The organism is Streptomyces venezuelae (assembly GCF_008642335.1).
Classification (GTDB): Bacteria; Actinomycetota; Actinomycetes; order Streptomycetales; family Streptomycetaceae; genus Streptomyces; species Streptomyces venezuelae_F.
Window position 1 is genome coordinate 4,085,136 of sequence record NZ_CP029191.1, and the last position, 55,660, is coordinate 4,140,795.

The 55,660-nt window shown below is 70.9% G+C and carries 53 protein-coding genes and 1 tRNA gene (2 of these 54 only partly in view); 30 read left to right on the forward strand and 24 right to left on the reverse strand.

The features are described from left to right. The 3 genes from DEJ49_RS18395 to DEJ49_RS18405 all read right to left on the reverse strand — a co-directional run. Positions 1–70, reverse strand: the beginning of a protein-coding gene (locus tag DEJ49_RS18395; protein WP_190329382.1) for a Stp1/IreP family PP2C-type Ser/Thr phosphatase. Its footprint begins 1,490 nt before the window's first position; the window shows 70 of its 1,560 coding nt (coding positions 1–70); it begins with the start codon at positions 68–70; its stop codon lies off the left edge, out of view. 132 nt (positions 71–202) lie between these two features. After that, complete coding sequence (locus tag DEJ49_RS18400; protein WP_150185124.1) at positions 203–718, reverse strand: FHA domain-containing protein; 516 nt, start codon at positions 716–718, stop codon at positions 203–205. A 10-nt stretch (positions 719–728) separates the two neighbouring features. Continuing rightward, a complete protein-coding gene (locus DEJ49_RS18405) occupies positions 729–1,619 on the reverse strand; it encodes an FhaA domain-containing protein (RefSeq protein WP_150185125.1) in 891 nt (296 codons plus the stop codon). A 501-nt stretch (positions 1,620–2,120) separates the two neighbouring features. Between DEJ49_RS18405 and DEJ49_RS18410 the strand changes: the two genes are divergently transcribed. From DEJ49_RS18410 to DEJ49_RS18425, 4 genes are all read left to right on the forward strand, one after another. After that, positions 2,121–2,204, forward strand: a tRNA-Leu gene (locus DEJ49_RS18410). Positions 2,205–2,419: 215 nt separating this feature from the next. Continuing rightward, positions 2,420–3,853: a DUF2252 domain-containing protein gene (locus tag DEJ49_RS18415; RefSeq protein ID WP_223832886.1), complete on the forward strand. Its 1,434-nt coding sequence runs from the start codon at positions 2,420–2,422 to the stop codon at positions 3,851–3,853. A 69-nt stretch (positions 3,854–3,922) separates the two neighbouring features. Next, on the forward strand, positions 3,923–4,921 hold the full coding sequence (locus DEJ49_RS18420) for a hypothetical protein (RefSeq protein ID WP_223832887.1): 999 nt from the start codon (positions 3,923–3,925) through the stop codon (positions 4,919–4,921). Positions 4,922–4,969: 48 nt separating this feature from the next. Next, entirely contained in the window at positions 4,970–5,299 is a 330-nt protein-coding gene (locus tag DEJ49_RS18425) for a rhodanese-like domain-containing protein (protein WP_150188318.1), read from the forward strand. 9 nt (positions 5,300–5,308) lie between these two features. On the opposite strand, the gene DEJ49_RS18430 is transcribed toward DEJ49_RS18425, so the two are convergent. The 6 genes from DEJ49_RS18430 to paaA form a co-directional block, all read right to left on the reverse strand. Further along, the gene (locus DEJ49_RS18430) at positions 5,309–6,442 is read right to left on the reverse strand and encodes an acyl-CoA dehydrogenase family protein (protein ID WP_150185127.1); all 1,134 of its coding nucleotides are present in this window, start codon (positions 6,440–6,442) and stop codon (positions 5,309–5,311) included. 184 nt (positions 6,443–6,626) lie between these two features. Next, positions 6,627–7,703 (reverse strand): 2Fe-2S iron-sulfur cluster-binding protein, encoded by a 1,077-nt coding sequence (locus tag DEJ49_RS18435; RefSeq protein WP_150185128.1) that lies wholly within the window; start codon positions 7,701–7,703, stop codon positions 6,627–6,629. Then, positions 7,703–8,203 carry a 1,2-phenylacetyl-CoA epoxidase subunit PaaD gene (paaD, locus tag DEJ49_RS18440; protein WP_150185129.1) on the reverse strand — a complete coding sequence of 167 codons (501 nt, stop codon included), beginning with the start codon at positions 8,201–8,203 and terminating at the stop codon, positions 7,703–7,705. Before paaD ends, DEJ49_RS18435 begins: the two co-directional genes overlap by 1 nt. Then, a complete protein-coding gene (gene paaC / locus DEJ49_RS18445) occupies positions 8,197–8,943 on the reverse strand; it encodes a 1,2-phenylacetyl-CoA epoxidase subunit PaaC (RefSeq protein ID WP_150188319.1) in 747 nt (248 codons plus the stop codon). The genes paaD and paaC overlap by 7 nt, the downstream gene beginning before the upstream one ends. Before the next feature lie 14 nt (positions 8,944–8,957). Beyond that, on the reverse strand, positions 8,958–9,248 hold the full coding sequence (paaB, locus tag DEJ49_RS18450; RefSeq protein WP_055569192.1) for a 1,2-phenylacetyl-CoA epoxidase subunit PaaB: 291 nt from the start codon (positions 9,246–9,248) through the stop codon (positions 8,958–8,960). Beyond that, positions 9,245–10,282: a 1,2-phenylacetyl-CoA epoxidase subunit PaaA gene (gene paaA / locus DEJ49_RS18455; RefSeq protein ID WP_150185130.1), complete on the reverse strand. Its 1,038-nt coding sequence runs from the start codon at positions 10,280–10,282 to the stop codon at positions 9,245–9,247. The genes paaB and paaA overlap by 4 nt, the downstream gene beginning before the upstream one ends. A 184-nt stretch (positions 10,283–10,466) precedes the next feature. Here paaA and DEJ49_RS18460 point away from each other — a divergent pair, with 184 nt between their 5' ends. Genes DEJ49_RS18460 through DEJ49_RS18470 form a run of 3 tightly spaced genes read left to right on the forward strand, consistent with a single transcriptional unit; the run spans position 10,467 to position 13,260 of the window. Then, positions 10,467–11,210, forward strand: a complete 744-nt coding sequence (locus DEJ49_RS18460; RefSeq protein WP_150185131.1) for a DUF5819 family protein — start codon at positions 10,467–10,469, stop codon at positions 11,208–11,210. Then, entirely contained in the window at positions 11,207–12,484 is a 1,278-nt protein-coding gene (locus DEJ49_RS18465) for an HTTM domain-containing protein (RefSeq protein ID WP_150185132.1), read from the forward strand. Before DEJ49_RS18460 ends, DEJ49_RS18465 begins: the two co-directional genes overlap by 4 nt. After that, positions 12,481–13,260, forward strand: a complete 780-nt coding sequence (locus tag DEJ49_RS18470; RefSeq protein WP_150185133.1) for a TrmH family RNA methyltransferase — start codon at positions 12,481–12,483, stop codon at positions 13,258–13,260. The genes DEJ49_RS18465 and DEJ49_RS18470 overlap by 4 nt, the downstream gene beginning before the upstream one ends. 32 nt (positions 13,261–13,292) lie before the next feature. On the opposite strand, the gene paaN is transcribed toward DEJ49_RS18470, so the two are convergent. Then, entirely contained in the window at positions 13,293–14,984 is a 1,692-nt protein-coding gene (gene paaN / locus DEJ49_RS18475; RefSeq protein WP_150185134.1) for a phenylacetic acid degradation protein PaaN, read from the reverse strand. 197 nt (positions 14,985–15,181) lie between these two features. Between paaN and DEJ49_RS18480 the strand changes: the two genes are divergently transcribed. Both DEJ49_RS18480 and DEJ49_RS18485 read left to right on the forward strand, forming a co-directional pair. Then, positions 15,182–16,693 carry a 3-hydroxyacyl-CoA dehydrogenase gene (locus tag DEJ49_RS18480; RefSeq protein WP_150185135.1) on the forward strand — a complete coding sequence of 504 codons (1,512 nt, stop codon included), beginning with the start codon at positions 15,182–15,184 and terminating at the stop codon, positions 16,691–16,693. Beyond that, a complete protein-coding gene (locus tag DEJ49_RS18485; RefSeq protein WP_150185136.1) occupies positions 16,690–17,283 on the forward strand; it encodes a TetR/AcrR family transcriptional regulator in 594 nt (197 codons plus the stop codon). Before DEJ49_RS18480 ends, DEJ49_RS18485 begins: the two co-directional genes overlap by 4 nt. A 28-nt stretch (positions 17,284–17,311) precedes the next feature. Here DEJ49_RS18485 and DEJ49_RS18490 read toward each other — a convergent pair whose 3' ends face one another. Beyond that, positions 17,312–17,806 carry an Lrp/AsnC family transcriptional regulator gene (locus tag DEJ49_RS18490; protein WP_150188320.1) on the reverse strand — a complete coding sequence of 165 codons (495 nt, stop codon included), beginning with the start codon at positions 17,804–17,806 and terminating at the stop codon, positions 17,312–17,314. 206 nt (positions 17,807–18,012) lie between these two features. On the opposite strand from DEJ49_RS18490, the gene pdhA (DEJ49_RS18495) reads away from it, so the two are divergent. From pdhA (DEJ49_RS18495) to DEJ49_RS18535, 9 genes are all read left to right on the forward strand, one after another. Beyond that, positions 18,013–19,158 (forward strand): pyruvate dehydrogenase (acetyl-transferring) E1 component subunit alpha, encoded by a 1,146-nt coding sequence (gene pdhA, locus DEJ49_RS18495; RefSeq protein ID WP_150185137.1) that lies wholly within the window; start codon positions 18,013–18,015, stop codon positions 19,156–19,158. Beyond that, a complete protein-coding gene (locus DEJ49_RS18500) occupies positions 19,155–20,183 on the forward strand; it encodes an alpha-ketoacid dehydrogenase subunit beta (protein WP_150185138.1) in 1,029 nt (342 codons plus the stop codon). Before pdhA (DEJ49_RS18495) ends, DEJ49_RS18500 begins: the two co-directional genes overlap by 4 nt. Then, positions 20,183–21,751 carry a dihydrolipoamide acetyltransferase family protein gene (locus DEJ49_RS18505; RefSeq protein ID WP_150185139.1) on the forward strand — a complete coding sequence of 523 codons (1,569 nt, stop codon included), beginning with the start codon at positions 20,183–20,185 and terminating at the stop codon, positions 21,749–21,751. The genes DEJ49_RS18500 and DEJ49_RS18505 overlap by 1 nt, the downstream gene beginning before the upstream one ends. Positions 21,752–21,858: 107 nt before the next feature. Beyond that, complete coding sequence (locus tag DEJ49_RS18510) at positions 21,859–22,860, forward strand: NTP transferase domain-containing protein (RefSeq protein ID WP_150185140.1); 1,002 nt, start codon at positions 21,859–21,861, stop codon at positions 22,858–22,860. Beyond that, positions 22,857–24,473: a molybdopterin molybdotransferase MoeA gene (locus DEJ49_RS18515; protein ID WP_150185141.1), complete on the forward strand. Its 1,617-nt coding sequence runs from the start codon at positions 22,857–22,859 to the stop codon at positions 24,471–24,473. Before DEJ49_RS18510 ends, DEJ49_RS18515 begins: the two co-directional genes overlap by 4 nt. Further along, the gene (locus DEJ49_RS18520) at positions 24,470–25,567 is read left to right on the forward strand and encodes a potassium channel family protein (protein WP_150185142.1); all 1,098 of its coding nucleotides are present in this window, start codon (positions 24,470–24,472) and stop codon (positions 25,565–25,567) included. The genes DEJ49_RS18515 and DEJ49_RS18520 overlap by 4 nt, the downstream gene beginning before the upstream one ends. Positions 25,568–25,588: 21 nt before the next feature. After that, positions 25,589–26,566, forward strand: a complete 978-nt coding sequence (locus tag DEJ49_RS18525; RefSeq protein ID WP_150185143.1) for an NAD(P)H-quinone oxidoreductase — start codon at positions 25,589–25,591, stop codon at positions 26,564–26,566. A gap of 87 nt (positions 26,567–26,653) precedes the next feature. Further along, positions 26,654–27,091, forward strand: a complete 438-nt coding sequence (locus tag DEJ49_RS18530) for a hypothetical protein (RefSeq protein WP_150185144.1) — start codon at positions 26,654–26,656, stop codon at positions 27,089–27,091. Between the two features lie 100 nt (positions 27,092–27,191). Next, entirely contained in the window at positions 27,192–27,737 is a 546-nt protein-coding gene (locus DEJ49_RS18535; RefSeq protein WP_150170031.1) for a bacterial proteasome activator family protein, read from the forward strand. A 94-nt stretch (positions 27,738–27,831) separates the two neighbouring features. Here the strand turns inward: DEJ49_RS18535 and DEJ49_RS18540 are convergent, their stop codons facing one another. Next, positions 27,832–29,481 carry a protein kinase domain-containing protein gene (locus DEJ49_RS18540; RefSeq protein WP_150185145.1) on the reverse strand — a complete coding sequence of 550 codons (1,650 nt, stop codon included), beginning with the start codon at positions 29,479–29,481 and terminating at the stop codon, positions 27,832–27,834. 305 nt (positions 29,482–29,786) lie between these two features. Here DEJ49_RS18540 and DEJ49_RS18545 point away from each other — a divergent pair, with 305 nt between their 5' ends. Continuing rightward, positions 29,787–31,349: a protein kinase domain-containing protein gene (locus tag DEJ49_RS18545; protein WP_150185146.1), complete on the forward strand. Its 1,563-nt coding sequence runs from the start codon at positions 29,787–29,789 to the stop codon at positions 31,347–31,349. Between the two features lie 15 nt (positions 31,350–31,364). Here the strand turns inward: DEJ49_RS18545 and DEJ49_RS18550 are convergent, their stop codons facing one another. After that, complete coding sequence (locus tag DEJ49_RS18550; protein ID WP_150185147.1) at positions 31,365–31,787, reverse strand: pyridoxamine 5'-phosphate oxidase family protein; 423 nt, start codon at positions 31,785–31,787, stop codon at positions 31,365–31,367. A gap of 114 nt (positions 31,788–31,901) precedes the next feature. Next, positions 31,902–32,564, reverse strand: a complete 663-nt coding sequence (locus DEJ49_RS18555) for a response regulator (RefSeq protein WP_150185148.1) — start codon at positions 32,562–32,564, stop codon at positions 31,902–31,904. A gap of 405 nt (positions 32,565–32,969) precedes the next feature. Here DEJ49_RS18555 and pdhA (DEJ49_RS18560) point away from each other — a divergent pair, with 405 nt between their 5' ends. The 3 genes from pdhA (DEJ49_RS18560) to DEJ49_RS18570 are packed head-to-tail and all read left to right on the forward strand — an operon-like array spanning position 32,970 to position 36,609. Next, the gene (pdhA, locus tag DEJ49_RS18560) at positions 32,970–34,169 is read left to right on the forward strand and encodes a pyruvate dehydrogenase (acetyl-transferring) E1 component subunit alpha (protein WP_150185149.1); all 1,200 of its coding nucleotides are present in this window, start codon (positions 32,970–32,972) and stop codon (positions 34,167–34,169) included. Between the two features lie 2 nt (positions 34,170–34,171). Continuing rightward, a complete protein-coding gene (locus DEJ49_RS18565; RefSeq protein WP_150185150.1) occupies positions 34,172–35,152 on the forward strand; it encodes an alpha-ketoacid dehydrogenase subunit beta in 981 nt (326 codons plus the stop codon). A gap of 11 nt (positions 35,153–35,163) precedes the next feature. Then, positions 35,164–36,609, forward strand: coding sequence for a dihydrolipoamide acetyltransferase family protein (locus tag DEJ49_RS18570; RefSeq protein WP_150185151.1), 1,446 nt, complete (start codon positions 35,164–35,166; stop codon positions 36,607–36,609). Positions 36,610–36,675: 66 nt separating this feature from the next. Here DEJ49_RS18570 and DEJ49_RS18575 read toward each other — a convergent pair whose 3' ends face one another. Then, positions 36,676–37,572, reverse strand: coding sequence for a D-alanyl-D-alanine carboxypeptidase family protein (locus DEJ49_RS18575; protein ID WP_223832888.1), 897 nt, complete (start codon positions 37,570–37,572; stop codon positions 36,676–36,678). A 196-nt stretch (positions 37,573–37,768) separates the two neighbouring features. On the opposite strand from DEJ49_RS18575, the gene DEJ49_RS18580 reads away from it, so the two are divergent. After that, positions 37,769–38,461 carry a GntR family transcriptional regulator gene (locus DEJ49_RS18580; RefSeq protein ID WP_150185152.1) on the forward strand — a complete coding sequence of 231 codons (693 nt, stop codon included), beginning with the start codon at positions 37,769–37,771 and terminating at the stop codon, positions 38,459–38,461. Then, a complete protein-coding gene (locus DEJ49_RS18585) occupies positions 38,458–39,765 on the forward strand; it encodes an MFS transporter (RefSeq protein ID WP_150185153.1) in 1,308 nt (435 codons plus the stop codon). Before DEJ49_RS18580 ends, DEJ49_RS18585 begins: the two co-directional genes overlap by 4 nt. Before the next feature lie 18 nt (positions 39,766–39,783). Here DEJ49_RS18585 and DEJ49_RS18590 read toward each other — a convergent pair whose 3' ends face one another. Next, on the reverse strand, positions 39,784–40,608 hold the full coding sequence (locus tag DEJ49_RS18590; RefSeq protein ID WP_150185154.1) for a maleylpyruvate isomerase family mycothiol-dependent enzyme: 825 nt from the start codon (positions 40,606–40,608) through the stop codon (positions 39,784–39,786). Between the two features lie 135 nt (positions 40,609–40,743). Between DEJ49_RS18590 and DEJ49_RS18595 the strand changes: the two genes are divergently transcribed. Continuing rightward, a complete protein-coding gene (locus DEJ49_RS18595; RefSeq protein WP_150185155.1) occupies positions 40,744–41,550 on the forward strand; it encodes a carbon-nitrogen family hydrolase in 807 nt (268 codons plus the stop codon). Positions 41,551–41,670: 120 nt separating this feature from the next. Here the strand turns inward: DEJ49_RS18595 and DEJ49_RS18600 are convergent, their stop codons facing one another. The 5 genes from DEJ49_RS18600 to DEJ49_RS18620 form a co-directional block, all read right to left on the reverse strand. After that, complete coding sequence (locus DEJ49_RS18600; RefSeq protein ID WP_150185156.1) at positions 41,671–42,171, reverse strand: LURP-one-related/scramblase family protein; 501 nt, start codon at positions 42,169–42,171, stop codon at positions 41,671–41,673. A 68-nt stretch (positions 42,172–42,239) separates the two neighbouring features. Continuing rightward, positions 42,240–42,470: a hypothetical protein gene (locus DEJ49_RS18605; RefSeq protein ID WP_150185157.1), complete on the reverse strand. Its 231-nt coding sequence runs from the start codon at positions 42,468–42,470 to the stop codon at positions 42,240–42,242. Between the two features lie 77 nt (positions 42,471–42,547). Beyond that, positions 42,548–43,846 carry a M18 family aminopeptidase gene (locus DEJ49_RS18610; RefSeq protein WP_150185158.1) on the reverse strand — a complete coding sequence of 433 codons (1,299 nt, stop codon included), beginning with the start codon at positions 43,844–43,846 and terminating at the stop codon, positions 42,548–42,550. Between the two features lie 42 nt (positions 43,847–43,888). Next, positions 43,889–44,428, reverse strand: a complete 540-nt coding sequence (locus tag DEJ49_RS18615) for a Uma2 family endonuclease (RefSeq protein WP_150185159.1) — start codon at positions 44,426–44,428, stop codon at positions 43,889–43,891. 121 nt (positions 44,429–44,549) lie between these two features. Further along, positions 44,550–46,376: an acyl-CoA dehydrogenase gene (locus DEJ49_RS18620; protein WP_150185160.1), complete on the reverse strand. Its 1,827-nt coding sequence runs from the start codon at positions 46,374–46,376 to the stop codon at positions 44,550–44,552. 128 nt (positions 46,377–46,504) lie between these two features. On the opposite strand from DEJ49_RS18620, the gene DEJ49_RS18625 reads away from it, so the two are divergent. From DEJ49_RS18625 to DEJ49_RS18640, 4 genes are all read left to right on the forward strand, one after another. After that, on the forward strand, positions 46,505–46,996 hold the full coding sequence (locus DEJ49_RS18625; RefSeq protein WP_055563227.1) for an SseB family protein: 492 nt from the start codon (positions 46,505–46,507) through the stop codon (positions 46,994–46,996). Positions 46,997–47,049: 53 nt separating this feature from the next. After that, positions 47,050–48,486: a glycerophosphodiester phosphodiesterase family protein gene (locus DEJ49_RS18630; RefSeq protein WP_223832889.1), complete on the forward strand. Its 1,437-nt coding sequence runs from the start codon at positions 47,050–47,052 to the stop codon at positions 48,484–48,486. 83 nt (positions 48,487–48,569) lie between these two features. After that, positions 48,570–49,526 (forward strand): pirin family protein, encoded by a 957-nt coding sequence (locus tag DEJ49_RS18635; RefSeq protein ID WP_150185162.1) that lies wholly within the window; start codon positions 48,570–48,572, stop codon positions 49,524–49,526. Positions 49,527–49,573: 47 nt separating this feature from the next. After that, positions 49,574–50,689 carry an AI-2E family transporter gene (locus DEJ49_RS18640; RefSeq protein ID WP_150185163.1) on the forward strand — a complete coding sequence of 372 codons (1,116 nt, stop codon included), beginning with the start codon at positions 49,574–49,576 and terminating at the stop codon, positions 50,687–50,689. Here DEJ49_RS18640 and DEJ49_RS18645 read toward each other — a convergent pair. Continuing rightward, on the reverse strand, positions 50,593–52,836 hold the full coding sequence (locus DEJ49_RS18645) for a SpoIIE family protein phosphatase (protein ID WP_150185164.1): 2,244 nt from the start codon (positions 52,834–52,836) through the stop codon (positions 50,593–50,595). The genes DEJ49_RS18640 and DEJ49_RS18645 overlap by 97 nt on opposite strands. A 175-nt stretch (positions 52,837–53,011) precedes the next feature. On the opposite strand from DEJ49_RS18645, the gene aspS reads away from it, so the two are divergent. Next, positions 53,012–54,775 (forward strand): aspartate--tRNA ligase, encoded by a 1,764-nt coding sequence (aspS, locus tag DEJ49_RS18650; protein WP_150185165.1) that lies wholly within the window; start codon positions 53,012–53,014, stop codon positions 54,773–54,775. 152 nt (positions 54,776–54,927) lie between these two features. On the opposite strand, the gene DEJ49_RS18655 is transcribed toward aspS, so the two are convergent. Both DEJ49_RS18655 and DEJ49_RS18660 read right to left on the reverse strand, forming a co-directional pair. Further along, complete coding sequence (locus tag DEJ49_RS18655; RefSeq protein ID WP_150170072.1) at positions 54,928–55,107, reverse strand: hypothetical protein; 180 nt, start codon at positions 55,105–55,107, stop codon at positions 54,928–54,930. 120 nt (positions 55,108–55,227) lie between these two features. After that, positions 55,228–55,660, reverse strand: the 3' portion of a protein-coding gene (locus DEJ49_RS18660; protein WP_150185166.1) for a TetR/AcrR family transcriptional regulator. 263 nt of this gene lie beyond the right edge of the window; 433 of the gene's 696 nt are visible here — the last part of the coding sequence; its start codon lies off the right edge, out of view; the stop codon is at positions 55,228–55,230.

Genomic DNA, 55,660 nt, shown 5'->3' on the forward strand with positions numbered 1-55,660 from the left:
CGGAGTCCTCGTTCCCCTCCCGGATCATGCCCTTGTGCGATCCGGCGGCGAAGCGCAAAGACAGACTCATGCGCACCTCGCCCGTCGGCTCCGGGTACATCCGCACGGTGCCCACCCTCCGGTCGGGAGCGCGCCGGCGTCCAGTGCCTGGACAGCCGTTTCGGCTCGCTCGCTCCGCTCGCGCTCTGTCATGACGTATGTACTACTTCCGCAGCTCGATGACGGTCTTGCCGATGCGGATCGCCGTGCCCAGCGGAATGGGCGTCGGGCTGGTGAGTCGGGTCCGGTCGAGATACGTGCCGTTGGTGGACCCGAGATCCTCGACGATCCACTGGCCGTCACGGTCCGGGTAGATCCTGGCATGCCTGCTGGAGGCGTAGTCGTCGTCCAGCACGATCGTCGAGTCGTGCGCACGGCCCAGCGTGATGGTCTGGCCCTGCAGCGCGACCGTCGTCCCGGCGAGGATGCCCTCGGAGACGACCAGCTTCGTGGGGGCGCCGCGCCGGGAGCGGCCGCCGCCGCCCTGCTGTTGGCGCTGCTGGGGAGGTGCGGCCTGCTGCTGGCGGGCGGCCTGCTGGGGCCGCTCGCGCCGGGAACCGCGCTGTGTGACGCGCGTTCCGAACAGGTCGCTGCGGATGACCTGGACGGCCACGATCACGAACAGCCACAGAACGGCCAGAAAACCTAGCCGCATGACCGTCAGGGTCAGCTCTGACATTGCCCCCGCTTCACCCTTCGGCTTGCCGGTAAACGATGGTGGTTTGGCCCACGACGATCCGCGAGCCGTCGCGGAGCGTAGCGCGGGTGGTGTGCTGCCCGTCTACCACGATGCCGTTGGTAGACCCGAGATCCTGGATCGTCGAGGGCGTTCCGGTCCGGATCTCACAGTGCCGACGGGATACGCCGGGGTCGTCGATCCGCACATCGGCGTCGGTGCTGCGACCCAGCACCAGCGTCGGGCGGGAGATCTGATGGCGATTGCCGTTGATCTCGATCCAGCGCCGCACCTGGGCGCCCGGAAGTGGTCCGGCACCGGGGCCCGCGGGCCTGTTCGGAGCCGGGGACTGCCCGCCGGGGCGACCCGCGCCGGGCGGCGGCGCGGCGGGCATGGGAGGTGCGCCTCCGGGAGCGCCGGACGGCGGCTGCGGATAGCCTCCCGCGGCTCCTCCGCCGCCACCCGCGCCACGGCCGGGGGCCGCCGGGCCGCCGGGGCCCGCGGGGGCGCGCTCGGGCGCCTGGGAGGAACTGGAGGCGAGGGTGCGGCTGCGCACGCGGTACAGACCGGTGTCGAGGTCCTCGGCCTTCTCCAGGTGGACCTTGATGGGCCCCATGAAGCTGTACCGCTGCTGCTTCGCGTAGTCACGCACCATGCCGGAGAGCTCGTCGCCGAGCTGGCCCGAGTACGGACTCAGTCTTTCGAAGTCGGGGGCGCTCAGCTCGACGATGAAGTCGTTCGGGACGACGGTCCGCTCGCGGTTCCAGATCGTCGCGTTGTTGTCGCACTCCCGCTGGAGCGCGCCGGCGATCTCGACGGGCTGGACCTCGGACTTGAACACCTTGGCGAAGGTGCCGTTGACCAGACCTTCGAGTCGTTGCTCGAACTTCTTCAGGACTCCCATGGGGCACCTCCTCCGTCGTAGTCATCCTGGTACTGCTTACTGATCGTATCCACGCGCCGGGAAATCGGCTGGTTCCCCCTGTCCGCCCAGTCGACGAGTGTCGCCTCTCACAAGACATGCCCGCGCCGGCGTCCAAGGACCCTCCGGGACCCCTGATCAAGCCCTGATTCCGGCCCCGGAACCCCTTACGGGCAGCTGCTCGGGACGTCTGCTCGAGCCTCCTTTTAGAAGGGATCGTAGAGGGGGCCCGAAGCCAGTGTCCCGCACCTGGCTGTGGACCCCGGCGAGCTCGGCCGGGAAGAGGTGAATACGGGCCCGGGGTGCCGGGCGGGTCAGGATCGGTCCGTGGGGCGGGCGAGCCCCGCCCGAGGCGCACGCGAGGCTTCTGGTGCCGGTTGCCCGCCGAATACGGATGTGAATCCACCCGCTGCAGCGTGCTAATCTTCTGGATGTCGGCAGGCGCTCGCACCACACAGTGAGAGACCCAAAGACAGCACCCATGCGCGGGTGGCGGAATAGGCAGACGCGCTGGATTCAGGTTCCAGTGCCCGCAAGGGCGTGGGGGTTCAACTCCCCCCTCGCGCACAACGAGGAAGCGGTCCTCCTCCGGACGAAAGTCCGGAAGGGGGCCGCTTCTTTTTGTATCCGCTGAGCCCGCTCATGGTCGCCCGCGTGCGTCGGGGCGGGGTCCGGTGATGTATGTCACCGAAGTTATCCACAGGCTCTGACGGCTTTCCGCTCGCGGCGGTACTTTCGAGGCCGGATGCAGGTTGGCCGACGGTCGGCGGGGGGCGAGGGGCGTGGTGGAGCACGGCGGGAGGATTCCCGGGCAGCGTGGCGAGCGGCTGCCGCGGGTGCGGGGGTTCGCCGAGTGGCCCGCGCAGGGGTCGCCGAAGGCGGAGGGCAAGGCGGTGCGGCGGCGGGTGCCCCGTGCCGCGCACGCGGAGTTCGAGGCGGATGGCGCGCGGCCCGACGCGGTGGCCGCCGTGGAGGAGTCCAACCGCAGTCGGCTCCCCGAGCTCGCGCCGATCCGGGTCGGCAGGATGACGGCGTCGCCGTTCGCCTTCCTGCGGGGGTCCGCGGGCCTCATGGCGTACGACCTCGCGCGTACGCCGTCGACCGGTATCGGCGCGCAGATATGCGGTGACGCGCATGCGGCGAACTTCGGGTTGTACGGGGACGCGCGGGGCGGCCTCGTCATCGATTTGAACGACTTCGACGAGACGGTGCACGGCCCCTGGGAGTGGGACCTCAAGCGGCTTGCGACGTCCCTGGTGCTCGCGGGGCGCGAGGCGGGGGCGGGTGAGGACGCCTGTGAGGAGGCGGCCCTGGACGCCGTCGGGGCCTATCGCCGCACGATGAGGCTGCTCGCGAAGCTGCCGGTCCTCGACGCGTGGAACGCCATCGCGGACGAGCAGCTTGTCTCGCACACGGACGCGCGTGACCTCCTCGGGACCCTGGAGCGGGTCGCCGAGAAAGCGCGGCAGAACACGAGCGCCCGCTTCGCGGCGAAGTCGACCGAGAAGGTCGTGGGCGCGGACGGCGCCGAGGGACGCCGCTTCGTCGAGGCACCGCCCGTGCTGCGGCGCGTGCCGGACGCGGAGGCCGCGTCGGTGGCCGCGGCACTCGGTGAGTACCGGAGCACGCTGACGGAGGACAGGCTGCCGCTCCTCGCGCGGTACGCGATCCAGGACGTGGCGTTCCGCGTCGTCGGTACGGGCAGCGTCGGTCTGCGGTCGTACGTGGTGCTGCTCCTCGACCACCGGGGCGAACCGCTGGTGCTGCAGGTCAAGGAGGCACGGCCGTCAGCGCTGCTGCCGCATCTGCCGGTGGCCGGCTTCAAGGCGCCGGAGACCGAGCACGAAGGGCACAGGGTGGTGCTGGGCCAGAAGCGGATGCAGGTCGTCAGCGACTTCCTGCTCGGGTGGACGACGGTCGGCGGACGGCCTTTCCAGGTACGGCAGTTCAGAAATCGCAAGGGCAGCGTCGACCCGGCCGAGCTGGCCGCGGACCAGCTGGACGACTACGGCCGCATGACCGGCGCCCTGCTGGCCCGCGCCCACGCGCACAGCGCGGACCCGCGCCTCATAGCCGGGTACTGCGGGAAGAACGACGAGCTGGACGAGGCGATGGCGCGGTTCGCGACGGCGTACGCGGACCGTACGGAGGCGGATCACGCGCTGCTGGTGCAGGCGGTGAAGGAGGGGCGTGTGCCGGCGGAGTCGGGGGTGTGACGGCGGAGGGGCCGGGCGTGGCGCGGGCGGGTTTCCTGGGCTGGGGCGTGTGTGGCCTAGGCTGGACGAGTGACGACCCCGGAAGCCGAGCCGACGCAGCCCGAGACGCCTGAGACTCCCCCGGAGGGAGCGCGGCAGCCGGGCTCCGAAGGGCGGCTCAAGGAGCAGCTGAAGGCGCGGCTCAGGGAGAGGTCCGAGGCGCGGTCGGAAGAGCCGGACGGGTCGCGGGGGCCGGATGGGTCGCAAGGGCCGGCAGGGAGCGACGAGCGGCGTTCCGCCGAAGAGCCTCCCAGGGAACGTCCCGAGGAGCGGCTCGAAAGGGCCGTGCGCGCCGCCGAGCAGGCACTGATCGAGTACGAGATCGCGCTGGAGACCTTCCGCGTGGAGGTGGAGAACTTCTCCCGCCTGCACCACCAGAAGCTCGGCCCGATGTACGCGCGCCTCGACGAGCTGGAGGCGCAGATCGCCGAGGCCACCGCCGCCCGGACCGGTGACCCGGAGGACCGGCGCAAGGCGGAGGAGGCACGGGCACAGGTGATGCCGATGCCCGGCGTCGAGGAGCTGTTCCACGGCTGGATGGACGGCGACGGGCTCTACCCCGAGGCCGCCGCGATGCTGACCGAGCAGTCGGTGCGGCCGCCGCAGCGGGTGCGCCCCGGCGAGGAGGCCCGCAAGCTCTACCGCGAGCTGGCCCGCAAGGCGCACCCGGACCTGGCGCAGGAGGAGGGTGAGCGGCAGCGGCGCGAGGAGTTCATCACGCGGGTCAACGCGGCGTACGCGCGAGGTGACGAGGCGATGCTGCGGGAGCTGTCCGAGGAGTGGGCGGCGGGCCCCGTCCCGGTGGAGCAGCGGTTGACCCGCAGCGAGGAGCTGTACGCCCGGCTCGAGTGGCTCGCCCAGCGCAAGGAGCTCCTGACGGTCCTCGCCAAGGAGCTGGAGGAGAGTGCGATCGGCGGCATGCTGCGGCTCGCCCCCGACGACCCGGACACGCTGCTCGACGAGATCGCCGAGCAGCTGCTCGCGCAGGTCGCCGAGCGCGAGGCGGAGCTGGCGCGACTGCGCTCCTGACGGGGTGTGCCTTCGGGTAGCGTCGGGGGCATGGTTTTCGGATCTCAGGTGCCCACGGTCGGTGTCGACGACCTCACGAATGGCGACTTTCTGCTGGACGTCCGTGAGGACGAGGAGTGGCAGGCGGGCCATGCCGAGGGTGCGCTGCACATCCCGATGAGTGAATTCGTGGCGCGGTACGGCGAGTTGACCGAGGCGGCGCCGCAGGACGGCAAGGTCAACGTCATCTGCCGGTCCGGCGGGCGCTCCGCCCAGGTCGCCATGTACCTGGGGCAGCAGGGCATCGAGGCGTTCAACGTCGCCGGTGGCATGGAGGCGTGGGCGGCCTCGGGACGGCCCGTGGTGGACGACAAGGGCCAGCCCGGCACGGTGGTCTGACCTGGAGTCTCAGCCGAGTGCGTGGGCGGCCAGTAGGTCGCCCAGAGCCTCTTCGTGGGCGGCCGCCGGGCCGAGGGAGAGCTCCAGCTGCTTGGCCCAGGCGTGATAGCGGTGCAGGGCGTAGTCGGTGTCCGCGCCGAAGCCGCCGTGCAGGTGCTGGGCCGTCTGCACGACCCTGCGTACGCCGTCCGAAGCCCAGATCTTCGCTACGGCGACATCTCCCGTCGTCGGCAGGGCGCCGTCCGCGCCGGTGCTGACGCGCCAGGCGGCCTGCCAGAGGGTGACCTCCATCGCGCGCAGGTCGATGTAGCGGTCGGCCGCCTGCACGGCCACCGCTTGGAACGTGGCCACGGGGTGGCCGAACTGCTCGCGCTTGCTGACGTAGTCGCTCGTCATGCGCAGCACGCCCTCGCCGAGCCCGAGCGCGAGCGCACAGGTGCCGGTGGCGAGCAGGTCGCGCAGCCGGTCCCACGCGCCCTCGGCCTCGATGACGTCGGACGCGGCGATGCGCACGGCCGACAGCCGGAGCTCGCCCAGACGTTCGCCGCTGGTGGAGATCTGCTCGGCGACGGTCAGGCCTTCGTGGGGGCGGGGGACGAGCGCCAGGACGGTGTGGCCTTCCGGGGTGTGCGCGGGCACGACCACGAGGTCCGCGTTCTGCGCCCAGGGCACGGCTGTCTGGAGTCCGTCCAGGACCCAGCTGTCGCCGTCGCGCTGGGCGGTGACGGCGAGGTCGGCGGGGTCGTGGCCGGTGCGGCCGTTGGCGGCGACCGTCAGGACCAGGTCGCCGCGCGCGGCTGCGGGCAGCACCCTCCGTTTCAACTCGTCGCCGCCGTCGGCCTGGACGGCGAACGCGGCGGCGCTGCTTTCCAGGAGCGGGACCCGGGCGAGCACCTTCGCGGACTCGCGCAGCACCAGGCACAGGGCGATGGCGTCCAGGCCCACGCCGCCGTGCTCCGGGTCGACGAGCACGCCCAGCAGGTCGGCGTCGGCGAGCCGGGACCACAGGGCGCGGTCGAAGTCGTCGGCGACGGCGCCGGGTGTGAGGGCGGGGCTGGGCACCCCGTCCGGCTCGACGCCCGCGAAGAGTGCCTTCGCCGCCTCGACCACGGCCTGCTGTTCCTCGGTGAAGGTGAAGTCCACTGCCCGTCCTCCCGTGCCCCGGTCGGCCGACGTACCCGTCGCCTCTTCCGCCTCTTCGTAACTGACGGAGCGTCAAGATAGAACAGGTTCTAAGGGAAGGGAATGGGAAGCGAAGGGAACGGATTCACGGAAGGGAGGAGCCGGCAGTGGGGCGCGGCCGGGTGGCGAGCCGCCGTAGCGGAGGTCAGCGGTCGAAGTCCAGCTCCACGGTGTCCGTGGCCGGGCGGGACTGGCACGCCAGCACGTATCCGGCCTCCGTCTCCTCCGGCTCCAACGCGAAGTTGCGGTCCATCCGCACCTCGCCCGAGACGCAGAAGGCCCGGCACGTGCCGCACACCCCGCCCTTGCAGGCGTACGGAGCGTCGGCGCGATTGCGCAGCACTGTCTCCAGGAGGGTCTCGCCGGGCTGCACGGGCCAGGTGCCCGAGCGGCCGTCCAGGGTCGCCGTCATCGTGCTGTGCGCGGGCGCAGGCGTCGAGGGGGCGGCGACGGCGGTGACGCCTCCGTCGTCCACGTGGAAGATCTCTTCGTGGACGCGGCGACGCGGGACACCCAGGGACCGCAGCGTCCGCCCCGCACCCTGCACCAGGCCGAACGGACCGCACAGGAACCAGCCCTCGATCTCCGACACCGGCAGCAGCGCCGGCAGGAGCTGGGAGAGGCGCTCCTCGTCGAGCCGCCCGGAGCCGAGACCCGCCTGCTGCTCCTCACGGGACAACACGGTGACCAGCTGGAACCGGTCGGGCCAGCGGTCCTTCAGGTCGGCGACCTCTTCGAGGAACATCGTCGACGCGGCGGTGCGGTCGCTGCGTATGAGACAGAAGTCCGCCTTCGGCTCCCGCTCCAGGAGCGTCGTGACGATGGACAGCACCGGTGTGATGCCGCTCCCGCCGACGATCGCCGCATAGCGTCCGGGGGCCGGGTCCAGCGTGAACCGTCCGGCCGGCGTCATCACCTCCAGCTCGTCGCCGACGGCGACTTCCTTGAAGGCGTACGTGGAGAAGGCGCCGTCCTCGACGAGGCGCACCCCGACGCGCAGGAACCGGGGCTCCTCCGGGGCGTCGACAGGCGGGGCGGTGGAACAGATCGAGTACGTACGCCGGATCTCCGTGCCGTCCGCGAAGCGGCGGATGGCGAGGTGCTGGCCCGGCGTGAAGCGGTACTCCTCGCGGAGCGGCGGCGGCACGTCGAACGTCAGCGTCACGGAGTCGTCGGTGAGCCGGTCGACCGCCGCTACCCGGAGCGGGTGGAAGCGGGCCATCACAACTCCTTGAAGTGGTCGAAGGGTTCCCGGCAGGAGGCGCAGCGGCGCAGTGCCTTGCAGGCCGTGGAGGAGAAGCGGCTGAGCAGTTCGGTGTCGGTCGAGCCGCAGTGCGGGCAGCGGATCGACAGGCTCAGCGGAACGGGTCCGTCGGCCGCGTGGGAACGCGGGGGAGCTATGCCGAACTCGGCCAGCTTGCGGCGGCCCTCGGCGCTGATGTCGTCGGTCGACCAGGCGGGGGAGAGCACGGTGCGCACCGCGACCTCGGCCACGCCGTGGTCGTGCAGAATCTGCTCGATGTCGGCCGACATGGCCTCTATCGCAGGGCAGCCCGTGTAGGTGGGGGTCAGCTCGACGTCGACCTTGCCCGGCGCGAGGACCCGCACGCCGCGCACCACGCCCAGCTCGGCCAGCGTCAGCACGGGCAGCTCGGGGTCGGGCACCGAGCCCGCGAGGGCCAGGAGCTCCGCCTCCAGCGCGGTGGGCGCGGTCGTCACCATGACGCCCCCGGGTGGCTGCGGTGCAGGTGCTGCATCTCGGCGAGCATCCGGCCGAACGACTCGGTGTGCAGGCCCTCGCGGCCGGCGCCCGCCGTCCACGCGCCGGTCTGCGGGCCCTGCGGCACGGTCAGGGTCGCCCGCTCGACGACCGAGGTCACCGACGCGGTCCACCGCTGCTGGATGGCCTGCCAGTCGGCGTCGAGTCCGGGCACCGGCTTGAACATCTCACCGGTGAACCGCCACAGGGCGTCGATGCCCGCCTGCATCCGCCTGTGGCTCTCGTCCGTGCCGTCGCCGAGCCGCAGGGTCCACTGCTCGGCGTGGTCCTGGTGGTAGGCCACTTCCTTGACGGCTTTCGCGGCCAGAGGGGCGAACGCGCCGTCCCCGGACGCCAACTCGCCGTACAGCAGTGTCTGGTAGGTAGAGAAGTAGAGCTGGCGGGCGATGGTGTGCGCGAAGTCGCCGTTCGGCTGCTCGACCAGCTGGAGGTTGCGGAAGGAGCGCTCCTCGCGGAGGTACGCCAACTCGTCCTCGTCGCCCGCCATGGAGAGCAGGAGGCGGGCCTGGCCGAGCAGGTCGAGGGCGATGTTCGCCAGGGCGACCTCCTCTTCGAGGACGGGGGCGTGTCCTGCCCACTCCCCCAGCCGGTGGGAGAGCACCAGCGCGTCGTCGCCGAGGGCCAGGGCGGGGAGGGCCGCGGCGTCGGTCGAGACGGGCGGGCTGGTGGCCGGGGCGGTCACGGGGGCCTGGGAGCTCACAGGTGCTTCACCCCTTCCGGGATTTCGTAGAACGTCGGGTGGCGGTACGGCTTGTCGCCGGCCGGTTCGAAGAAGGAGTCCTTCTCGTCCGGGGACGACGCGGTGATCTCGGCGGACGGCACGACCCAGATCGAGACGCCCTCGCTCCTGCGCGTGTACAGGTCGCGGGCGTTGCGCAGGGCCATCTCCGCGTCCGGCGCGTGCAGGCTGCCCGCGTGGGTGTGGGAGAGCCCGCGGCGGGAGCGGACGAACACCTCCCACAGCGGCCAGTCGGTAGAGCTGCTCATGCTGTCGCCTCTCCGTGCTGTGTTGCCGTGCCCCGCGGGGGCGTCTGCTTGCGCGCGTACGCAGCGGCTGCCTCGCGGACCCAGACGCCCTCCTCGTGGGCGCGGCGGCGCTGGGTTATGCGCTGGTCGTTGCAGGGACCGTTGCCCTTGAGGACGTCCCAGAACTCGGTCCAGTCGATGGCACCGAAGTCGTAGTGCCCCCGGGACTCGTTCCACACCAGGTCCGGGTCGGGGAGCGTCAGGCCGAGGGATTCCGCCTGGGGGACGCAGATGTCCACGAAGCGCTGGCGCAGCTCGTCGTTCGAGTGGCGCTTGATCTTCCACGTCATCGACTGCTCGGAGTGCGAGGACTCGTCGTCGGGCGGGCCGAACATCATCAGGGAGGGCCACCACCAGCGGTCCACCGCGTCCTGCGCCATGGCGTGCTGCGCCTCGGTGCCGCGGCTGAGGGCGAGCAACGACTCGTACCCCTGGCGCTGGTGGAAGGACTCCTCCTTGCAGACGCGGACCATCGCCCGCGCATAGGGTCCGTACGAACACCGGCACAGGGGGACCTGGTTGGTGATCGCCGCGCCGTCCACGAGCCAGCCGATCGCGCCCACGTCCGCCCAGGTCAGCGTGGGGTAGTTGAAGATCGACGAGTACTTCTGGCGGCCGGAGTGCAGCTTGTCGAGCAGTTCGTCGCGGCTCGTGCCGAGGGTCTCCGCCGCGCTGTACAGATACAGGCCGTGGCCGGCCTCGTCCTGCACCTTGGCCATGAGGATCGCCTTGCGCCGCAGGGAGGGGGCGCGCGTGATCCAGTTGGCCTCGGGCTGCATGCCGATGATCTCGGAGTGCGCGTGCTGGGCGATCTGGCGCACGAGGGACGCGCGATACGCGTCCGGCATCCAGTCGCGCGGCTCGATGCGCTCGTCGGCGGCGACCGCCGCGTCGAAGACGGCCTGGTGCTCCGCCGTGCGCGCGGCTGAGTCCGCTGCGGGCGCGGCCTCGTCCGGCTCCGTGCCCGCCGCCTGGTGTGCGGCTGCTGTCGCCATCTCGGTCCCCCTCGACCTGTGAGCGAACCGCCCGACCGATCGTTCGGTTCGTTGAATTCAATGGTGCGGTCCTCCGCCATAAGGTGTCAACCCTGTGGATAACTTCACGGACGCTGTGCGCGGTGGGCGGGCGTGAGTACCGTTCCGGCGGCAGGGTCGGTGCGGGAACGGGGAACGGGGCGGAATGGACCGGAACGACGAGGGCTCCGGTGCGGGGCCCGGTGAGTCTGTCGGGGCCGAAGCAGGGGGCCCGGAGGCCGAGCGGCCGGGCCGGGTCGGGATCGCCGGGCTCAGGCTCGGGTACCAGATCGCTGCCGCGTGCGCCCTGGCCGTCGTCGCCGCGGCCGCCTGCGTCCACGTCGCCATGCTGTTCCTGCACGTCGCGCCCTCGAACACGCTGACCAAGCAGCACGGGGACGTGGTCGACGAATGGATCTACCCCGAGTTCGAGCAGAACTGGAAGCTCTTCGCGCCCAACCCGCTCCAGCAGAACGTCGCGGTGCAGGCCCGTGCGGAGCTCCGCACGGCTGACGGGGGCGTGCGCACCACCGACTGGTACGGCCTCTCCGCGGAGGACGGCGCCGCCATCGACGGGAGCCTGCTGCCCAGCCACACGCAGCAAAATGAACTCCGCCGCGCCTGGGACTTCTACGTGGGCTCGCACGACTCGCAGAATCGTCCCGTCGGCGTGCGGGGCCAGCTTTCCGAGCGCTACGTCCGCCGCATCGCGTACATGCGCCTCGAGCGCGAGGAGCCGGGGCGCAAGGGAGACGAGATCGCGCGCGTGCAGCTGCGCTCGAAGACGACCAATGTGCGGCCGCCGAAGTGGAGCGACGAGAAGGTTTCCCTCAAGCCTGCCTACCGGGTGCTCCCGTGGTGGACGGTGGAGCCGGACGACCTGCCGCTGGCGGAGGGTGCTGCCCGATGAGCCGCTTCGAGCACCCGCTGGCGCGGGGCATCAACAACGTCACGGGGTTCGCCCTGGGGCCGTACCAGACCGCGGTGATCCGTATCGGATTCGCCGGCACCTGGCTGTTCTTCCTGCTGCGCGAGCTCCCCCACCGCCATGAGATGTACGGGCCCGACGGTCCCTGGAACTGGGACATGGCCCAGCAGCTCATCGCCAACAACGGCGCCTTCACCGCTCTGATGTGGTCGGACGGACACCTCTGGTTCGAGATCGTCTACGGCCTCGGGATACTCAGCAGCGTCCTGCTGCTGCTCGGCTGGCACACGCGCGCGATGTCCGTGCTCTTCATGATCGGTGTGCTGTCGCTGCAGAACCGCAGCATCTTCATGGGGGACGGCGGCGACAACGTCATCCACCTGATGTCGACGTATCTGGTCTTCACGCGCTGCGGTCAGGTCTGGTCGCTGGACGCGCGGCGAGCGGCACGCGCGCGTGAGGGCGGTCAGGAATCGGTTGGGCCGGCGGACCCGGTCGGCCCTGTCGGGCCCGTCCTGTGGTGGGTGCTCGGGCTCGGACTCTCCGTCGTGACGTTCATGGGGGAGCTCAGCGGCGGCTGGCTGCTGCTCTTCTGGGGCCTGTGGCTGGTGCACGGCTTCTGGTGGGCCATGGGGCGGCGGGCCCCGGAGAGTGAGCTGCGGAAGCTGCTCGACGTCGTGGCCAACGTCGCCCACAACGCCGGCCTGCTGGTGATCATGGTCGAGGCCTGTCTGATCTACGCGACCGCCGGCTGGTACAAGATCCAGGGGAGTCGCTGGCAGGACGGCACGGCCGTGTACTACCCGCTGAACCTCGACTACTTCTCCCCGTGGCCCGCCCTCTCCGAACTGCTCTCGTCCCACGGCATCATGGTGCTCCTGGTGACCTACGGAACGGTCGCCGTGCAGGTGGCCTTCCCCTTCACCCTCTTCAACCGCCGGGTCAAGAACGTGCTGCTCGTGGCCATGATCGCCGAGCACGCCGCGATCGCGGTCATTCTGGGGCTGCCGTTCTTCTCGCTCGCGATGATCGCCGCCGACGCGGTCTTCCTGCCGACGTCGTTCCTGCGGCGGCTCGGCCGGTGGGCGGCACGCGCGCGTGAAGGGGCGGTATCCCGCCTTCCGCTCTCCCGTGGCGGTGAGATGCCGGAGCAGCGGTCCGGGGAGGCCGGGGAGGCCGGGGAGGCCGGAGAGTCCGTGGCAGGGGCTCTGGGCGAGGAACCCACCGGGCCCGCCCACGTAGGCTTCACGCCATGAACAGGACGGACGGGGCGGACCCCGAGGGCGCCGTGCGCGCCTGGCGCGGGCTCGCCGATACGTCCGTGCTGCTCGACGGCTTCCATGCGATCAAGCACGCACTGCGCTTCGGCGCCCGGGTCCCCATGGCGCTGACCAGTGACCGGCCCGCCGTCCTGGCCCTGGCGGACGAGCTCGCGCCGGACGTGAAGGACGCCCTCGGCGACCTCCTCACGGAGGTCCCCGACGACCGGCTGCGCGGCTTGGTGCCGCGGCTGCATCCCACGGCCGTGGCCGCCCTGGCGGTACGTCCCTCGCGCGCGGCCAACCTGGAGGAGCTGCGGAGGACGTCCCGGTCCGCGCCGATCGTCGTGCTCGACGACCCGCGCAACCTGGGCAACGCCGGGGCGGTGATCCGGCTCGCCGCCGGGTTCGGGGCGACCGGGGTCGTGACGACCGGCACGCTCGACCCGTGGCACCCCACCGTGGTGCGCGGCGGCGCGGGCCTGCACTTCGCGACCGCGGTGGAGCGGATGGATGTGGCCGATCTGCCGCCCGGGCCGGTCTTCGCGCTCGACGCGGAGGGCGAGGACATCAGGGGGCTGAAGCTCCCGGACGACGCCGTGCTCGCCTTCGGCTCCGAGCGCAGCGGGCTGTCGGCCGCTCTGCGCGAGCGCGCGGACCACCTGGTGTCCCTGCCGATGCGCCCGCAGGTCTCCAGCTACAACCTGGCGACGAGCGTCGGCATGGCGCTCTTCCACTGGTCGGCGGGCAGGCCCCCGGGATCGGAGGCCTGACCCGCCGCGCGTCACGTGTCACGCGTCGCGCGTTACGCGTCCTTGCGGATCTCCACCACGCGGAAGCGGTTGGCCACGAACGCGCCGTCGCACAGCGCCGCGTTCGCCGCGGGGTTGCCGCCCGAACCGTGGAAGTCCGAGAACGCCGCCGTCTGGTTCACGTAGACACCGCCCGTGAGGTTCAGGGACAGCTGGGCGCACTCTTCGAGGCAGGTCTCCTCGACGGCGGCGGAGATCTCCTCCGACGTCGTGTACGCCCCGACGGTCATCGCTCCCTTGTCGCGCACCGTGCGGCGCAGCAGCTCCACCGCGTCCGTCGCCGAGTCGACGGCGACCGCGAAGGAGACCGGGCCGAAGCACTCGCTCAGGTAGGCGGCCTCGGCGTCCGGCTTGGCGCCGTCCAGCTTGACGATCACGGGGGTGCGGACGACGGCGTCAGGGAACTCCGGGTTGGTGATCTCCCGCGAGGGGAGGGCGACCTCGCCGAGGCCCGCGGCCGCTTCGAGGCGGGACTTCACGTCCGGGTTGACCAGGGCGCCCAGGATGCCGTTCGCCCGCGCGTCGTCGCCCAGCAGGCCGTTCACCGAGGCCGCGAGGTCGGCGACCACGTCGTCGTACGACTTCGCGCCCGCGTCGGTCCGGATGCCGTCGCGGGGGATCAGCAGGTTCTGCGGGGTGGTGCACATCTGGCCGCTGTACAGGGACAGGGAGAAGGCCAGGTTGGCCAGCATTCCCTTGTAGTTGTCCGTCGACTCGACGACGACAGTGTTGACGCCGGCCTTTTCCGTGTAGACCTGCGCCTGGCGGGCGTTGGCCTCGAGCCAGTCGCCGAAGGACGTCGATCCGGTGTAGTCGATCAGCTTGATCTCGGGGCGCACGGCGAGCGTCTTGGCGATGCCCTCGTCGGGCCGCTCGACGGCCAGGCAGACGAGGTTCGGGTCGAAGCCCGCGTCGGCGAGGACCTCGCGGGCGATCCGCACGGTGAGCGCCAGGGGCAGGACCGCGCGCGGGTGGGGCTTGACCAGGACGGGGTTGCCGGTGGCGAGCGAGGCGAACAGGCCGGGGTAGCCGTTCCACGTCGGGAAGGTGTTGCAGCCGATCATGAGCGAGATGCCGCGCGGGACGGGGGTGAACCGCTTGTTCAGCGCGATCGGGTCGCGCTTGCCCTGGGGCTTGGTCCACTCGGCGGCGTCGGGGGTGCGGGTCTGCTCCACGTACGCATAGGCGACCGCTTCGAGGCCCCGGTCCTGGGCGTGCGGGCCGCCTGCCTGGAAGGCCATCATGAAGGCCTGGCCGCTGGTGTGCATGACCGCGTGCGCGAACTCGTGCGTGCGGGCGCTGATGCGCGACAGGATCTCCAGACAGACCATCGCGCGCACTTCCGCGCCCGCGTCGCGCCAGGCGCGCATCCCGGCACGCATGGCGGGCAGCAGGGTGTCGATGTCCGGGTGGGGGTACGTGATCCCCAACTCCGGGCCGTACGGGGAGACTTCGCCGCCGACCCAGTCATCCGTGCCGGGCTGGTCGAGGTCGAAGCGGGTGCCCTGGAGGGCGTCGAAGGCGGCCTTTCCCTCGGGCAGGCTCAGGGAGCCGTTCTCCCCGTACGCCTTCGGGTGCTCGGGGTGCGGGGACCAGTACGCACGCGTGCGGATGGTCTCCAGCGCCTGGTCGAGGGTGGGCCGGTGCTTGGCGATCAGCTGGGGCGCGGTGAGTTCGGCGGCCATGACGGGACCAACTCCTCCTCGGGCAGCTCTTCGTCGAGCTGGCGAGCTGGGCAGGGACGGTGGGCAGGAACGCTCTGACAGGGCTAGAGTAACCGAACGATCGGTCGGGACAAGAGGGTCCGTCAAAGCTGTGGACAACTTCTTGACGGCCACCCCCGGACCCTGCGGCCGACGGGCCGTGCGGGAGGATCGCGAACATGACAGCACTCGAGCTCAGCAGCGCCGTTGCCGTGGTCGGCACCGGAACCATGGGGCAGGGCATCGCGCAGGTCGCCCTGGTCGCGGGCCACCCCGTGCGGCTGTACGACGCCGCGCCCGGCCGGGCCAAGGCGGCGGCCGACGCGATCGGTGCGCGACTGGACCGGCTCGTCGAGAAGGGCAGGCTCACCGCCGAGGACCGCGCCGCGGCCGGCGCCCGCCTCGCCCCCGCCGAGAGCCTCGCCGAGCTCGCCGACTGCGGTCTCGTCGTCGAGGCGATCCTCGAACAGCTCGACGTGAAGCAGCGGCTGTTCCTGGACCTCGAAGAGGTCGTCCCCGAGGACTGTCTGCTCGCCACGAACACGTCGTCCCTCTCCGTGACCGCCATCGCGGGCGCCCTGCGCGCACCGGGCCGCTTCGTCGGCCTGCACTTCTTCAACCCGGCGCCCCTGCTGCCCCTCGTCGAGGTCGTCAGCGGCTTCGCGACGGAGGAGACCGCGGCCACGCGCGCGTATGAGACGGCCAAGGCCTGGGGGAAGACCCCGGTGCGCTGCGCGGACACCCCCGGCTTCATCGTCAACCGCGTCGCCCGGCCCTTCTACGCCGAGGCGCTGCGCCTGTACGAGGAGCGGGTCGCCGACCCCGCCACGATCGACGCCGTCCTGCGCGAGTGCGGCGGATTCAAGATGGGCCCCTTCGAGCTCACCGACCTCATCGGCCAGGACGTCAACGAAGCCGTCACGCGCTCCGTGTGGGAGTCCTTCTTCCAGGACCCCAAGTTCACGCCGTCGCTTGCGCAGCGCCGTCTCGTGGAGTCGCGCCGCCTCGGACGGAAGTCGGGGCAGGGCTGGTACGCGTACGGGGACGACGCCCCGCGCGCGGAGCCGCACACGGCGGAGCCCGCGCAGGCGCCGGAGTCCGTCACCGTGCACGGCGACCTCTTCCCGGCGGACGCGCTGACCGCCCTCATGGAGGAGGCCGGCATCCGGGTCGGGCGCGGCGAGGGCACCCTCGAGTACCCCGGCTTCATCGGGCTCCCCGGCGGGGCGCGGCTCGCCCTGGCCGACGGCACGGCCGCCGACGCCGCAGCCGAGCCCACGATCCACTTCGACCTGGCGCTGGACTACCGCGCCGCCACCAGGATCGCCCTCGCCCCTTCGAGCAGGGTCGACGAACAGTCCCTGAAGGAGGCGATCGGCCTCTTCCAGGCGCTTGGCAAGAAGGTCAGTGTCATTGGGCACACGCCGGGCATGATCGTCGCCCGCACGGTGTGGATGCTCGTCGACTTCGCCCTGGACGCCGTCGGGCGCGACGTCGCGGACGCCGAGGACATCGACACCGCCATGCGGCTCGGCGTCAACTACCCGCTCGGGCCCATCGCCTGGGGCCGCCGCCTCACCACGTACCGGGTGGCAGAGGCGCTCGATGCCCTGCACGACGAGTACCCCACCGGGCGTTACACGCCCTCCCAGGCACTGCGGCGCCAAGCCGTGCGAGAGGAGTACTCATGACCACCGCCCGGCGCGACACGTACACCCCGGAGACGCTGCTGAGCGTGGCCGTCCGGGTCTTCAACGAGCGCGGCTACGACGGCACGTCCATGGAGCACCTCTCCAAGGCCGCCGGCATCTCCAAGTCGTCGATCTACCACCACGTGGCGGGCAAGGAGGAGCTGCTGCGCCGTGCCGTGAGCCGGGCGCTCGACGGGCTCTTCGGGATCCTCGCCGAGGAGCACGCGCGCGTGGGCAGTGCGGTGCGGCGTCTGGAGTACGTCACGCGCCGCACCGTCGAGGTGCTGGTCGCCGAACTGCCCTACGTGACGCTGCTGCTGCGGGTGCGCGGCAACACGGACACCGAGCGCTGGGCCATGGAACGGCGCAGGGAGTTCGACCAGCAGGTGGCGGCGCTGCTCAAGGAGGCCGTCGCCGGCGGCGACCTGCGCTCCGACATCGAACTGCGGCTCGCCACCCGGCTGCTCTTCGGAATGATCAACTCCATCGTGGAGTGGTACCGGCCGGAGAGCCGGGGCGCCGCCAACGGCGAGCAGATCGCCGACGCGGTCGTGCAGCTGGCCTTCGCGGGCCTGCGCACGGACCGCTGAGCCCGGGACCCCGGGGCGGGGCAGGCTCTCAGCTCTCCGGCTCCATGTCGTCCTCCTCGAAGACCAGCAACGTACGCGTGCTGAGGACTTCGGGGATGGACTGCAGCCGGGTGAGCACCAGCTCGCGCAGGGCCCGGTTGTCCGGTGTGTGCACCAGAAGCAGTACGTCGAAGTCACCGCTGACCAGCGCGATGTGGGACGCACCTGGCAGTGCGCGCAGATGCTCGCGCACCGTGCGCCAGGTGTTCTGGACGATCTTGAGCGTGATGTACGCGGACGCGCCCTGCCCGGCGCGTTCGTGATTGATGCGCGCCCCGAAGCCCCGGATGACGCCGTCGTCGATGAGGCGGTTGATGCGCGCGTACGCGTTGGCCCGTGACACATGGACCCGTTCGGCCACGGAACGTATCGAGGCGCGACCGTCCGTGTGCAGGATCTGCAGGATGTCGCGGTCTATGGCGTCCAGGGGGCGCGGATCCGGGATCTGTGGCTCCGGGCGGTCGCCGTCCGGCCCGTCGGCCATTCGTTCAGATGCCATGTCCCCCCGCCTCCCTACCATGGACGTACTGCATCCATCCCAGGCTGTGCAGAACCGTTTGTCCACAGCCTGGAGGTGCCTGTAGCCAAAATGTGCCGACGACCGAACAATCGGTAGGTGAGGCGCATCACGTCGGCGCGCCTCTTTTGCCGCTCCTCACGAGGAGACCGCTTCCCCCAGGAGGTGCCGTCATGACGGTCATGGAGCAGCGGGGCGCCTACCGGCCCACCCCGCCCCCCGCTTGGCAGCCCAGGACCGACCCCGCGCCGCTGCTGCCGGACGAGGAGCCCTACCGCGTTCTGGGCACCGACGCCGCCGACAAGGTCGACCCGGAGCTGCTGCGCCGGCTCTACGCGGAGCTCGTGCGCGGCCGTCGGTACAACACGCAGGCGACGGCGCTGACCAAGCAGGGCAGGCTGGCGGTCTATCCCTCGAGCACCGGGCAGGAGGCGTGCGAGATCGCCGCCGCCCTCGCCCTGGAGGAGCGGGACTGGCTCTTTCCCAGTTACCGGGACACGCTCGCCGTGGTCGCCCGCGGCCTCGACCCCGCGAGCGCGCTGACCCTGCTGCGCGGCGACTGGCACACCGGGTACGACCCGCGCGAGCACCGTATAGCGCCCCTGAGTACCCCTCTTGCGACCCAGCTCCCGCACGCCGTGGGCCTCGCGCACGCGGCCCGGCTCAAGGGCGACGACGTCGTGGCGCTCGCCATGGTCGGCGACGGCGGCACCAGCGAGGGCGACTTCCACGAGGCGCTGAACTTCGCCGCGGTGTGGCAGGCCCCCGTCGTCTTCCTCGTGCAGAACAACGGCTTCGCGATCTCCGTGCCGCTCGCCAAGCAGACCGCGGCCCCGTCCCTGGCCCACAAGGCCGTGGGGTACGGCATGCCGGGGCGCCTGGTCGACGGCAACGACGCGGCGGCGATGCACGAGGTGCTGAGCGAGGCGGTGGCCCGCGCGCGTGAGGGCGGCGGCCCGACGCTCGTCGAGGCGGTCACGTACCGCATGGAGGCGCACACGAACGCCGACGACGCCACGCGCTACCGGCAGGACACCGACGTCGAAGCCTGGCGCGACCACGACCCGATCCTGCTCATGGAGCGGGAGCTGACGGAGCGCGGACTCCTGGACGACGACATGAAGCGGCAGGCAGGCGAAGACGCCGAGGCCATGGCCGCCGACCTGCGCCAGCACATGAACCAGGAGCCCGTGCTCGACCCCATGGACCTTTTCACGCACGTGTACGCCGAGCAGACCTCCCAGCTCAGGGAGCAGGCGGCGCAGTTGCGTGCCGAACTCGAAGTGGCCGCGGAAGAGGCTGAGGAGGAGACCCGATGAGCACGGTCGCGGCCAAGCCGGTCACCAAACCGGCGACGAAACCGGCCACCATGGCGCAGGCGCTGGGGCGCGCGCTGCGGGACTCGATGGCCGAGGACCCGTCCGTCCACGTCCTCGGAGAGGACGTCGGAGCGCTCGGCGGTGTCTTCAGGGTCACCGACGGGCTGGCCGCCGAGTTCGGCGAGGACCGCTGCACCGACACGCCCCTCGCCGAGGCGGGCATCCTCGGCACGGCGGTCGGCATGGCGATGTACGGGCTGCGGCCGGTCGTCGAGATGCAGTTCGACGCGTTCGCGTACCCCGCCTTCGAGCAGCTGATCTCGCACGTGGCGCGGATGCGGAACCGCACGCGCGGGACGCTGCCGCTGCCCATCACCGTGCGCGTGCCCTACGGCGGCGGCATCGGCGGCGTCGAGCACCACAGCGATTCCTCCGAGGCGTACTACATCGCGACGCCCGGCCTGCACGTCGTCACCCCCGCCACGGTGTCCGACGCCTACGGGCTGCTGCGCGCCTCCATCGCCTCCGACGACCCCGTCGTCTTCCTGGAGCCGAAGCGGCTCTACTGGTCGAAGGCGGACTGGAACCCGGACGCGCCGCAGACCGTTGAACCGATAGGCCGTGCGGTGGTCCGGCGCTCCGGACGCAGCGCCACGCTCATCACGTACGGGCCGTCCGTGCCCGTCTGCCTGGAGGCGGCCGAGGCGGCCCGCGCCGAGGGCTGGGACCTCGAAGTGGTCGACCTGCGCTCCCTGGTGCCGTTCGACGACGAGACGGTCGCCGCGTCCGTGCGGCGGACCGGGCGGGCCGTCGTCGTCCACGAGTCCGGCGGCTTCGGTGGCCCCGGCGGCGAGATCGCCGCGCGCGTCACCGAGCGGTGCTTCCACCACCTGGAGGCGCCGGTGCTGCGGGTCGCGGGCTTCGACATCCCGTATCCGCCGCCGATGCTGGAGAAGCACCATCTTCCGGGCGTGGACCGGATCCTGGACGCGGTCGCGCGGCTGCAGTGGGAGGCGGACAGCTGATGGCGCAGGTCCTTGAATTCAAGCTGCCCGACCTCGGGGAAGGGCTGACGGAGGCGGAAGTCGTCCGCTGGCTCGTCGAGGTTGGTGACGTCGTGACCGTGGACCAGCCGGTCGTCGAGGTCGAGACGGCCAAGGCGATGGTCGAGGTGCCGTGTCCCTACGGAGGCGTGGTCACGGCCCGCTTCGGCGAGGAGGGCGCGGAACTGCCGGTGGGCGCACCGCTGTTGACGGTCGCGGTGGGAGAAGGCTCTGACGGGGCGGGTTCTGGCGGGGCGGGTTCTGGCGCGGTGGGTTCCGGCGGGGCGGTCTCGGCCGGAGCGGTTTCCGGCGGGGCGCCTGAGGAGCCTGCCGAGCGGGCGCTGCAGACGGCCGCGGAGCGTGCTGCCGCGGAGCAGGACGCCGAGGAGTCCTCCGGGAACGTGCTCGTCGGGTACGGGACGGCTGCGGCGCCTGCGCGGCGGCGTCGGGTGCGGACTGTGCGGGTCTCCGCCCCGCCGGCCTCCCCGCCTGCCGCACCGGCACCCGCTGCTCCACCGGCACCCGCTGCTCCGGCGGCGGCCGCACCCGCTCCGGCGGCGGCCGCTCCCGCCGCGCACGCCGCCGCACCCGCCTCCGCCTCCGACGGGCCGGTTCCCGTGATCTCCCCGCTCGTGCGCAAGCTGGCGCGGGAGAACGACGTGGACCTGCGCAGTCTGGTGGGGTCCGGGCCGGACGGGCTGATTCTGCGGGCCGACGTCGACGCCGCCGTGGAAGCACGCACGCGGGCGGTCAAGGCAGCCGTCCGGGACGACGACGAGCTGATCCGCGCCGGGCGTCACGAAGCCCGGCAGAGCGTGGAGGCCGGAGAGGAGCCGCGCAAGGCCGGCCTCTACTCCCGCCACCCACTGACCGGACTCCGTGGACTCGTCGCCGACAAGATGTCCCGCAGTCGCCGCGAGATACCGGAGGCGACCTGCTGGGTCGACGCCGACGCGACCGAGCTGCTGGCGGCCCGCAGGTCCATGAACGACGCGATGACGGACCGCGACGGCCACAAGGTGTCGCTGCTCGCGCTCCTCGCGCGGATCAGCGTGGCCGCCCTGGCCCGCTTCCCGGCGCTCAACTCCACCGTGGACATGGAGGAGCGTGAGGTACGGCAGTTCGCCGACATCCACCTCGGCTTCGCCGCGCAGACCCCGCGCGGCCTGGTCGTCCCCGTGGTCCGGCACTCCCAGTCGCGGTCGACGGACTCGATCAACGCGGAGCTGATACGGCTCACGGAGTCCGCGCGCGCGGGAACGCTCACGCCGGGGGAGCTCACCGGAGGCACCTTCACGCTCAACAACTACGGGGTGTTCGGGGTCGACGGCTCCACGCCGATCATCAACCACCCCGAGGCGGCCATGCTGGGCGTCGGCCGGATCGTGCCCAAGCCGTGGGTGCACCAGGGCGAGTTGGCCGTGCGGCACGTCGTGCAGTTGTCGCTCACCTTCGACCACCGGGTGTGCGACGGCGGTACGGCGGGCGGCTTCCTGCGGTACGTGGCCGACTGTGTCGAGCAGCCGGCGGTGCTGCTGCGGTCGGTGTGAGGCGTAGCGGCGCGGAAGGGGCCTCCAGCGGCGCGTGACGTAAGGCCCCTGCCCGTAGGGCCCTTCGCAGGGGTGTCAATGATCCTTCGTATGCCCATACTCGGGGTGTGACCACGAAAGAGGGCGACCCGTACGACGCCGTCGTGCTCGCCGGGGGCGGCGCCGCCCGCCTCGGCGGCGCGGACAAGCCGGGGGTGCGGGTCGGCGGCCGCGCGCTGATCGACCGGGTGCTCGCGGCTTGTTCCGGTGCCGGTACGACCGTCGTGGTGGCCGCGCCTCGGCCGACCGCGCGTCCCGTCGTCTGGGCGCGCGAGGAGCCCGCGGGCGGCGGCCCCCTGGCCGCGCTCGACGCGGGGCTCGCGCGCACGTCGGCGGAACGGGTGGTCGTGCTCTCCGCCGATCTGCCGTTCCTGGGCGAGCCGACCGTACGCCGTCTCCTCGACGCGTTGGCCGGGAGCGGGGCGGACGGTGCGGTCCTCACCGACCCCGACGGCCGCGACCAGCCGCTCGTCGCGGCCTATCGGCGTGACGCACTCCTGCGGGAGATCGCCGTGCTCGGCGAACGGGACGGCCACGGCCACGGCCACAGCCACAAGGGCGGTGGGCTCGCCGGGTTGCCGTTGCGGCGGCTCACCGGGCGGCTCGCCCTCACCCGGGTCGCCGACCCCCTCGCCGCTTTCGACTGCGACACCTGGGACGACATCGCGTCCGCCCGGGCGCGGATCAGGGAGCATGGCAACGTGTTGGATGAATGGATTTCCGCAGTCAAGGACGAGCTGGGCATCGAGCTCGACGTCGACACCGGCGCCCTCCTGGACCTCGCTCGCGACGCCGCGCACGGCGTGGCCAGGCCCGCGGCACCGCTGACCACGTTCCTCGTCGGGTACGCGGCCGCGCAGGCCGCGGCGCGCGGCGGAGCGGGCGGCGGTGCCGAGGCGGTGGCCGAGGCGACCCGCAAGGCCGCGGCTCTCGCGGCCCGCTGGGCGGACGAGGACCAGCAGGACGCCAAGCCCGGCACCCCTCAGCCCGGCACCCCTCAGCCAGGCGCCGCGACCCCCACCCCCGCGAAACCCGGCTCCGCCCCCCAGACGCCTCCGAGCGCCGGATGACCGGGCAGCCCGCGTCGGACGCCGAGCTCGACGAGGCGCTCGCCCTGGTGAACGGGCACCGTGACGCCCACAGCAGCCACAGCACCCACAGCACTCACAGCACCCCCGGCGACCCCGCGCACCGGTCACCATCGGCCCCACCCCCGACGTCGGCCCCCGCCCCACCCTCCCCACCGTCGTCCGCGCCACCCTCCACCCCCGCCGCCCGCTCCGGCAGCCACGAGGCCCCCGCCCCGGACGAGCACCGCGACACCACCCCCTGGCCCGCCGCCCGCGCCCGCGCCGAGCGCGCCGTACCAGGGCCCGGCACCGAGCCCGTCGACGTACCGCTGCACCGGGCCCTCGGCATGATCCTCGCCGCGCCCCTCACCGCCCTCACGGACCTGCCGTCCTTCGACACCTCGGCGATGGACGGCTGGGTCGTCGGCGGGCCCGGCCCCTGGGCCGTACGGGCCGACGGAATCCTGGCCGGGCATGGTCGGCCGGACGCCCTCTCCGACGGTGAGGCGGTCCGGATCGCGACGGGCGCCCGCATTCCGCAGGACGCCACGGCCGTGCTGCGCAGCGAGCACGGCAGGATCGACGACAAGGGCAGACTGCACGCCCTGCGCGACGTGATCACCGGCCAGGACATCCGGCCGCGCGGCCAGGAGTGCCGGTCAGGCGAGCACCTCCTGCCCGCCGGCGCCCTGGTGACCCCCGCCGTACTCGGGCTCGCCGCGGCGGCCGGGTACGACGCCCTGCCGGTGTTCCGCAGGCCTCGCGCCGAAGTCCTCGTCCTGGGCGACGAGTTGCTGACGGACGGCCTGCCGCGCGAAGGGCTCATCCGGGACGCGCTCGGCCCGATGCTGCCGCCCTGGCTGCACGCGCTGGGCGCCGAAGTGACCGCCGTCAGGCGGCTCGGTGACGACGCCGAAGCCCTCCACGACGCGATCACCTCGTCCACCGCCGACCTGATCGTCACGACGGGCGGAACCGCATCGGGCCCGGTCGACCACGTCCACCCCATCCTGCGTCGGCTCGGCGCCGAATTGCTCGTGGACGGCGTCGCGGTGCGCCCGGGACACCCCATGTTGCTGGCCCGCGTCGGGGCGGGGCGGCACCTCGTCGGCCTGCCCGGCAACCCGCTCGCCGCCGTGTCCGGTCTGCTCACGCTGGCCGAACCCCTGCTGCGCACGCTCTCCGGCCGCGCGGCGGGCTGCGGCGGGCCCTCCACGTACACCGCTCCCCTGCGCGACGGCGTCCAGGGGCATCCGCACGACACCCGCCTCGTCCCGGTCGCCCTGCGCGGTGAGCGTGCCGTGCCGCTGCACTTCAACGGCCCGGCGATGCTGCGCGGGATCGCGGCGGCCGACGGCCTGGCCGTCGTGCCGCCCGGCGGAGCAAGGGCGGGCAGGGAGGTCGAGGTACTTGACCTGCCCTGGGCCGTTCCCGAGGTGGGCACCGGAACGGGCGCGGGCGCGCCTTTGTACGGTGGTCCGATTGACGGGGGCCAAGCCGATGACAGCGCAGGTTCCGGAGCCGGTATCGGCACCGGATCCGGGGCCGGGCCCGAGGCGGGGGCTGGGCCCGGGGATGGGGCAGTCGTAGACGGCGAGGAGCGTTTCACGTGAAACTTCCCGGGCATGACGCCATGGCGCGTCACCCCGAAGAGCAGCACACGACACACCGCATCAAGCTGCCCCAGCGCACGGTCGAGCGTCCGTTGCGCCAGGTCACCCGGCGTCTCGCGATGGCGCTGTTCGTGCTGGCCCTGACGACGGTCCTCGTCTACATCGACCGCGACGGCTACCACGACAACTCGGACAACCGTCTCGACTTCCTCGATTCCGCCTACTACGCGACGGTCACGCTCTCCACCACGGGATACGGCGACATCGTCCCGTACAGCGACAGCGCGCGGCTCACCAACATTCTTCTGGTCACGCCGTTGCGCGTGCTCTTCCTGATCATCCTGGTCGGCACCACTCTCGAAGTGCTCACGGAACGGACGCGCGAGGAATGGCGTCTGTCCCGCTGGAGGTCCAACTTGCGTGAACACACTGTTGTCGTCGGCTTCGGTACGAAGGGTCGTTCCGCGATCCAGACGGTCTGTGCGACCGGTCTGAAGCCGGAGCAGATCGTGGTCGTCGACCCCAGCGCGAAGGTGATCGACGCGGCCACGGCGGAGGGGTTCGCGGGCGTCATCGGCGACGCCACGCGCAGCGATGTGCTGCTCCGCGCCGAGGTGCAGCGGGCCCGCCAGATCATCATCGCGACACAGCGCGACGACACGGCGGTGCTGGTCGCGCTCACCGCCCGGCAGCTGAACCGCGGCGCGAAGATCGTGGCGGCGGTGCGGGAAGAGGAGAACGCGCCGCTGCTCCGTCAGTCCGGCGCGGACGCCGTGATCACCAGCGCCAGTGCGGCGGGCCGGCTGCTCGGTCTCTCCGTGCTCAGCCCCAGCGCGGGCATGGTCATGGAGGACCTCATCCAGCAGGGCAGCGGCCTCGACCTCGTCGAACGTCCGGTCATAAAGGCCGAGGTGGGGCTGAGCGTGCGGGAGACGGACGACCTGGTGGTGAGTGTCGTACGAGGGCATCGCGTGCTCGGATACGACGACCCGGCCGTCGGGAAGCTGGAGCTCACGGACCGCCTGATCACGATCGTACGAGCGTCGCCCGGCACGTCGGTCGCCCCGGACATCAAGCCTCTGCGTCCGAACTGAGCCGGGAGTAGCCTCGCCAGCATGTATGCGATCACGATCCCCGAACCCGGTGGCCCTGAAGCGCTCGTCTGGGCCGAGGTCCCCGATCCCGTGCCAGGCGAGGGCGAGGTGCTCGTCGAGGTCGTGGCGAGCGCCGTCAACCGCGCCGATCTGCTGCAGCGGCAGGGCTTCTACAACCCGCCGCCCGGCGCCTCCCCGTACCCCGGCCTGGAGTGCTCGGGACGCATCAGCGCACTCGGCCCCGGCGTCTCCGGCTGGTCGGTCGGCGACGAGGTGTGCGCGCTGCTCTCCGGCGGCGGCTACGCGGAGCAGGTCGTCGTCCCGGCAGGCCAGCTGCTGCCCGTGCCGGACGGCGTCGACCTCGTCACGGCGGCCGCGCTGCCCGAGGTCACCTCGACCGTGTGGTCCAACGTCTTCATGATCGCCCACCTCAGGCCCGGCGAGACGCTGCTCGCGCACGGCGGTTCGAGCGGCATCGGAACCATGGCGATCCAGCTCGCCAAGGCCGTCGGCGCGAAGGTCGCCGTCACGGCGGGCAGCAAGGAGAAGCTGGCGTTCTGCGGCGAGCTGGGGGCCGACGTCCTCATCAACTACCGCGAGCAGGACTTCGTCGAGGAGATCGAGCGCGCCACGGACGGGGCGGGTGCGGACGTCATCCTCGACAACATGGGCGCGAAGTACCTCGACCGGAACGTGCGCGCCCTCGCCGTGAACGGCCGCCTGGCGATCATCGGCATGCAGGGCGGCGCCAAGGGCGAGCTGAACATCGGCGCGCTGCTCACCAAGCGGGCCGCCGTCACCGCCACGTCGCTCCGCGCCCGCCCGGCCGCCGAGAAGGCGTCGATCATCGCGGCCGTACGGGAGCACGTCTGGCCGCTCATCGGTGGGGGCCACGTGCGGCCCATCGTGGACCAGACCGTGCCGATGCGGGACGCGGCGGCGGCACACCGCGTCCTGGAGGAGAGCAGCCACATCGGCAAGGTGCTGCTCACCCGGTAGCGGGTCACAGGCGGCGGGTGGGGCACTGCCCCGCCCGCTCACCCCACCCGAGATGCCGGACATGCCCCCTCATGTGACGCTGATCCCGTGAAGGCATCCTGGGCGAGCCGCCGCACGGCCCCCGCGATCACCCTGGTCGGCGCGGCGTACCTCGCGGCCCTGACGGCGTACGCCCCCGCCCCCACCGCGCACGCCGCCGAATCCGCGCCCGACACCACCGTCACCACGGTCGAGGAGACCGCGCGCGCCGGCAGCCCCGCCGGTGAGGGGCGTGAGCGTCCGGGCGGCGCGCAGCCGCCCATCCTGGATCCGACCCCCGTCCCCCACACCCCGCCCCCGGTCGCCCCGCCCCCGAGGCAGCCGAGGCCGACCCCGGCCGCCCACCGGGACACCGCGGCCGACCCCACCGAACGTGCCCCGGTCGGCCCCGTGCTGCCCAACCTCCGCGTCCTCCCCCTGGGCGGCGGACTCGTCCTCATCGGACTCGGACTCGGCTTCCTGGGGCTCCGGCTGCGCCGCGGATGAGCCGCGGCTGAGAGCCGGCCAGAGGTCGCCTCACAGGGTGGATCAGCCGCGTATGGGGGCACCACCGATGTGTGACGTACGGGTGCGAGAGAATGGCGGCATGGAGATGCCGAGGAACGAACGGTCGCCGGAGAGCCCCCAGGTCCTGGTCGTGGGCCAGGACGGAATGGCACTCGGTGGCGGCGGAGACGACGAATCCCGCGAGGTCCCGGTGACGGAGATGGTCGAACAGCCGGCCAAGGTGATGCGCATCGGCAGCATGATCAAGCAGCTGCTCGAAGAAGTGCGGGCGGCTCCTCTCGACGAGGCGAGCCGGGTCCGTCTCAAGGAGATCCACGCGAGCTCGGTCAAGGAGCTCGAGGACGGCCTCGCCCCCGAGCTGGTCGAGGAGCTGGAGCGGCTTTCGCTGCCCTTCACCGAGGAGGCGACGCCGAGCGACGCGGAGCTGCGGATCGCGCAGGCCCAGCTGGTCGGCTGGCTTGAGGGCCTCTTCCACGGGATCCAGACGACGCTGTTCGCCCAGCAGATGGCGGCGCGGGCCCAGCTGGAGTCCATGCGGCGGGCGCTGCCGCCGGGCGTGGGCGGCGGCGAGGACGAGGACGAGAGCGGCGGCATCGCGGGCCGCACGGGCGGCCCTTACCTGTAGACCCTGACCTTGATCCTGAACTGGGACAGCGCAGAGGGGCTCGGTACGCACACCGCGTACCGAGCCCCTCCGCGTGAGACCTGCGAAACCGGGACTAGGCCGGATTGCCGGTGGACACGTCGAACTGGATCTCCAGGTTCTTCGGGTCGACCTCCGTGCCTTCCTTCGGGGTCTGCCGCATGACCGTGTCCTCGCCGTACGCGTTCTCATTGACCTTGCGCTTGTCGAAGCCCCAGCCGGCCGACTGCAGGCAGGAGAGGACCGACCTCCAGTCCTTGAACGTGAAGTCCGGGACCTTGATCTTCTCTTCGTCGTTGTAGCCGACCTCGGGCTCCGTGCACTTCTCGGTCTCGATCACCTGGGTCCGGTCGGGACCCTTGTGACCGGCGACCGGCTGCTTCGTCTTGTCGCCGCCGGCTTCCTTGCCCTCGTCGCCGCCGTTGAGCGTCAGCGCGGTGATCAGGCCGCCGATGGCGAGGAGCGCGACGACGATCGAACCGACGACCACCGGCATGTTCCGCTTGCCGCCCTTGCCGCCGCCCGAGCCCCCGGAACCGGACGGCGAGGTCGCCGTGGCGGGCTGCGGCGAGAGGTTGTACGGCGGCGGGGTGTGCGCCCCCTGCTGCTGCGGTGCGTACGCGTTGACGGGCGGCGGGGTCTGGTAGCCGCTCTGCTGCGGGTAGCCGTAGCCCGGGGTGGGCGCGGGGGCCGGGGTCGCGGGGCCGTACGAACCCGGCTGGTACGGCGTCTGGACGGCGCCGCTCTGCGGCATCGACGTGTCGACCGGCGGGAAGACCGCCGAGCCGACGCCCGCGCCGCTCGCGGTCGGCGCGCCGGGCACGATGCTCGGGGCCGCCGCCTGGAAGGACTGGGCGACGCGCAGGCACTCGTCGCGCATGGCCTCGGCGGTCGGGAAACGCTCGTTCGGGTTCTTCTTCAGCGCGCGGGCGACGATCGCGTCCACGGCCGGCGGCAAGGAACGGTTGATCGAGGAGGGCGCGACGGGCTCCTCCTGGACGTGCGCGTACGCGATGGCGAGCGGCGAGTCCGCCTCGAAGGGCAGCCGCCCGGTGACCAGCTGGAAGAGCATGATGCCGACCGAGTAGAGGTCGGAGCGGGCGTCGACGCCGCGGCCCAGGGCCTGCTCGGGCGAGAGGTACTGCGGGGTGCCGACGACCATGCCGGTCTGCGTCATGGAGGTGACGCCGGACTGCATCGCGCGGGCGATGCCGAAGTCCATGACCTTGACGACGTTGCGCTTGGTCATCATGACGTTGCCGGGCTTGATGTCGCGGTGGACCAGGCCCATCTCGTGGCTGATCTCCAGCGCCGCGAGGACGTCCGCGGTGATCTTCAGCGCCTGGTCGCTCGGCATCGCGCCGAACTGGGCGACGGACGCGTCGAGCACGGAGCCGAGCGGCTTGCCCTCGACGTACTCCATGACGATGTACGGCATCGTCGTGCCGTCCAGGTCGTCTTCACCGGTGTCGAAGACCGAGACGATGTTCGTGTGCGTGAGCTTCGCCACCGACTGGGCCTCGCGGCGGAAGCGCTCGCGGAAGGACTGTTCGCGACCGAGTTCGGTGTGAAGTGTCTTGATTGCGACCTGGCGGTCGAGGACGGTGTCGTACGCGAGATGCACCGAGGCCATGCCGCCCTCGCCGAGCAGATCGCGCAGTTGGTAGCGGCCACCGGCCAGCGAACGCCCCGCGTACCGCCCCTGTGCGCCGTCCTGGCTGCTCATCTCGTGCGTCCCCCATCGGCGCGGCTGCCGGACGGCTCCGCGGCTCCTGATCGATTACCGCTATTCCAGGCCAAGTCTGCCCGAGGACGATGACGCGTCAAGCTCGGTGCCCGTTCCGTGACCGTACGCGCAAGAAGCGTCTCGGAAGCGTTACAAGTTTGCGCATGGGGCCCCGGGGCGGCTTTGATGTCCGGTCCACCTCGGACCGGCGGGGGGCGCGAAGGCTGTAGCGTGGCCGACTGAGTACCCGGTATCTCCACGTACTCGGCACCAAGTACCACGACCAGAAACGACGGCGAGGACTGATGGCACAGACGCAGCGCGCTCAGGGCCCGTCCGACCCCGAGGCGACTGGCGGCGGTATGTCAGACGCGCCTGAATTGTGGGGGAACGGCGGGCTCGTCGGCGACGGCCGGTACCGGCTGACCCACAGACTCGGCCGGGGCGGCATGGCCGAGGTCTTCGCGGCCGAAGACGTACGTCTCGGGCGTACGGTCGCGGTCAAGCTGCTCCGTTCCGACCTCGCAGAGGACCCCGTCTCCAAGGCGCGTTTCACGCGCGAGGCGCAGTCCGTCGCCGGTCTCAACCACCACGCTGTGGTCGCCGTGTACGACTCCGGTGAAGACGTCGTCGGGCCGAACGTCGTCCCGTACATCGTCATGGAGATCGTCGAGGGCCGGACGATCCGCGATCTGCTGCTCAACGCGGAGGCGCCAGGTCCGGAGCAGGCGCTCATCATCGTCTCGGGCGTCCTCGAAGCCCTGGCCTATTCGCACCAGCACGGCATCGTGCACCGCGACATCAAGCCCGCGAACGTGATCATCACCCACACCGGCGCGGTGAAGGTGATGGACTTCGGCATCGCGCGCGCCCTGCACGGCGCGCAGTCGACGATGACGCAGACCGGCATGGTCATGGGCACGCCCCAGTACCTCTCGCCGGAGCAGGCGCTCGGCAAGGCCGTCGACCACCGCTCCGACCTGTACGCGACGGGCTGTCTCCTCTACGAGCTGCTCGCCCTGCGGCCCCCGTTCACCGGTGAGACGCCGCTCTCCGTCGTCTATCAGCACGTCCAGGACCAGGCCGTGCCGCCGTCCGAGGTCTCGGACGCGGCGCCGCCGGAGCTGGACGGGCTCGTCATGCGCTCCCTCGCCAAGGATCCGGACGACCGGTTCCAGACCGCCGAGGAGATGCGAGGCCTGGTCCAGTACGGGCTGCAGATGCTGGCCGAGCAGGGCAGCCACACGGGGACCTGGAACACCGGCCCCGTCGCGATGCACGAGGGCGGCAACACCCCCGCCATGGGCGTCGGGGGCACCACGGCTATGGCGCACCCGGACTCCGGTACCGCGCAGATCCCGAGCCCGATGCTGCGGCCGCCGGGTGACGACGGCGGCTTCGACGGCGGGCACCACGGCGGCAAGGGCGGCCGAGGCAGGCTGTGGATCGTCGCCGTGCTCGCGATCATCGCCATCGCGGTGGGTGTGGCGTTCGCGCTGAGCGCGAGCGACAAGAAGGAGAAGAAGGACCCGCCGAAGACTCCCGCGACGAAGCAGTCCCAGTCGAAGGAGCCGAGCAAGAGCGCGGACGACGAGACGCAGGACGAGACGTCGGACCCGGACACGGGCACGGGCGGCGAGACGGACTACACCGAGCCGACGAACCGGCCGACGAATCCGACGTACCCGACGACGCGTCCGACGACGCCCACCGGGAACCCGACGACGCCGACCGGTGATCCGTCCACGCCCACCGGTGATCCGTCCCCGCCCACCAAGGACCCGACCGAGCCGACGAACGACCCGACCGACCCGGGTGGCGACGACGAGGGCGCGGGCAACGGCGGCGCCGACGGCGAAGGGGCCTGAGCCGGGCCCGGCGGGTTACAAAATGTGCTGCAGCTGGCGGTCGTGACCGGTGTGCAGCGTGTGGACCGTGGTGAACTGCGGCTCTATCCGCAGGTAGACCGGGTCGAAGAGCTCGCCGTCCACGTAGTGCGGGGTGGGCCCGAAGAGTTCGAGCTCCGCGTTGGTCGGCTCGACCCGGTCGCAGACGCCGACGAGCTGGACGGTCCACTGGACGTCCTTCGCGCTCGCCACGTTGAGGTTGTCCGCGCCGTACGCGACGACGCTGCCGACGCAGGCCTGGTGGTAGCCGTATCCCTTGTGCATGCGGAGCAGGATCTTCCCGTCCACGACGATGTGCCGCGCCGCGGCGAGGAAGGGCAGTGCGCGCATGCTGGTCGCCACCCGGCCGTAGTCGGTGCGGCGGAGCAGTTCGAAGGCGAGCCGGTCGTCGGTGGGCATGCACCCACCTTGGTTCATCGACGGGGCGTCGGAAAAGGGGATCCCGCCCCCATCAACGGAGGACGTAAGTCCCTGAACCGAAGGATCGTCCCGCCCGTCGCGCTCCGGGGCGCGTCAGTGCTGCTTCTCCGCCTGCATGCGCGCCACGTACGCCGCGGCCTGGGAGCGCCGCTCCATGCCCAGTTTGGACAGCAGGCTGGAGACGTAGTTCTTGATCGTCTTCTCGGCGAGGTGCAGCCGCTCACCGATCACGCGGTTGGTCAGGCCCTCGCCGATCAGGTCGAGGATCTTCCGCTCCTGCTCGGTGAGGTTGGCGAGGCGGTCGTCGCCCTTGGCGTTGTTGCCGTCGCGCAGGCGCTCCAGGACCCGGGCCGTCGCGACGGGGTCGAGCAGGGACTTGCCCGCAGCCACGTCGCGCACGGCGGTGAGGAGCTCATTGCCGCGGATGGCCTTGAGGACATAGCCCGAGGCACCGGCCATGATCGCGTCGAAAAGGGCCTCGTCGTCGGCGAACGAGGTGAGCATCAGGCATTTGATGTCCTCGTTCTGCGAACGGATCTCGCGGCACACCTCGACACCGCTGCCGTCCGGCAGGCGTACGTCGAGAACCGCCACGTCGGGGCGGGTCGCGGGGATCCTGACCAGGGCGTCCGCCGCGGTGCCGGCCTCGCCGACCACCTCGATGTCGGCCTCGACGGACAGCAGCTCATGGACTCCACGCCGGACCACTTCATGGTCGTCGAGGAGAAAAACCGTAATTTTTCCATCTTCGCGCACGGGGCCAGTCTCACACACGATCTCTTTGTCTGCCCGTGCGGAACCCTTCGGAACCCTTCCCGTCCCCGGGGTGGCCGGGATAACGTGCCGGTGTTCCGGCCCCCTGCCAGGCTGTGATCAGTGCTGTGACCAGGAAGTGTTCCCGGTTTTCTCGACATACTCGGAAATCCGAGTATGTCGACTGACTGACCGTTTACTTGGAAATCCAAGCAAATTCGCAGGTCAGATGGGGTTTCACAGAAATGGGAAGCACTGGGTAACGTGCTTTGTGCAGGGCGCTCGCCGGGGCACCTGTCACGCCTGTTCCCGGCTGAGTCGCACCCACCCCGTGCGCGGGCACGGACCAGGCGAGCCGTACTGGTTTTCCCGGTAACCCCCGGGGGCCGGACCGACGGAGGAGCACACGTGACCGTGGAGAGCACCGCCGCGCGCAAACCGCGCCGCAGCAGTACCGGCGGCGGCAAGCGCGCAAGCGCCAGGAAGCCCGCGCCGCAGAAAAGCACCGAGCCCGAGCTCATTCAGCTGCTGACGCCCGAGGGCAAGCGGGTCGAGGACGCGAAGAACGCGGTGTACGACGCGTACGTCGCGGACATCACCGCGGAGGAGCTGCGCGGCCTCTACCGCGACATGGTCCTCACCCGCCGCTTCGACGCCGAGGCCACCGCTCTGCAGCGCCAGGGCGAGCTGGGCCTGTGGGCCTCGCTGCTCGGCCAGGAGGCCGCCCAGATCGGTTCGGGCCGCGCCACCCGCGACGACGACTACGTCTTCCCCACCTACCGCGAGCACGGCGTCGCCTGGTGCCGCGGGGTGGACCCGACGAACCTGCTCGGCATGTTCCGCGGCGTGAACAACGGCGGCTGGGACCCGAACAGCAACAACTTCCACCTGTACACGATCGTCATCGGCTCGCAGACGCTGCACGCCACCGGCTACGCGATGGGCGTGGCCAAGGACGGCGCGGACTCGGCCGTGATCGCGTACTTCGGCGACGGCGCCTCCAGCCAGGGCGACGTGGCGGAATCGTTCACCTTCTCCGCGGTCTACAACGCGCCCGTCGTGTTCTTCTGCCAGAACAACCAGTGGGCCATCTCCGAGCCCACCGAGAAGCAGACCCGGGTGCCGCTCTACCAGCGCGCGCAGGGCTTCGGCTTCCCCGGCGTACGGGTCGACGGCAACGACGTCCTGGCCTGCCTCGCGGTCACCAAGTGGGCGCTGGAGCGCGCCCGCAACGGCGAGGGCCCGGCGCTGATCGAGGCGTTCACGTACCGCATGGGCGCGCACACCACCTCCGACGACCCGACCAAGTACCGCAACGACGACGAGCGGGTGGCCTGGGAGGCCAAGGACCCGATCCTGCGGCTGCGGGCGTACCTGGAGTCCGAAGGTCACGCGGATGAGGGATTTTTCGCGGAACTCGACGACGAGAGCGAAGCGTTGGGCAAGCGAGTGCGAGAGGTGGTGCGGGCGATGCCGGATCCGGATCTGATGGCGATCTTCGAGAACATCTACGCCGACGGGCATGCCCTCGTGGACGAGGAGCGCGCCCAGTTCGCCGCCTACCAGGCGTCGTTCGCGGACGCCCCCGCGGCCGGGGAGGTCAAGTAACCATGGCTGTCCAGAAACTTCCCATCGCCAAGGCGATCAACGAATCCCTGCGCACCGCGCTGGAGAACGACCCCAAGGTCCTCATCATGGGTGAGGACGTCGGCAAGCTCGGCGGCGTCTTCCGGGTGACCGACGGACTGCAGAAGGACTTCGGCGAGGAGCGGGTCATCGACACCCCGCTCGCCGAGTCCGGCATCGTCGGCACTGCCATCGGCCTCGCCCTGCGGGGGTACCGCCCCGTGGTGGAGATCCAGTTCGACGGCTTCGTCTTCCCCGCGTACGACCAGATCGTCACGCAGCTCGCGAAGATGCACGCCCGCGCGCTCGGCAAGATCAAGATGCCGGTCGTCATCCGCATTCCGTACGGCGGCGGCATCGGCGCGGTCGAGCACCACAGCGAGTCCCCCGAGACCCTCTTCGCGCACGTCGCGGGCCTCAAGGTCGTCTCGCCCTCGAACTCGGCGGATGCCTACTGGATGATGCAGCAGGCCATCCAGAGCGACGACCCGGTGATCTTCTTCGAGCCGAAGCGGCGCTACTGGGACAAGGGCGAGGTCGACAAGGAGGCCATCCCCGGCCCCCTGCACAAGGCCACCGTCGCCCGCGAGGGCACCGACCTCACGCTCGCCGCGTACGGCCCGATGGTGAAGGTCTGTCTGGAGGCGGCCGCAGCCGCCGAGGAAGAGGGCAAGTCCCTGGAGGTCGTCGACCTGCGCTCGATGTCGCCGGTCGACTTCGACTCCGTGCAGGCGTCCGTCGAGAAGACGCGGCGGCTCGTCGTCGTCCACGAGGCCCCGGTCTTCCTGGGCACGGGCGCGGAGATCGCGGCGCGCATCACCGAGCGGTGCTTCTACCACCTGGAGGCGCCCGTGCTGCGGGTCGGCGGCTATCACGCCCCGTACCCGCCGGCGCGCCTTGAGGAGGAGTACCTGCCGGGCCTCGACCGGGTGCTCGACGCCGTCGACCGCTCGCTGGCGTACTGAGGGAGAGGGTCGTGACGACGATGACAGACACCGCTCTTGCCGAGTTCAAGATGCCCGACGTGGGCGAAGGGCTCACCGAGGCCGAGATCCTCAAGTGGTACGTCCAGCCCGGTGACACGGTCACGGACGGCCAGGTCGTGTGCGAGGTCGAGACGGCCAAGGCCGCCGTCGAACTCCCCATTCCGTTCAACGGCGTCGTACGGGAGCTGCGGTTCCCCGAGGGCACCACGGTCGACGTCGGCCAGGTGATCATCGCGGTGGACGTCTCGGGCGGGGCGGGCGGAGGTGCCGCGGTCGCCGAGCAGGCGACGGTGCCCGAGCCGGCGCCGGCCGCGGCGGCCGCCGAGCCCGAGACCGCCGCTCCGGAGGGCCGCAAGCCCGTGCTCGTCGGGTACGGGGTCGCCGAGTCCTCCACCAAGCGACGGGCCCGTAAGCCCGCCGCGGCCGAGGCGGCGGTTCCTGCCGCAGAGCCGGCACCCGCACCGGCACCCGTACCGGCACCGCAGTCCCCGTCCCTGAACGGGCACAACGGCGCCCGGCCGCTCGCCAAGCCGCCGGTCCGCAAGCTCGCCAAGGACCTCGGCGTGGACCTCGCGACGGTCACGCCGTCCGGTCCCGACGGGATCATCACCCGCGAGGACGTGCACGCGGCCGTGGCCCCGGCCGCGCAGCCGCAGCCGCAGCCGCAGCCGGTGGTGACCGAGGCCCCCGCGCCGCAGGCCGCCCCCGAGCCCGCTCCCGTGGTGAGCACGGACGCCCGCGAGACCCGCATCCCCGTCAAGGGCGTCCGCAAGGCCACCGCGCAGGCGATGGTCGGCTCGGCGTTCACGGCGCCGCACGTCACGGAGTTCGTGACGATCGACGTGACGCGGACGATGAAGCTGGTCGAGGAGCTCAAGCAGGACAAGGCCTTCGAGGGGCTGCGGGTCAACCCGCTGCTGCTCATCTCCAAGGCCCTGCTCGTGGCGATCAAGCGGAACCCGGACGTCAACGCGGCCTGGGACGAGGCGAACCAGGAGATCGTCCAGAAGCACTACGTGAACCTGGGCATCGCCGCGGCCACCCCGCGCGGTCTGATCGTGCCGAACATCAAGGACGCGCACGCCAAGACGCTGCCCGAACTGGCCGAGTCCCTCGGCGAGTTGGTCTCCACGGCGCGCGCGGGCAAGACCTCGCCCGGCGCCATGCAGGGCGGCACGGTCACGATCACGAACGTCGGCGTCTTCGGCGTCGACACGGGCACGCCGATCCTGAACCCCGGCGAGTCCGCGATCCTCGCGGTCGGCGCGATCAAGCTCCAGCCGTGGGTCCACAAGGGCAAGGTGAAGCCCCGTCAGGTGACGACGCTCGCGCTGTCCTTCGACCACCGCCTGGTGGACGGGGAGCTCGGCTCGAAGGTGCTCGCCGATGTGGCGGCCATCCTGGAGCAGCCGAAGCGGCTCATGACCTGGGCGTAAGCACGTATATGAAGAGGGCCCCGCCGCGTCACCGCGGCGGGGCCCTCGTCGTGCTGCCGGACGGCGTTACGCGACCTTGAAGCCGTAGTCCATGAGCTTCTTGGCGTCCTTGGTGCGGTTGGCCAGCGACGAGGAGGTCAGGACCGTGCCGATGACCGTCTTGCCGTTGCGGGTCGCCGCGAAGACGAGGCAGTACTTCGCCTCGGGGCCGGAGCCCGTCTTCACGCCGATGGCGCCGCGGTAGGAGCCGAGGAGGTTGTTCGTGTTCGTCCACGACATGTTGCGGTAGCCACCGGACTTCGTGGTGACCTTCTGCTTCGTCGACTTCGTCTTCACGACCGTACGGAACGTGGAGTACTTCATCGCGTTGCTCGCGAGCTTCGTCAGGTCGCGCGGCGTCGAGTAGTTGGCGCCGTGCCCGATGCCGTCGAACGAGTCGAAGTGCGTGTTCCGCATGCCGAGCGTCTTGGCGGTCGAGTTCATCTGGCCGATGAAGTTCTTCACGCGCTTGGCGCGGGTCGAACCCTTGCCGAACTTGTCCGCCAGCGCGTAGGCGGCGTCGCAGCCGGACGGCAGCATCAGGCCGTACAGGAGCTGGCGGACGGTGACCTTGTCGCCGACGATCAGACGGGCCGACGAGGCGTAGTTGTTGCGGACGATGTAGTCGCTGTACGCCTTGTCGACCTTGACCTTGGTGTTCAGGTTCAGGTTTCGCTGGCCGAGCACCACGCGCGCCGTCATGATCTTCGTCGTGGAGCCGGTGGAACGGCGGGTGTCGGCGGACTTCGTGAACAGGCTCTTCCCCGTGGCGTTGTTCATCACATAGCCGCCCTTGGCGACGATGGACGGCTTCGGGGGTGCGGCCGCGTGGGCCGGGCTGGTGAGGGCGCCGCCGGCGAGCATCGCGCTCGCGGTGACGAGGACGGCGGTCGCGCGACGTGCGCCCTTGATGCCGGTATTCAAGACAAATGCTCCAAATGCCCCTGGGCTGCGGCTGCATGAGGGTGCCGCTCACTCATTAGACGAACGAGAGGGGCGGATGGATGCGCTGATGCACCGGGGAAATTCGGGCGCGGGCGCGCGCCGGGGCGCCTGAGCCGGGGTGCCCGGCATGTGGACGGTGATACCGCTGTATACCTGTTGTATCTATGCTGTGCGCATGCCAGCCGCCACCGCTCTCACCCTCACGGCCCCCGCTGCTTCCGCCACTCCCGCCAAACGTCCCGCCGCCGCCGAGCGCGTCTACGCGCACGTCAAGCAAGCCGTCCTGGAGCGCCGCTACGAAGGCGGCACGCTCCTCACCGAGGGCGAGCTCGCCGAGGCCGTGGGCGTGTCCCGCACCCCCGTGCGCGAGGCGCTGCTGAAGCTGGAGGTCGAGGGGTTGCTGCGGCTCTACCCGAAGAAGGGCGCGCTCGTGCTGCCCGTCTCCGCGCAGGAGATCGCGGACGTCGTCGAGACGCGGCTGCTCGTCGAGACGCACGCGGTGCGCAAGGCCGTCCCCGCGCCCGCGGCGCTGCTCGAACGGCTCGCCGAGCTACTCGCCCAGCAGCGGGTGCAGGCCGCCGCCGGGGACTTCGCCGCGGCCGCCGTCACCGACCGCTGCTTCCACGCGGAGATCGTGCGCAGCGGCGGGAACGAGATCCTCTCCCGCCTCTACGACCAGCTGCGCGACCGGCAGCTGCGGATGGGCGTCGCCGTGATGCACTCGCACCCCGACCGGATCGCCAAGACCCTCGCCGAGCACGAGGAGATCCTCGCCGCGCTGGTGGCCGGTGACGCCGAGGCGGCGGTGGCGGTCGTGACGCGGCACGTCGGCTGGTTCCAGAACCTGGCGAGGGGCGAGGTCCGATGAGCGCGTCCACCGCACCCGTCTCCCTGCCCGGTGACCCCCCGGGCGGCAGGAAGGCCGTCCTCGTCTGGTCGATCGGCGTCGCCGTCTACTTCGTCGCCGTCATCTTCCGGACGTCCCTCGGCGTCGCGGGCCTCGACGCCGCCGACCGCTTCCACGTCAACGCGTCGGCCCTGTCGACCTTCTCCATACTTCAGCTGCTCGTCTACGCGGGCATGCAGATACCCGTCGGCCTGATGGTCGACCGGCTCGGCACCAAGAAGGTGCTGACCATCGGGGTCGTCCTCTTCACGATCGGGCAGCTCGGCTTCGCCTTCTCGCCCTCGTACGGCATGGCGCTCGTCTCCCGCGCCCTGCTCGGCTGCGGTGACGCGCTGACCTTCATCAGCGTCCTGCGGCTCGGCACCCGCTGGTTCCCTGCCCGGCGCGGCCCGATGGTCGCCCAGCTCGCCGGCCTCGTCGGCATGGCGGGCAACCTCGTCTCGACGCTCGTCCTGGCCCGCCTGCTGCACTCCGTCGGCTGGACGGCCGCGTTCGCCGGCAGCGCGCTGTGCGGTGTCGTCGTCCTCGTCCTCATGTCGCTGTTCCTGAAGGACCACCCCGAGGGCCACGAACCGGAGCCGGTGCCGCACACCGGGGCGGCGTTCGTGCGCAAGCAGATCGCCCTGTCCTGGCGGGAGCCCGGCACCCGGCTCGGTCTGTGGGTGCACTTCACGACGCAGTTCCCCGCGATGGTGTTCCTGCTGCTGTGGGGCCTGCCGTTCCTCGTCGAGGCGCAGGGCCTGTCCCGGGCGACCGCCGGTGAACTGCTCACGCTCGTCGTGCTGTCCAACATGGTCATCGGTCTCGTCTACGGCCAGATCGTGGCCCGGCACCACGCCGCGCGCCTCCCGCTGGCGCTCGGCACCATCGGGACGACGGCGGCGGCCTGGGGCGCGACGCTCGCCTACCCGGGCGAGCACGCCCCGATGTGGCTGCTGATCGTCCTGTGCACGGTCCTCGGCGCCTGCGGGCCCGCTTCCATGATCGGGTTCGACTTCGCGCGGCCCGCGAACCCGCCGGAGCGGCAGGGCACGGCGTCCGGCATCACCAACATGGGCGGCTTCATCGCCTCCATGACGACCCTGCTGGCGATCGGCGTGCTGCTCGACGCGACCGGCGACAACTACCGGATCGCGTTCTCCGCCGTCTTCGTCCTGGAGGCGTTCGGCCTCGTCCAGATCCTGCGGCTCAAGTCGCGGGCCGTGCGCAGGGAACGGGAGCAGCTCGTCGCGAGCCGCGTCGAGGCCGTGCACGTCCCGGCCTGAGGTCCCCGCCTGACGGGGTTACGGCGTCACCGCGAAGTTCCGCAGGATCGCGTCCGCCAGCTCTTGGTCGCCCTCGGCCTTGATCCGGTCCGCGACCGACGCGTACGTCACGCGGCCGCAGGCGAGTCTGAAGTACGTCTCCCAGTCCAGGGCGATGGTGGCGAGCGGGCCCAGCGAGGGCGCGTTGTCGACGGTGCCCTTGCCTTCGGCGTCGATGCGGACCGTGCGCAGGAACTCGACGGGCCCGCTGACGTCGAAGACGACCGCCGAGTTCGCGGGGGCGCCGGCCTTCTCGCCGACGACCTTCGGGAGGCCCTTGAGGAGCAGGTCCCGTGCGACGTACGCCCCGGGGGAGTCGAGGTTGCCGGGCTTGCGCAGCGTGGTGCGGAGGTCCTGTTCGTGCACCCAGACGTCGAAGGCCCGCAGCCGCATGGCCAGTTCGAGTGTCTGCTCGGAGCCGAGGGGGCCGCGGATCTTCGTGGAGGGGTCCCGCGACTCGTTCCGCAGCTGCCGGGAGCGGCGGATGATCGTGTACTCCAGCTCGGAGGTCATCTCCGGTGCGGTGTGGTGGCGCCGCACGTCGACCTGCATCTCCATGTACCGCTGGCCCTCGGTCTGTACGTGGTACAGGTCGCGGGGCAGGGTGTGGATCGGGCGGGGGTCGCCCAGCATCTCGCAGTCCAGGCCTATGACATGGGAGACGATGTCGCGCACCGACCAGCCGGGGCAGGGGGTGGCCCAGTTCCACTCCCCCTCGGCGAGCGGCGACACCAGCTCGGATATCGCTTCGACGGAGTGCGTCCAGGCATCGGCGTAGGTTTGCAGGCTGGGATGGAGACTCACGGGACCCCTTGCGGTTGTGCGCGGGCGGTGGGTGTCTGAGACGTTAAGTTACGCTGCCCGCAGGCACCCCGGCAGTGCTTTCGTGTGACGATCGTAGGCCTGTGTTGCCGACTCGAATGCCAGGACGGTGGTAGTGTGCGCGCCTCTCTGATCCAGATCGCCGTAGACGAGGACGAACCGGTCAATTCCCGTCGGTCGCGGGTGGCTTCACTGGTACGTGAAGTGAGTGCGCGGGACGGGTCGGATCTGGTCGTTCTCCCCGAACTGTGGACCACGGGCGCGTTCGCGTACGAGTCCTTCGCGGACGAGGCGGAGCCGCTGGAGGGTCCGACGTACGAAGCCATGTCGAAGGCCGCGAGTGAGGCGGGTGTGTGGCTGCACGCGGGCTCGATCCCCGAGCGGGACCCGGATGGCCCGCTCTGCAACACCTCGCTCGTCTTCTCCCCGGCGGGTGAGCTCGCCGCCGCGTACCGGAAGATCCACCGCTTCGGCTTCGACAAGGGTGAGGCCGTCATGATGGCGGCCGGCTCCGAGCTGGCGACGTTCCGTACGCCGGACGCGACGTTCGGGCTCGCGACCTGTTACGACCTGCGCTTCCCCGAGCTCTTCCGGGGGCTCGTCGACGCGGGCGCCGAGATGTTCGTGGTGCCGGCGGGGTGGCCGGCGCGACGCCTTGAGCACTGGTTGCTGTTCGCGCGGGCGCGGGCGGTGGAGGACCAGGTGTACGTGCTTGCCTGTGGGACGGGTGGGGCGCATGCGGGGGTGCCGCAGGCGGGGCACAGTGTTGTCGTCGACCCGTGGGGTCAGGTGCTTGCCGAGGCGGGTGAGGGTGAGGAGGTCCTCACGGTTGAGCTCGATCCCGGGCAGGTCTCGGCTACCCGCGAGCAGTTTCCGGCGCTCAAGGACCGGCTCCTCGGGCAGGCCCCCCCGAAGCGGATCTGAGTCGCGACTGCGGGTGCGGGTGCGGGTGCGTCGTGGCTGGTCGCGCAGTTCCCCGCGCCCCTTGGACGCGGCTTCGCCGCGATCCTCGGGCGCGGGGCTGGCCCAGCCCCACGCGTCGGCTCAGTCGTCGTCCCCCTCCCGTTCCTTTTCCGCCAGGCGGATCACGCAGACCGCTACCGCCAGGAGGAGGGCCGGGTCCGCGTCCTCGCGGACGACCTGGAGGCCGTACGTCTCGCGTACGCGGAACCAGCGGCGCGAGATGTCGGCGAGCAGCTCGCCCTCGTACTCGATGGCGAACTCGCGGTCGAGGATCTTGCCGCTGACGTCCAGCTCCGTGCCGTCGACCAGCTCGACGCGGTAGTGGTTGCGCAGCAGCGACAGGCGCTTGCGCTTGACCCGGGCGAGCGGCTCGCCCTCCCGCTCGATGACCATCGTGTCGCGCAGGGCGAGCATCTTGGCGTGGATGTCGATGAGCACCCTGCCCTGCATGTCCTTCAGCTCGAAGGTCTCGCGCAGGCGCATGGCCTTGCCGTCGACGAGGAAGACCTTGCGGCCCTGGTCGTCCTCGATCCAGTAGTCGTCACCGATGCCGAGCATGCGGTCGCGTACGAGAAGTCTCATGGCGCATGACTACCCCATGACTACCCCGAAACGCCGCACTTCGGGCACGGGTGGTGGCGCATCGGGCGTCAGTAGCCGCGGGGCTGCTGGTCCGGGTCGACGACGGTCGTCTGGGCGACCGGCGGGACCACCGCCCTCCTGCGCCGGGCGATGCTGGTGAAGACGGCGACACCGATGAGGCCCACGGCCATCATGATGAGACCGGTGACGGTGACGTTGAGCCCGCCCATCTCCCAGTCGGTCGCGAACGTGAGGATGGCACCCACGGCGATCAGAAGTATGCATCCGCCGAGGCCCATATGGACCGCCTCCCTGCGTAGTGGCTACGAAGCCTCCGGGTACCCGAAGGCTCCGCACCCACACAGGACTTCGGGGCTCAGCCCTCCAGGAACGCGACCAGCGCGTTGGCCAGCATGTGCGGGTCGTCGGCGCCGCAGAGCTCGCGCACGCTGTGCATGGAGAGGATCGCGACGCCGATGTCGACCGTCTTGATGCCGTGGCGCGCCGCGGTGATGGGGCCGATCGTCGTGCCGCAGGGCATCGCGTTGTTGGAGACGAACGACTGGAAGGGGACGCCCGCCTTCTCGCACGCGGCGGCGAAGACCGCGCGGCCCGAACCGTCGGTGGCGTAACGGTTGTTCACGTTGACCTTGAGGATCGGTCCGCCGTTGGCGCGCGGGTGGTGCGTGGGGTCGTGCCGCTCCGCGTAGTTGGGGTGGACGGCGTGGCCGGTGTCGGAGGAGAGGCAGACGGTCCCGGCGAACGCGCGCGCCCTGTCCTCGTACGAGCCGCCGCGCGCGAACACGGACCGCTCCAGGACGCCGCCGAGCAGCGGACCGTCGGCGCCGGTGTCGGACTGCGAGCCGTTCTCCTCGTGGTCGAAGGCGGCGAGCACGGGGATGTACGGGAGGTTCTCCTGGGCGGCGACGGCGGTGAGGGCGGCCGTCGCGGAGTGCACGGAGAGAAGGTTGTCCATGCGGGGACCGGCCACCAGTTCGCGGTCGCGGCCGAGGAAGGCGGGGGGCTCGATGGCGTACGTCATGAGGTCCCAGCCGGTGACGTCGCCCTCGTCGAGGCCGGTCTCCTCCTCCAGGAAGCGGATCAGGTCGCCCTCGTGGACGTCGTGTCCGAGGCCCCAGATGGGCTGCATGTGCTTCTGCTTGTCGAGCTTGAGCCCGTCGGTGTGCACGGAGCGGTCCATGTGGATCGCGAGCTGGGGGACGCGCAGGAGCGGCCGGTCGATGTCCACGAGCCGCGTGGTGCCGTCGCGCAGCGAGAGGCGGCCCGCGAGGCCGAGGTCGCGGTCGAGCCAGGAGTTGAGGAGCGGTCCGCCGTAGATCTCGACGGCGACCTGCCGCCAGCCGTGGGCGCCCGCGTCGGGCTGCGGCTTCACGCGCAGGTTGGGGGAGTCGGTGTGGGCGCCGACGATGCGGAAGGGGGTGTGCGCGGAGGCGCCCTCGGGGACGTACCAGGCGACGATGGCGCCGCCGCGGAGCACGTATTTGCCCCCGGTCGTGCCGTCCCAGGAGTCGGTCTCCTCGACCTGCCGGAAACCGGCCTTCTCAAGACGCTCGGCGGCACTCGCCACGGCGTGGTACGGCGTGGGGCTCGCCGCGAGGAAGGTCATGAGGTCTTCGGTGTGGCCACGGTCGAAGGGCCCGGAGGGTGTGCGCATGCCGGCCAGCCTAATGGGGCGGCTGTCCGGGTGGCGGGGCGATCAGAGGCGGTCGATCTCGGTGAGGTCGATGTCGATCGTGAACGGCACGGCGAGCTTGAGCCGGTCGTGGTGGATGCCGGTGGGTGCGTAGGAGCCGGTGTGCGGGTCGAGCTCGTAGGTGTGGACCGCGGGCCGGTTGTTCTCGTCCATGGTCACCAGCCAGTAGTGCCGGATGCCGGCGGCCGCGTACTTGCGGGGCTTGGTGTCCTGGGCGCGCTCCTCGGAGTCGGGCGAGACGACCTCGACGGCGAGCAGGACGTCACGGGCCGCGTAGGACATCAGACAGGGGCCGCCGTCGGCCGAGGCGTTCACGACCACGAGATCCGGCTCCGGGACATCCCTGGCTCCGATGACGACGCACATCTGGCGCCGTACGCGCAGCCGTCCGGGCGCGGTGCGACGAAGGCCCTGTGCGAGCACGTACGGTGACACGGAATGGAAGTTGCCCTGTGGCTCGGGGACGATCAGGGTTCCGTCGATCAGCTGTGCGTGCCGCGGGAGGTCGAGGGCGAAGAAGTCGTCCGCCGTGAGGCTGTCCATGGACGGGATTCTCGGCCGTGCCGTCAGCGTACCCAGGGCATACGACAATGCCGCCACCCGAACGAATCAGGTGGCGGCATCGGGCTGACGTGCGAAATGAGCCCGTACGTCCTGGGCGGGACTAGAACGCCGCCTCGTCCAGCTCCATCAGGTCCAGGTCGACCGCCTCGGCGAGCTTGCGCTCGGCGGCGACGTTCGGGAGGACGTTCGTGGCGAAGAACTTGGCCGCGGCGATCTTGCCGGTGTAGAACGCCTTGTCCTTGGCGGAGGCCGTCTCCAGCTTCTCCGCCGCCACCGCGGCGCCGCGGAGGAGCAGGTAGCCGACGACGACGTCGCCCGAGGCCATCAGGAGGCGGGTCGTGTTGAGGCCCACCTTGTAGATGGACTTCACGTCCTGCTCGGTCGCCGCGAGGTCCGTCAGCATGACGCCGACGATGGCCTCCAGCTCGACCGCCGCCTTGGCCAGCTCCTCGCGGGCACCGGCCAGCGTCTCGCCGCCCGTGCCGACCGCGAGGAACTTCTTGATCTCCTCGGCGAGGCCGTTGAGCGCGGCGCCCTGGTTGCGGACGATCTTCCGGAAGAAGTAGTCCTGGCCCTGGATCGCGGTCGTGCCCTCGTAGAGGGTGTCGATCTTGGCGTCACGGATGTACTGCTCGATCGGGTACTCCTGGAGGTACCCCGAGCCGCCGAACGTCTGGAGCGACTGCGCCAGCTGCTCGTAGGACTTCTCCGAGCCGTAGCCCTTCACGATGGGCAGGAGCAGGTCGTTGAGGGCGTGCAGCTGCGACGCGTCCTCGCCCGCCGCCTCCTTGACCTGGATGTCGTCCTGGACGGCCGCGGTGTGCAGGACCAGGGCGCGCATGCCCTCCGCGTACGCCTTCTGCGTCATCAGGGAGCGGCGCACGTCCGGGTGGTGAGTGATCGTCACCTTCGGCGCGGTCTTGTCCATGAACTGGGCCAGGTCGGGGCCCTGGACGCGCTCCTTGGCGTACTCGAGGGCGTTGAGGTAGCCCGTGGAGAGCGTGGCGATCGCCTTCGTGCCGACCATCATGCGGGCGAACTCGATGATGCGGAACATCTGGCGGATGCCGTCGTGCTTGTCGCCGATCAGCCAGCCCTTGGCGGGGTGCTGGTCGCCGAACGTCATCTCGCACGTGTTGGAGGCCTTGAGGCCCATCTTGTGCTCGACGTTCGTCGCGTACACGCCGTTGCGCTCGCCCAGCTCGCCCGTCTCCCAGTCGAACTCGTACTTCGGTACGAGGAAGAGGGAGAGGCCCTTCGTGCCGGGGCCGTGGCCCTCGGGGCGGGCGAGGACGTAGTGGAGGATGTTCTCCGACATGTCGTGCTCACCGGACGTGATGAAGCGCTTCACGCCCTCGATGTGCCAGGAGCCGTCCTCCTGCTGCACGGCCTTCGTGCGGCCCGCGCCCACGTCCGAACCGGCGTCCGGCTCGGTCAGGACCATCGTCGAGCCCCACTGCTTCTCGACGGCGATCTCGGCGACCTTCTTCTGCGCCTCGTTGCCCTCCTCGAAGAGGATGCCGGCGAACGCGGGGCCCGACGAGTACATCCACACGGCCGGGTTCGCGCCGAGCAGCAGCTCCGCGTAACCCCAGATCAGGGAGCGCGGGGAGGTGGTGCCGCCGATCTCCTCGGGCAGGCCGAGGCGCCAGTACTCGGAGTCCATGAAGGCCTGGTAGCTCTTCTTGAAGGACGCGGGGACGGGCGCGGTGTTGGTCGCCGGGTCGAAGACCGGCGGGTTGCGGTCCGCGTCCTCGAAGGACTCGGCCAGCTCGTTCTCGGCGAGGCGGCGCAGTTCGTCGAGGATGCTCTTGGCGGTGTCGACGTCCATCTCCGCGAACGGGCCGGTGCCGTACAGCTTGTCGCGGCCGAGCACCTCGAAGAGGTTGAACTCGATGTCGCGGAGATTCGACTTGTAGTGGCCCATGGCGAAGGCTCCGTAAGCAGGAAAGGGATGAATACCAGCAAGTAGCTACGATGATGCTACCCGTCGGTAATAAGGCGCAACCCCTAACCGCCCATCTGTGACGTCCGTGACTCAGTACGCTTACGCGCATGTACGGCTACGACCAGAACCCCGGCGCCCAGCAGCAGTACGCCCCGCCGGGCGCGCAGCCGCCACCGCAGCAGATGCAGGGCATGCCCGGCGGTGGCTACGGCCAGCAGCCTCCGCTCTACCCCGAGCCCTCGCCGCCGTCCCTCGCGGACGCCGTGCGCGCCTTCACGACGGGGTCGATGTCCGCCGAGGACTTCCAGCAGGCCTTCGCCACGTCGAAGGTCTACTGCCCGCGCGGCGACAACCCCGGCTTCCTCGCGCTGCACAACACGCAGCAGCCCGTGATCCCGATGTTCACCTCCCTCAAGGAGCTGCGCCGGTACGCGGGCAAGGACTCCAAGTACTTCGTGATCACCGGCGCGGAGGTCATCGACCTGCTCCCGACGGGGTACGGCTTCGTCCTCGACATGGAGGGCGAGCACCGCATGGTCTTCGACGCGAAGGCCGTGGAGCAGATGGTCGACTTCGCGATGCGGCGCATGTACGGGTGACGCGCGCGCGTTGATCCGGGGGTGGACGCGGGCCGCCACCGATGCTCGGACGTATGCCTTCGTCCAGGATCCCGCGTCGCCGTCCCGCCGTTCTCGTGACCGCCGCCGTGAGCGCGGCGGTGAGCGCCGCCCTGCTCGGCACCGCCCCCGCGGAGACCGCCGCCCCCGCGGATACGCGTACCGCCCCCGCCGAGAACGGCGCCGAGCGCGCCCGCCGCCTCTTCCTCGACCACGGCCCCAAGGCCGCCGTCATGACCGCCGCCCACCGCGGCCAGTGGCGCAAGGCCCCCGAGAACAGCATCGGCGCGCTCCGGGCGGCCTTCGCGGACGGCGCCGAGATCGTCGAGGTCGACGTCCGCATGACCAAGGACAAAGTGCCCGTCCTGATGCACGACGCGACCGTCGACCGCACCACGAACGGCAGGGGCCGCGTCTCCGACCTCACCCTCGCCCAGCTGCGCGGCCTCAGGCTGCGCGCGGGCCTCGGCGGCCGCCAGGCGCCGCTCACCGGCGAACGCGTCCCCACCGTCGCCGACGCCATGAAGGCGGCCCGCACGCTCGGGCTCGTCAACCTCGACCAGGCCTGGGAGGACCGCGAGGCCGTCTGGCGGGTCCTGGAGGAGACCGGCACCGTCCGCACCGGCATCCTCAAGTCCCACGCCCCGGTGCCGGAGGTGCGGGCGTTCCTCGACCGTCACAAGGGCGCGCTCTACATGCACGTGGTGGAGGACGACAACGCCGCGTCCGTGGAGGAGTTCGGGAAGAGCAGGCCGCCCGCGTTCGAGGTCGTCTTCGACGACGTCCGCGACAAGGTGGCGGCGCCCGCCTTCGTCCGGGGGCTGCGGTCGACCGGCCGCGTCTGGTTCAACACCATGCGGTACGGCTTCTCCGCCCGCTTCACCGACGAGGCCTCGCTGATCGACCCCAAGCGCGGCTGGGGCAGGCTCATCGCCGACTACGGCGCCACGATCCTGCAGACCGACAACGTGGAGACCCTCAGGTCCTATCTGCGCACGGGCGCCGCGGGCCGGGTGCCGCCCGGCGCGGTCCGCGTCCAGGCGGAGGGGTACGCCCCCGGCGGCGAGGGCAAGGCGTACCACGACACCGACGACGGGAACCGGGGGGACGGTCCTGGGCGTCCCGGCGAGAACGTCGACGTGTGCGACCACGACGGGGCCGTGGTGGTCTGCTGGATGCGCGGCTCGGAGTGGCTCACGTACGCGATCGACGTGCCGAAGACCGGGCGGTACACGCTCAAGGTCCGGGTGTCGTCCCCGTACGAGCCCGCGGGCACCTACCGGATCGCCTACGACGGCGGCAGGCCGGGCAGGCCCGTGCGCGTCGCGGGCACCACCGCCCACCACGCCTTCTTCCTCCAGGACAGCCGTGACCCGCGGCAGCTCACCCGCGGCCGGCACACCGTGCGCCTCTCCCTGGACGAGGGCGCCTTCCAGAACTGGAACCTCGACTACCTGCAGCTGGAGCCCTGAGGGAATTCCCGCCGGGCCCCGTTCGTTCCAGGTGGCAGAAAGTTCTACGTTCAACTAAAGTGAGTGCACAGGAGGTACCGACCATGCCTGCAGTGACTGTCGAGAACCCGCTGACCCTGCCCCGAGTGGTGGCGCAGGCCGACGCGACGCCGCGCCCCGTGCTCACCGTGACCACGGCGCCGAGCGGCTTCGAGGGCGAGGGCTTCCCGGTGCGCCGGGCCTTCGCGGGAATCAACTACAAGCACCTCGACCCGTTCATCATGATGGACCAGATGGGCGAGGTGGAGTACGAGGCGGGCGAGCCGAAGGGCACCCCCTGGCACCCGCACAGAGGCTTCGAGACGGTCACGTACCTGATCGACGGCACCTTCATCCACCAGGACTCCAACGGTGGCGGCGGCACCATCCAGAACGGCGACACCCAGTGGATGACGGCCGGCAGCGGCCTGCTCCACATCGAGGCGCCGCCGGAGTCCCTCGTCATGTCCGGCGGCCTCTTCCACGGCCTCCAGCTGTGGGTGAACCTGCCCGCGAAGGACAAGATGATGAACCCCCGCTACCAGGACATCCGCGGCGGCCAGGTCCAGCTGCTCACCACCCCGGACGGCGGCGCGCTGCTCCGCGTCATCGCCGGTGAGCTCGACGGGCACCAGGGCCCCGGCATCACGCACACGCCGATCACGATGATCCACGCGACCGTGCGTCCCGGCGCCGAGGTGACGCTGCCCTGGCGCGAGGACTTCAACGGCCTCGCGTACGTCCTCGCGGGACGCGGCAGCGTGGGCGCCGAGCGGCGCCCGGTCCACAAGGGCCAGACCGCGGTCTTCGGCGCGGGCTCCTCGCTGACCGTCCGCGCGGACGAGCGGCAGGACGCGAACGCCCCCGACCTGGAGGTCGTGCTGCTCGGCGGGCAGCCGATCCGCGAGCCGATGGCGCACTACGGCCCGTTCGTGATGAACAGCAGGGCGGAGCTGCAGCAGGCCTTCGAGGACTTCCAGAAGGGTCTGCTCGGCACGGTTCCGGCCGTCCACGGCATGTAGCCGTACATAAGGTGCACCACGCGTGAGCCCGTGCTCGGGTAGGAGGGGTGAGTACCCTCCTGCCCGAGCCCGTGCGCCGCATCGCCGCCTGGTGCGTCGTCGTCCTGCTCGTCACCGGCGTGGCCGCCGTGGGGATCTGGCTGTGCGTCACCTTCAAGACCGCGGTGACCCCGGTCCTCCTCGCGCTGCTCGGCACCGCGCTCCTCGGACCGCTGTACCGGCGGCTGCTGAAGATGAAGGTGCAGCGCTCCCTCGCGGCCGGCCTCACCTGCGCGGCCGTCGTCGCCGTCGTCGGCGGCGCCGGCTACATCGTCGTCAAGGCCCTGATCGACAGCGGCGACCAGATCCTCGCCTCCCTCAAGCAGGCCGCGACGGACCTGTCGAAGTACTTCGGGGCGGCCGGGACCTCGCTCGACGACATGGCGTCCAACGCCAAGGAACTCTTCGGCAAGTTCGGCGGAACCGCCGCCTCCGGCGTCATCAGCGGGCTCAGCACCGTCGGCGAGATGATGGCGATGGCCGTCCTCGCGCTGCTGCTCGTCTTCTTCTTCCTGCGCGACTCCGCGCGCGCCATGGACACCCTGCGCCAGCTCGCTCCCGGTGACAGCGCCGACTCCATCGAGGCCATGGCGCGGCGCGCCTTCGAGGCCATCGAGGGGTTCATGCGCGGAACGACGATCATCGCGTTCATCGACGCCCTGTGCATCACGGTCGGACTGCTGATCCTCGGCGTCCCGGGCGCCTGGGGACTCGGCGCGCTCGTGTTCGTCGGCGCGTACATCCCCTACCTGGGCGCCTTCCTGTCCGGCGCGGTCGCCGTCCTGGTCGCCCTCGCCGACCGGGGGTTCGCCATCGCGCTGTGGGCGCTCGGCGTGGTCCTCGCCGTGCAGGTCCTCGAAGGACACATCCTCCAGCCGATGATCCAGAGCAGGACCGTGCAGATGCACCCGGCGGTCGTGATGCTGGCGATCACCGCGGGCGCCTCGGTGGCGGGGATCCTCGGGATGCTGCTCGCGGTGCCGCTGACGGCGGCGGCGTTCGGCATCGTCTCCGAGCTGCGCGGGCGCTACTCCGGCACGTCGGCGTCCAGCTCGTCCGCGTCGTCCAGGTCGTCCAGCTCGTCCACGTCCACGAAACCGCCGGAGGCGCCCGCGTCCTCGTAGAGCTCGAACCAGATGCTCTTGCCGTCGCCGCGCGGGTCCACGCCCCACGCCCCGGCGAGCAGCTCCATCAGGACCAGGCCGCGGCCCGACGAGGCGAGCTCGCCCGGGTGGCGCTTGTGCGGCAGGTCGTCGCTGCCGTCGGCGACCTCGGCCCGCAACCGCCGTGCCCCGGGCTCGCCGGTGACCTCGGCGACCATGAGGGCGTCGCCGTCCGTGTGCACGAGGACGTTCGTGAGCATCTCGGAGACCATCAGGACCGCCGAGTCGACCTGGTCGTCGTCCGCCCAGTCGTGCAGCAGGTCCCGCAGGTGGCTGCGGGCCCCCGCGATGCGCTCCGGCTCGGCCTGCGCGACGGTCAGGACCGTGCGGCGGGCGTCCGTGCGCCGCTCCGAGCGGCCCGTCCTGCTCAGCAGCAGCACGGCTATGTCGTCCTCGCGGCGGTCCGCGAAGGGCCCGGTGGTGTGGTGCGAGGAGGGTCCGTGCACGGCCTGCACGAGCGCGTCGGCGAGCTGCTCCAGGGCGTCGGGCTCGCCCTCGCCCGCGTACTCCTCCAGCGTCGCCCTGATCCGCGACCAGCCGGTGTCCAGGTCGTGGCCGCCGGTCTCGATCAGGCCGTCGGTGCAGATCAGCATCGTCTCGCCGGGTTCCAGGACGAGCCGGGTGGTCGGATAGTCGGCGTCCGGGTCGATGCCGAGCGGCAGGCCGCCCGCGGTGGGGCGCAGCAGAACCGTTCCGTCGCTCATGCGTATCGCGGGCTCGGGGTGGCCCGCGCGGGCCATCTCCAGGACGCCGGTCGCCGGGTCGGCCTCCACGTACAGGCAGGTCGCGAAGCGCGGGTCGTACTCGATGGCCTCGTCGGCTCCCGTGCCGCTCGACCCGTAGGTGATCGACTCCGTGATCCCGGAGAGGAAGCGGGTGGCGCGGGAGAGGACCGCGTCGGGACGGTGGCCCTCGGAGGCGTACGCGCGCAGGGCGATCCGCAGCTGCCCCATCAGGCCCGCCGCCCGCACGTCGTGCCCCTGCACGTCGCCGATGACGAAGGCGATACGGCCGCTGGGCAGCGGAATCATGTCGTACCAGTCGCCGCCGACCTGCAGCCCGCCACCCGTCGGCACATACCGGGCGGCCACGCTCATCCCCGGGATCTGCGGCCCGAGCATCGGCAGCATCGACCGCTGAAGACCCTCCGTCAGCTCCCGCTCGGACTCCGCGACCCCGGCCCGCGACAAGGCCTGCGCCAGCATCCGCGCCACCGTCGTCAGGACGGAGCGCTCGTCGGGCGTGAACGAGACGGGATACGTGAAGGCCGCCATCCACGCGCCCATCGTGCGCCCCGCGACCGTCAGGGGCAGGAACGCCCACGACTGCCGTTCGAAGCGGCTGGCGAGCGGCCAGGCGGCGGGGTAGCGCCTGCGGTAGTCCTCCGGGGTGGAGAGGTAGACGGCGCGGCCCGTGCGCACCACCTCCGCGGCCGGATAGTCGGTGTCCAGCGGCATCGCGGAGAAGGGCCCGTCGTCGCCCGGCTCGTGGCCGTGGTGCCCGATGATCGTCAGGCGCTCGCCCTCGACCCCGAAGACCGCGAGGCCGTCCGGCGAGAACCCCGGCATGGAGAGCCCCCCGGCGACCCTGAGGACCTCCTCCGTGGAGCGCGCCTCGGCGAGCGCACGTCCCGCGTCGAGCAGGAACGCCTCGCGGGAGCGGCGCCAGTCCCCGGTGACGGGGGTGCGGGCGGCGGTCCCGGGCGCGGGTTCGGTGACCTCCTGCAAGGTCCCGACCAGCTCGTACGCCTCGGTCGCCCCGTGCATCACCGGCTTGGAGCGGCTGCGCACGGTCCGCAGGACCCGCCGCCCCGTCTCGTCCATGATGCGCAGCCGGGCCTCGGCGAGGGTGCCCTCGGCGACGGCGAGCTGGACGGTTCCGTAGATCTCGTTCCAGTCGACCGGGTGGAAGCGGGAGCGGACGCCCGCCTCGGTGAGGGTCTGGGCGCGGGCGGGCAGGCCGAGGAGCCGGGCCGCCTCGGCGTCGAGCGTGACCGTCCCGGACGCGTTGTCCCAGCGCCACAGCCCGGTCGCGATCGCGGCCAGGACGTCCCGTACGGGAGGCAGGGAGTCGTCCCCCACCTGTAGGAGGGGATCGTCGGTGCGCATTGACCCACTTTAGGAAGATGTACACGGTAGGCGCCACCGAGCCCCGTCGTCGCGGGCCCGTGCGAGGCCCTCGGGAGGACGGCCGCGGCGGATATCCGGAAACCGATCTTCGGCCGGACGGTAGCCTTGTGGGGGTCTGCTCTCTCCCCTATTCGCGAAGACTGGATGAACGACGATGCATCGGTACAGGTCCCACACCTGCGGCGAGCTCCGCGCCTCTGACGTCGGCACCGACGTCCGGCTGAGCGGCTGGCTGCACAATCGCCGAGACCTGGGCGGCATTCTCTTCATCGATCTCCGCGATCACTACGGCATCACGCAGCTGGTGGCCCGCCCCGGCACCAAGGCCGCCGAGGTCCTGGACAAGCTGTCCAAGGAGACCGTCGTCCGCGTCGACGGCAAGGTCGTCTCGCGCGGCACGGACAACGTGAACCCGGAGCTGCCCACCGGCGAGATCGAGATCGAGGCGAGCGAGGTCGAGGTGCTCGGCGCCGCGGGCCCGCTGCCCTTCACGATCAACGCCGAGGACGGCGTGAACGAGGAGCGCCGCCTGGAGTACCGCTTCCTGGACCTGCGCCGCGAGCGCATGCACCGCAACATCATGCTGCGCAGCGCCGTGATCGCCTCGATCCGCTCGAAGATGGTCGCCCTCGGCTTCAACGAGATGGCGACGCCGATCCTCACCGCGACCTCCCCCGAGGGCGCCCGTGACTTCGTCGTCCCGTCCCGCCTGAACCCCGGCAAGTTCTACGCGCTCCCGCAGGCCCCGCAGCAGTTCAAGCAGCTGCTGATGATCTCGGGCTTCGACCGCTACTTCCAGATCGCGCCGTGCTTCCGCGACGAGGACGCCCGCGCGGACCGCTCGCCCGGCGAGTTCTACCAGCTCGACGTCGAGATGAGCTTCGTGGAGCAGGAAGACGTCTTCCAGCCCATCGAGAAGCTGATGACGGAGCTCTTCACGGAGTTCGGCGGCGGCCGCGAGGTCACCTCGCCCTTCCCGCGCATCCCGTTCCGCGAGTCGATGCTGAAGTACGGCAACGACAAGCCCGACCTGCGCGCCAAGCTCGAACTGACCGACATCACGGACATCTTCGAGGGCTCCGAGTTCAAGGCGTTCGCGGGCAAGCACGTGCGCGCCCTGCCGGTGCCGGACACGGCGTCGCAGTCCCGCAAGTTCTTCGACGGCCTGGGCGACTACGCGGTCGAGCAGGGCGCGAAGGGCCTGGCCTGGGTGCGTGTCGCCGAGGACGGTTCGCTGACGGGCCCGATCGCCAAGTTCCTCACCGAGGAGAACGTGGCGGAGCTGACGAAGCGCCTCGGCCTGGAGGCCGGGCACGCCGTCTTCTTCGGCGCGGGCGAGTTCGACGAGGTCTCGAAGATCATGTCCGCCGTCCGCGTCGAGGCCGCGAAGCGCGCCGGCCACTTCGAGGAGGGCGTCTTCCGCTTCTGCTGGATCGTCGACTTCCCGATGTACGAGAAGGACGAGGACACCGGGAAGATCGACTTCTCCCACAACCCCTTCTCGATGCCGCAGGGCGGCATGAAGGACCTGGAGGAGAAGGACCCGCTCGACATCCTCGCCTGGCAGTACGACATCGTCTGCAACGGCATCGAGCTCTCCTCCGGCGCGATCCGGAACCACGAGCCCGAGGTCATGCTCAAGGCGTTCGAGATCGCCGGCTACGACGCGGAGACCGTCGAGCACGAGTTCGCGGGCATGCTGCGGGCGTTCCGCCTCGGTGCGCCGCCGCACGGTGGCATCGCGCCCGGCGTCGACCGCATCGTGATGCTCCTCGCGGACGAGCCGAACATTCGCGAGACGATCTCGTTCCCGCTGAACGGCAATGCGCAGGATCTGATGATGGGGGCGCCCACGGAGCTCGACGAGTCCCGCTTGCGGGAGCTCAACATCTCTTTGCGTAAGCCGGCGGCGCAGTAGCGGTTCAGGTTGACTTGTAAGGCCCCGGAACCTTTGGTTCCGGGGCCTTTTCATGTTCGCTTCGGCTGCGGGTGCTTCGTGGCTGGTCGCGCAGTTCCCCGCGCCCCTGAACAGCGCCCCTGAGGGCGCTGCCCACGGGCGGGACCATCAGGTCAAGCCGCCGTCGTCGGGGAGGAGTTCGCTTCCGCCTCGGCCCATTCCGTCACGAGCCGTTCGTATACGAGGCGTTCATCCGGTCGGAGGCGTCCGCCCGCGCGCAACCACAGCGCACGGATTTCCTCATTGACCTCGTCGGCGGTGCGTCGCCGGTCGGGGGAGGGAGTCGTGGCCATGTCGTGAAGCCTACGTACACACGTGTGAAGGTGGCGTCAATTTAAGCCTCCTCAGCGCATGACTTAGCTCACCGTGACGCGTATCTCCCGTTTCGAGTGGGCAGTCGAACCGAGCGTGATTCAAGGGGCGGTCGAGGCCAGCCGTGTCTGGAGCCCGTCGAGCACGCGCTGGAGCCCGTAGTCGAAGGTCTCCTCGCGCACCTGCTCAGGGTCCCCGGAAGGGGCGTCCGACGTGCCGTCGGCCCGCAGGCTGTCCGCGAACTCCCGCTCCGTGCGCCCACTTCGGGCGATCAGTGAAAGATACGCGGCCTCGCTGGTCGCCATGCCGATCACGTAGGAGATGACGGTGCTGCGGGCCAGTTCGGTTTCGGCCTCGGGGAATCCCGCCGTCCGGTAGACCGCGGCCATCCGCTCCGACATCTTCGTCACGTTCGGGCCGAGGTGGACGAGGCCGACCTGGCCGAGCACCGAGGCGACCCAAGGGTGGCGCAGAATCATCGCTCGCAGGCTGCGCGCGCTGTCGGCGGCCGCGTCCCGCCACTGCGCGGGACCG

Excerpts from the sequence above, each read along its gene's own strand:
- DEJ49_RS18625 (WP_055563227.1), top strand. The coding sequence starts at position 46,505 with ATGTACGGCTACGACCAGAACCCCGGCGCCCAGCAGCAGTACGCCCCG.
- aspS (WP_150185165.1), top strand. The coding sequence starts at position 53,012 with ATGCATCGGTACAGGTCCCACACCTGCGGCGAGCTCCGCGCCTCTGAC.
- DEJ49_RS18545 (WP_150185146.1), top strand. The coding sequence starts at position 29,787 with ATGGCACAGACGCAGCGCGCTCAGGGCCCGTCCGACCCCGAGGCGACT.
- DEJ49_RS18465 (WP_150185132.1), top strand. The coding sequence starts at position 11,207 with ATGAGCCGCTTCGAGCACCCGCTGGCGCGGGGCATCAACAACGTCACG.
- DEJ49_RS18470 (WP_150185133.1), top strand. The coding sequence starts at position 12,481 with ATGAACAGGACGGACGGGGCGGACCCCGAGGGCGCCGTGCGCGCCTGG.
- DEJ49_RS18400 (WP_150185124.1), bottom strand. The coding sequence starts at position 718 with ATGTCAGAGCTGACCCTGACGGTCATGCGGCTAGGTTTTCTGGCCGTT.
- DEJ49_RS18490 (WP_150188320.1), bottom strand. The coding sequence starts at position 17,806 with ATGGCCGACGGGCCGGACGGCGACCGCCCGGAGCCACAGATCCCGGAT.
- DEJ49_RS18645 (WP_150185164.1), bottom strand. The coding sequence starts at position 52,836 with ATGCGCACCGACGATCCCCTCCTACAGGTGGGGGACGACTCCCTGCCT.
- DEJ49_RS18480 (WP_150185135.1), top strand. The coding sequence starts at position 15,182 with ATGACAGCACTCGAGCTCAGCAGCGCCGTTGCCGTGGTCGGCACCGGA.
- DEJ49_RS18630 (WP_223832889.1), top strand. The coding sequence starts at position 47,050 with ATGCCTTCGTCCAGGATCCCGCGTCGCCGTCCCGCCGTTCTCGTGACC.
- DEJ49_RS18535 (WP_150170031.1), top strand. The coding sequence starts at position 27,192 with ATGGAGATGCCGAGGAACGAACGGTCGCCGGAGAGCCCCCAGGTCCTG.
- DEJ49_RS18460 (WP_150185131.1), top strand. The coding sequence starts at position 10,467 with ATGGACCGGAACGACGAGGGCTCCGGTGCGGGGCCCGGTGAGTCTGTC.
- paaD (WP_150185129.1), bottom strand. The coding sequence starts at position 8,203 with ATGGTGACGACCGCGCCCACCGCGCTGGAGGCGGAGCTCCTGGCCCTC.
- paaN (WP_150185134.1), bottom strand. The coding sequence starts at position 14,984 with ATGGCCGCCGAACTCACCGCGCCCCAGCTGATCGCCAAGCACCGGCCC.
- DEJ49_RS18620 (WP_150185160.1), bottom strand. The coding sequence starts at position 46,376 with ATGGGCCACTACAAGTCGAATCTCCGCGACATCGAGTTCAACCTCTTC.
- DEJ49_RS18605 (WP_150185157.1), bottom strand. The coding sequence starts at position 42,470 with ATGGGCCTCGGCGGATGCATACTTCTGATCGCCGTGGGTGCCATCCTC.
- DEJ49_RS18435 (WP_150185128.1), bottom strand. The coding sequence starts at position 7,703 with ATGGCCCGCTTCCACCCGCTCCGGGTAGCGGCGGTCGACCGGCTCACC.
- paaA (WP_150185130.1), bottom strand. The coding sequence starts at position 10,282 with ATGGCGACAGCAGCCGCACACCAGGCGGCGGGCACGGAGCCGGACGAG.
- DEJ49_RS18655 (WP_150170072.1), bottom strand. The coding sequence starts at position 55,107 with ATGGCCACGACTCCCTCCCCCGACCGGCGACGCACCGCCGACGAGGTC.
- DEJ49_RS18525 (WP_150185143.1), top strand. The coding sequence starts at position 25,589 with ATGTATGCGATCACGATCCCCGAACCCGGTGGCCCTGAAGCGCTCGTC.
- DEJ49_RS18485 (WP_150185136.1), top strand. The coding sequence starts at position 16,690 with ATGACCACCGCCCGGCGCGACACGTACACCCCGGAGACGCTGCTGAGC.
- pdhA (WP_150185137.1), top strand. The coding sequence starts at position 18,013 with ATGACGGTCATGGAGCAGCGGGGCGCCTACCGGCCCACCCCGCCCCCC.
- DEJ49_RS18505 (WP_150185139.1), top strand. The coding sequence starts at position 20,183 with ATGGCGCAGGTCCTTGAATTCAAGCTGCCCGACCTCGGGGAAGGGCTG.
- DEJ49_RS18500 (WP_150185138.1), top strand. The coding sequence starts at position 19,155 with ATGAGCACGGTCGCGGCCAAGCCGGTCACCAAACCGGCGACGAAACCG.
- DEJ49_RS18635 (WP_150185162.1), top strand. The coding sequence starts at position 48,570 with ATGCCTGCAGTGACTGTCGAGAACCCGCTGACCCTGCCCCGAGTGGTG.
- DEJ49_RS18540 (WP_150185145.1), bottom strand. The coding sequence starts at position 29,481 with ATGAGCAGCCAGGACGGCGCACAGGGGCGGTACGCGGGGCGTTCGCTG.
- DEJ49_RS18600 (WP_150185156.1), bottom strand. The coding sequence starts at position 42,171 with ATGAGACTTCTCGTACGCGACCGCATGCTCGGCATCGGTGACGACTAC.
- DEJ49_RS18405 (WP_150185125.1), bottom strand. The coding sequence starts at position 1,619 with ATGGGAGTCCTGAAGAAGTTCGAGCAACGACTCGAAGGTCTGGTCAAC.
- DEJ49_RS18610 (WP_150185158.1), bottom strand. The coding sequence starts at position 43,846 with ATGCGCACACCCTCCGGGCCCTTCGACCGTGGCCACACCGAAGACCTC.
- DEJ49_RS18550 (WP_150185147.1), bottom strand. The coding sequence starts at position 31,787 with ATGCCCACCGACGACCGGCTCGCCTTCGAACTGCTCCGCCGCACCGAC.
- DEJ49_RS18585 (WP_150185153.1), top strand. The coding sequence starts at position 38,458 with ATGAGCGCGTCCACCGCACCCGTCTCCCTGCCCGGTGACCCCCCGGGC.
- DEJ49_RS18580 (WP_150185152.1), top strand. The coding sequence starts at position 37,769 with ATGCCAGCCGCCACCGCTCTCACCCTCACGGCCCCCGCTGCTTCCGCC.
- DEJ49_RS18515 (WP_150185141.1), top strand. The coding sequence starts at position 22,857 with ATGACCGGGCAGCCCGCGTCGGACGCCGAGCTCGACGAGGCGCTCGCC.
- paaB (WP_055569192.1), bottom strand. The coding sequence starts at position 9,248 with ATGAGCAGCTCTACCGACTGGCCGCTGTGGGAGGTGTTCGTCCGCTCC.
- DEJ49_RS18615 (WP_150185159.1), bottom strand. The coding sequence starts at position 44,428 with ATGGACAGCCTCACGGCGGACGACTTCTTCGCCCTCGACCTCCCGCGG.
- DEJ49_RS18565 (WP_150185150.1), top strand. The coding sequence starts at position 34,172 with ATGGCTGTCCAGAAACTTCCCATCGCCAAGGCGATCAACGAATCCCTG.